Origin of the sequence: Pseudomonas nitroreducens (assembly GCF_010994165.1) — a bacterium.
In the GTDB taxonomy this organism is placed as follows: Bacteria; Pseudomonadota; Gammaproteobacteria; order Pseudomonadales; family Pseudomonadaceae; genus Pseudomonas; species Pseudomonas nitroreducens.
In genome coordinates, this window is record NZ_WMBX01000002.1 from 901,230 (window position 1) to 958,368 (window position 57,139).

The window sequence follows — 57,139 nt, forward strand, 5'->3', positions numbered from 1 at the left end:
GCCAGCCCGCTGACCACCAGGCCGGTGATTCCCACGGCGGACTGCTGCTCGTACTTCACATTCAGCTCGACCCCGGCTGACATCGCCGCCTGCTCGATACGCCGGCGCAGGTGCATGCTGCGCGGCGGCATCACCAGCGGCTGGCTGAGCGCCTCGGCCAGGGTCACGGTGTCGCCTTCGCTGGCCAGCGGCAGGCGTCCGACCCAGTAGAGCTGCTCGACGAAGATCGGCTCGGCAATGACGCCCTCCAGCTCCTCGGCGTTGGGCACGATGCCGAAATCCACCTTGCCCAGCTCGATGGCTTCACCACCTTCCTTGCTCAGGCCGTCGCGCACCACAAGCTCGATGCCGGCGAACTTCTCCTGCACACGGCGGATGATCGTTGGCAGCAGCAGGGCAGAGGTGGTCACTGGAATCGCCACCGACACCCGCCCGCGCGGATCGCCGCGGCTGGACATCAGCTCGTCCTTCACCGAATCGATCTTCTGCACCACCGAGCGGGCCACCTCATAGAGGCGCCGGCCGGCATCGGTGAGATCAACGCCGTCGTGCTGGCGCAGCAGCAACTGCACTTCCAGCTCACTCTCCAGCATGCCGATCTGCCGGCTCAGCGCCGGCTGGGCGATATACGCCTTGCGGGCGGCGGCGGAGAAGCTGCCGGCTTCGGCGATGGCGATCAGGTAACGCAACTGCTTGAGGGTCATCGTCGTGCCTTTCCGGCCATGCCGGTTTGTTATGGGGCCCATCTGAAGACGATATTTGTTCGTCGTCCGGCGGCTATTTAGTATCGACTCATCCGAGCAAATCAAGGGACGGTAACGATAAGAAAACAATCTCGGAAGTATCCTGGAAGTTCATTCGAAGAATAATTCTTCTCTTCAAAATATCCAGATAATTCAATCATCTGAGATCGATAGTTCATGTTGCCTCATGTGCTTTCGAGGATGAGTTTGTATTGCCTGCAGATCGCTCGAACAAGAATAAAGAGGATAAGAGTGATGACGCCGAAAGTTCGCATCATGGTGCGAGGTTCATGGCTATTGGTCGCAACTTGCGCCTGCCATCCCGCCTGGGGTTTCACCTTCGACATCGGGGAAATCCAGGGTCAGTTCGACTCCGCGCTGTCGCTGGGCGCGAGCCTGTCCACCCACAACCCGGAACAGCGCCTGATGCGCAGCGCCTCGGGCGATGACGGCCGCCGCAACTATCGCGCAGGCGACGTGTTCTCGAAGATCTTCAAGGGCCGCCATGACCTGGAGCTGAAATACGGCGACAGCGGTGTGTTCCTGCGCGGCAGCTACTGGTACGACTACGCCTTGCGTGACGAGAGCCAGCGCTTCAAGGACGTCGAGGACAACGGACGCAAGAACGCCAACAAATCCGCCGGCTTCGAGTTGCTCGATGCCTTCGTCTACCACAACTTCCAGATCGCCGATGAGCCAGGTTCGGTGCGCCTGGGCAAGCAGGTGGTGAACTGGGGTGAAAGCACTTTCATCCAGGGCGGCCTGAACGTGGTCAACCCGACCAACCTGTCGGCTATCCGCCGGCCAGGCTCGGAGGTGAAGGACGCACTGGTGCCGGTGAACCTGTTCTACGTGACGCAGAACCTCAGCGAGAACCTCTCCGCCGACTTTTTCTACCAATTGGACTGGGAACAGACCAACCTGGACAACTGCGGCACCTTCTTCTCCAACAATGACTATATCCCCGACGGCTGCTCCGGCCTGGACGTGGGCAGGAATCTCAGCGGCAACGCCGCCGCGATGCGCGCGCTGACGCCGTTCGGCGTGGACCTGACCAGCGAAGGCATCCGCCTGCAGCGTGCCGCCGACCAGGACGCGCGCAACAGCGGGCAGTGGGGCCTGTCGCTGCACTGGTTCGTACCGGCGCTGGACACCGAATTCGGCGCCTACGCCGCCAACTATCATAGCCGCCTGCCGTACACCGGCTCGATCAGCAGCCCGTACCTGACCAACACCGACTTCGTGCCGCAGCTCTGCGGCAACCTCGGTCTGTCCGGAGCGGCCTGCAACGGCCTGATGAACAGCAGCGCCGGCAAGACGTTGACCGATGCGCTGCGCATGGGCACTTCCAGCTACTTCGTCGAGTACCCCGAAGACATCCGCCTGTACGGCCTGACCTTCGCCACCACGTTGTCCAGTGGGACTGCACTGCAGGGCGAGTTGAGCTACCGGCCGAACCTGCCCCTGCAGTTCAACGGCCCTGACCTGATCCAGTCCGGCCTCGGCGATCCGTCGCGCACGCCGTTGTACAACAGCGGTGTCGTGGCTTACGCCGACAGCAACGCCACCGACGGCTACCGCCGCAAGGAAGTGACCCAGGCGCAGATGACCGCCACCCAGAGCGTCAGCCAGGTCATGGGCGCCGATCAGCTGGTGCTGGTGGGCGAGGTGGGCGCCACCTTCGTCGGCGGCCTGGAAGGCAACGGCGGCCCGCGCTATGGGCGCAACAGCACCTTCGGCTCCGGCGAACTGGCCAACAACGCGGTGTGCATCGCCAACTCGGCTACACCAGAGAACTGCAACAACGACGGCTTCGTCACGTCCTTCTCCTGGGGCTACCGCGCCCGCGCGATCTGGAACTACGCCAATGCCATCGCCGGCATCGACCTCAAGCCGGGGATTTCCTGGTCCCACGATGTGAAGGGCTACGCGCCGGCGGAAGTCTCGGGCTTCAACGAGGGCGCCAAAGCCATCGGCCTGTCGCTGGATGCGGACTTCAACAGCACCTACAACGCCGGCATTTCCTACACCAACTACATCGATGGCGACTACGGCATTCGCGGTGACCGCGACTTCGTCTCGCTGTCGGTCGGCATCAACTTCTAAGCGGAGCCTGCCTCTTGAAACGCTTCCATTGTGTGTTATCCGCCATCCTCCTGGCCCAGGGCTCGGCCCTCGTGCTCCAGCAGGCCTGTGCCGCCGTCTCGGCCGGAGACGCCGCCAAGCTGCAAGTCTCCCTGACCCCCATCGGCGCCGAGCGTGCCGCCAGCACCGACGGCAGGATTCCGGCCTGGCAGGGCGGGCTATCCGGCGACGGCCTGAAGATCCAGGGCAACGGTACGCCGGCCGACCCTTATGCCGCGGACAGGCCGCTGTTCACCATCGATGCGAGCAACTACGAGCAGTACCAGGCCAACCTCAGCGCCGGGCAGATTGCACTGCTCAAGCGCTATCCCGGCCAGTACAAGCTGCCGGTGTACCCCAGCCGCCGCAGCGCGGGCGTCTCCGGGCAGGTGAAAGGCTGGGCTGCGCACAACGCCACTGGCGCCAGACTGGTGAACGACGGCAATGGCATCGAAGGTTTCCACGGTGCGGTGGCCTTTCCGATCCCGCAGAACGGCCTGGAAGCGATCTGGAACCACATCACCCGCTATCGCGGCGGAAGCCTGTTGTCGGTCAACGACAGCGCAGCGCCCCAGGCGAGCGGCGACTATGTAATCACCACCACCGAGCAGCGCTTCACCATGGCCGATCAGGTCAGCAACTACGAGCCGGGCAAGGTGGACAACATGTTGTTCTACTACAGCCACCGCATCACCGCGCCCTCGCGCCAGGTGGGCGAGGTGGTGCTGGTCCACGAGACTCTGGACCAAGTGAAGCAGCCGCGCCTGTCCTGGGTCTACAGCTCCGGCCAGCGCCGCGTGCGCCGCGCACCGGACAACGCCTACGACGCCGCCGGACCGACCACCGCCGGCCTGCGCACCGCCGACAGCCGCGACATGTACAACGGCGCGCCGGATCGCTACGACTGGAAGCTGATCGGCAAGAAGGAGCTTTTCATTCCCTACAACAGCTACCGCCTGGCCTCGCCGAGCCTGAAGTATGCAGACTTTCTCAAGCCCGGCGTGATCGACTCCGCGCCGACCCGCTACGAGCTGCACCGTGTCTGGGAAGTGGAGGCGACGCTGAAACCGGGCGCGCGGCACATCTACTCCAAGCGCCGCTTCTACCTCGACGAGGACAGCTGGACCGTGGTGGAGAACGATCAGTATGACAGCCGTGGCGAGCTCTGGCGGATCGGCGAGAACCACACCTTCTACCGCCCGGACGCGCAGGTGCTGTTGTCCGCCGCGCAGGTGTTCTACGACCTGCAGGCCGGGCGCTACATCGCTTCGAACATGAGCAACGAGCAGCCGCGGGGCTATGACTTCGGTTTCCGCGCCACCACCTCGGATTACTCGCCCGGCGCCTTGCGCGGACTGGGTATCCGCTGATGGGCGAACACCAATGAGCCTTCATCCATGAAGGGCGGCCGCAGCCGCCTGGCCGACCGCCTGCTGGGCGGCGGCCAGGAACCGGACCCGCGTTTCAGCCTGGCCAACGAGCGCACCTTCCTGGCCTGGATTCGCACCTCCCTGGCGCTGCTGGCGGGCGCCGTCGCGGTGGACGCATTCATCGGCCCCGCTCTGACGGGATCCTCGCGAACCTTCCTGGCGCTGCTGCTGGCTTGTCTCGGCCTACTGACCGCCGGGGCCGCCGGATTGCGCTGGTTGGGCGTGGAGCGCGCACTGCGCCATGGGCGGCCCTTGCCGGTGCCGCTGCTGGTGCCGCTGCTGGCACTGACCTGTGTCGTACTGGCTGCCGGGCTGATCGGCTTCCGGCAATGAACCGCGATAACGGATTGCAGGCCGAGCGCACCACGCTCGCCTGGATGCGAACCTTGCTGCTTCTGCTGGTGCTGGCGGCGATGGTGCTGCGGCGCATCGCCGAGCTGTCCGTGCTGGCGCTGATACCCGCGGCGTTGCTGGTGGGCTGCGTGCTGGTCTGCCTGGTCGGGCAGGGCGGCCACTACCGGCGCAGTTGTCGAATGCTCGCCGGAGATCACCAGGGCGGCACCGGCTGCGCCGTGGCCTGCCTGTGTCTGGCGCTAATACTCATCGCCGGCTTGCTGCTCGGCCTGATCCTGCTGCACGACGAAACCTGACCATGCACGACCTGTACGATCTTGACCTGAACCTGCTGTCGGTCTTCGACGCAATCTACCAGCAGCGCAGCATCACCCGTGCGGCTCGACTCATGGGCCTGAGCCAGCCTGCGGTGAGCAACGCCCTGAGTCGCCTGCGCAAGCACTGCGGCGACCCGCTGTTCCTCAAGAGCCATCTGGGTGTGACGCCCACCGTGGCGGCGCACCGGCTGGCCGATCACGTGCGCCTGGCCTTCGAGAGCCTGCGCGAAGGCTGGCGTCAGGTGCCGGGGCGCGAGCCTTCCACGCCCGAACTGCGGGTCAGCTGCATCGACTGCCTGCAGCCGCTGTTCCTCGACACGGCACTGGCGCGGCTTGGCGAGAGCTGGCGGGTAACCTTCTACCAGCCGCAACGCCGCGCAGCCTTCGACGAACTGCGTGGTGGCCAGCTGGACATTCTGCTGGACATCGATCAGGTGGTGCCCTTCGGCTACGGCATCGAGCGCATCACGGTGCTGACGGACTACTACGTCTTCGCCCACGGCGCGGCGCTGGAGCAACCGCCGCAATCCCTGGTCGACTACCTGCGCCTGCCGCAGGTTCAGGTATCCGCCCGGCGCTCGGGCTTGTGTCCGGTGGACCTGCAGCTAGGCTTGCGCGGGCTGCGCCGGAACATTGCCTGCCGGGTGCAGAGCGTGCTGGCCGCGCGCGTGATGCTCGACCGGCATCCGCTGGGAGTGACTTTACCGGCGCGCATGGTCGGCATATTGGGCCTGAGCAGCCAGCCACTGCCCCTGGACGGAGCCGTGGCATTCCCCGTGGCCATCTACATCGCCCCCGGCCTGGACGATGGCGGGCGAATCGCCGGCCTGGCGCGGGCACTGGCGTCACGCCTGGCAGCGCTGGTCGTGGCAGCTTAGGTATCGTCGTTGCTGACGACGCGGTTGCGGCCGGTCTGCTTGGCGCTATACAGGCGCTGATCGGCCTGCTTGAGCACGGCATCGGAGGAAAGCGACGTGCGGCCGCCCACGGCCACGCCGATGGACACCGTGACCTTGCCGACCTGGGGGATCAGTGTGCCGGCGACCGTTTCGCGGATACGCTCGGCGATGCTGCGGGCCGCTTCCAGGTTGGTTCCCGGCAACAGCAGGACGAATTCCTCGCCTCCGGAGCGACACGCCAGGTCTTCGCTGCGGGAGGAGTCGCGCAGTACGCCGGCGACCCGCCGCAGAGCCTCGTCGCCAGCGTCATGGCCCCAACTGTCGTTGACTCGCTTGAAGTGGTCGATATCCAGCAGCAGCACCGCGTAGGACAGCCCGGACTGCTCCAGTGCTGCCAGGGCTGCGCCGAGGGCGCGGCGATTGGCCAGACCGGTGAGCGCGTCGCTCTGGGCTTCCTGGCTGAGTCGGCCGAGCTTCTGCTGCATGAGCCCTACGCCCGTCAACAGCGCCTGGCGAATGGCCGCGGCCTCGCGGTACCAGGTCCTGATGGCGCGCAGCTCGCCCGGTGTTTCCGGTGCCGACAGGCGCTCGGCGCTGTAGGCCAGTTGCCGCAGCGGTCGGGTGATCAACAGCGCGCCGCCCCAGATCAGTAGCACGCCGAGCAGGCTGGCGGGGATCAGTCCGAAGAACATGTCCTTCATCAGCAGGCCCAGCGGCGCAAGGCTCAGGTCGCGGGGCTGCTGCGCCACCACGGCCCAGTTGGCCTCAGGCACCTGGGCGTAGCCGGCGAGCATTTCCACGCCTTGGGTGTTGGGCACCTCCATTGCGCCGGTTTCCCCGCGCAACGCGGCTTCCACCGTCGGGCTGCCCTTGAGCAGCTCGCCGACGCGCTGGGCCTCGGGATGGTGCAGCAGGCGGCGGTTGGCGTCGGCGACGAAGGCATAGGTGCCCTCGTGGTGGAAGTGGCTGCCGATGATGGTGTGCAGTACGCTTTGCTTGAGGATGTAGACCGAGCCGCCGACCAGCCCGAGGTATTCGCCGGAAGGGCTGACGATGGGCTGGGAGATGAACACCACCAGGTTGCCGGCGATGGACACATACGCCTGGCTGACCACTGGCTGCTTGAGTTGCAGGGCCTGCTGCACACCCACCGAGCGCAGCGTGGTGCCGACTATCTGCAGCGAGTCAGGGTAGGCCTCCAGGACCTTGCCGTGAGCATCGACGATGGCGATGGAGTTGAAGTAAGTGTCCTGGGATTGCAGGCGCATCGCTTCGGCGCGCAACACCCCGCGATCCCCCTGATGCGTTGCGAGGATATTGGCGCTGAAGGCCAGGTTGCGCTGCGCCGAATCGATAAACTCGCTGATGCTGGAGGCGACCTTGGCGGCGTAGGCGCGGTTGGCCTCCAGGGTGGTATGGATCAGCGCCGAACGTTGCACGGTATAGGCCACGACCAGGCTGTTGCCGAGGGTCGCCAGGGCGGCGAGCAGGACGAAGAGCAGGATCAGCAGCCGCAGGGTCAGCGGCTTGCGGCTCCAGCGCTTCATGCGGCCACCGCAGGTGGGCGAGGCGCACCGGGAGCTTCGACGAGGGGGCAGTTCTCTGCGCCGGGGCGCGATTTCAGGTGGCTGTCCATGGGGCCGGGCTCTGTACTGGGGCGGGCTGCCTGGTTCGTCTGTCTTCGACGGGTCGAAGTTCAGGATAGGCAGGGATGAGCCGCCAGTCACCTGTTCCGGGGCGGTTCAGCCGCCCGGGAGGGCAGCACGCCCGGCAGACAGCGCGTCACGATTGTTGGCGCAGGCGTGCGGCGTGCCTCCAAGCCTGCCTCCCATGCCCTCGACGGCAACTCTGCAGGAAGCTGCAGGGTGAGCTCAACCGGAGGTTGCGTACCGGGGTTTCCTGGCGGCGCGATTGGGGGAGTGCTGACACAGGGGACACCTCAGCAAATTCGCCGCCCATGAAAAAGCCCCGCACAGGCGGGGCTTCTTCTTCAACTGCGGCGCGATCAGTTGCCGGCGGCGGCAGCGGCCATGTCCGACACGCTCTCGCCACGGTGCTGGCTGAACTGCGGGGCCAGCGAGCCGACGATCATGCCGACGGCGCTGCAGATCAGACCCACCAGCTGCGGCGGCCAGAAGTCGCCTTCCTGGTGGCCAAGTTCCAGCGAGACCCAGCCGATCAGGCCGCAGGCGATGGCGGTCAGGGCGCCCTGGGTAGTGGCGCGCTTCCAGAACAGGCCGAAGAACAGCGGCACCACGGCGGCGACCAGGGTCACCTTGTAGGCGTTGCCGACCATCTCGTAGATGCTGGCGTTGGACAGCAGGGCGAACAGGCAGGTGGCGACGGTCATCGCCAGTACGCTGCAACGCATGGCCAGCAGGGCCTGGCGGTCATTCATGTTGGGCAGGAAGTGCTTGACGATGTTCTCGGTCAGGGTCACCGACGGAGCCAGCAGGGCGCCCGAAGCGGAGGACATGATGGCCGAGAGCAGGGCGCCGAAGAACATGATCTGGGCGAACAGCGGGGTACGTTCCAGGATCAGGTGCGGCAGGATCTGCTGGGAGTCTTCGGCCAGCCAGTGCTTGACCATCTCCGGTTCGATCATCGAGGCGGCGTAGATCAGGAAGATCGGCAGCATGCAGAAGACCAGGTAGCAGCAGGCACCGGTCATGGTGGCGCGCTGGGCGATCTTCTCGGTCTTGGCCGACATCACGCGGGCATAGACGTCCTGCTGCGGGATCGAGCCGAACATCATGGTCACTGCCGCGCCGAGGAAGGCTACGATGTCCTTCGCCGAGGTGCCGTGGAGGAAGGTGAACTTGCCTTCGCTGGCGGCGTGGCTGATCACGTTGACCGGGCCGCCGGCCATGTCACCGATCAGCCAGACGAGGTAGAACAGGCCGCAGACGATGATGATCATCTGCAGGAAGTCAGTCAGCGCCACCGACCACATGCCGCCGAACAGGGTGTGCAGCAGGACGATGATGGTGCCGATGATCATGCCCTGGGTGGTGGTCAGGCCGCCGTCGGAGAGCACGCTGAAGACCACGCCCAGCGCGGTGATCTGCGCAGCGACCCAGCCCATGTAGGAAATGATGATCACCAGGCTGGTGAAGATTTCCACGTGTTGGCCGAAGCGCTTGCGGAAGAAGTCACCGATGGTGAGCAGGTTGAGGCGGTACAGCGGGCGGGCGAAGACCACGCCGACCAGCATCAGGCAACCGAAGGAGCCGAAGGGGTCTTCGATGATCCCGGCGAAGCCTTCTTCGAGGAAGGTGGCCGGAATGCCCAGCACGGCTTCGGAGCCGAACCAGGTGGCGAACACCATGGTCACGACGAGGGGGAAGGACATGCTACGACCGGCGGCCGCGTAGTCCGAGGAGTTGTGCACGCGGGTGGTGGCGTAGAAACCGACAGCTACGGTGATCACCAGATACACCGCTACAAACCAGATCAGCATTTGTTCGTTCCGTTGGCTCGCCGGGAACCGTACCGCCGAGACGAAACTCGGGCAGGTGGGCCACGACTGACAAAGTTGTTTTTGTTGTGTTGCGCGGCCGAGGTCATCCGGTGCACCAGGCAGGGGAGCCGGAAAAACGTAACCAGTTGCGACAACGGGCCGCAGTCTGCCAAATCCGTTAAATATGTCAAACACTTGAATCGCCAATGAGCGAAAAAAATTACATTGCTGGACGAATGGTTGCGCTAAAGGATTGATTTGATTGGTTGCTAACGATCAAAAGTGACTGTTTAGTCTTTTATTTTTTACAGTCCATGTTCGATAAGCAGAACAGCTTGGGAGCCGCTAGGCTCTTGGCACGGCACGCTTTCAAGGACTTTCATGTTCGAGCATTTCGACCTGGCGCAATTGCTTTCCCAATACGGCTACCTGGCGCTGTTCATCGGTTGCCTGCTGGAGGGCGAGACGATCCTCATCCTGGCCGGCCTGGCGGCCCACCAGGGCCTGCTGGCCTACGTGCCGGTGGTGTTCTGGGCGACCCTGGCCGGCACCCTGGGTGACCAGTTGCTCTACTGGACCGGCCGGCGCGCCGGCGACCGCGCGCTGCCCTGGCTGCAGCGGCGTGGGTTGGCCGTGGAGCGGGTCACCGGGTTGATCGAGCGACATCCGCTGCTGGCGATCTTCTCCGTGCGTTTCCTTTACGGCATGCGCCTGGCCGGGCCGTTGCTGATCGGCGCGAGCCGGGTAGGGCCGCTGCGCTTCCTGCTGATCAACCTGCTCGGTGCCTTCTGCTGGGCGCTGCTGTTCGCCAGCGCCGGCTACTGGGCGGGGGAGGTGCTGGAGCGCTGGCTGGGCAACCTGCGGCCGTATCGGCTGCCGATCTTCCTTGCGGTGCTGGTGCTGGTGGGTGGATTGGAGCTGTGGCGGCGCCATCGGCAGCGGCGCAAGGCGCATTCCGGGGCAACCCGGGAAAGTTTGCACAAGCCTTGATACAGAGCGGTTTGGATTCGTGCGCGGCGCGATTAGAATCGCCGCTCTTTCGATCAAGGACGCTGTCATGAGCCTTTACCAGCCCGGCATTCTCGCCACCCCGGTTCCCGCCCACGCCCGCCATCTGTTCTTCGATGTGAAATCGCTGCAGGACCTGCCCGCCGCGCTGGATCGCCTGCTGCAGTTCGCCGATGGCGAGGGCGCGGTGGTCGGTTTCGGTGAGTCGCTGGTGCGCGCGCTGGGGCGCCGCATCGAGGGGCTGCGCGAGTTCCCGGCCATTTCCGGCGTGGGCGTGGACAACCCGTCTACCCCGCATGCGCTGTGGATCTGGCTGCGCGGCGAAGAGCGCGGCGAGCTGCTGCTGCGTACGCAGGAAGTCCAGGTGCTGCTGGCCCCGGCGCTGGAACTGACCTGCCTCACCGAAGCGTTTCGCCACGGTACTGGCCACGACCTGACCGGTTACGAGGACGGCACCGAGAACCCGCACGACGACGACGCCATTGCCGCCGCCATCGTCGATGGCGACGCAGCGGGTCTGGTCGGCGGCAGCTTCGCCGCGATCCAGCAGTGGCGTCACCAGCTACAGGACTTCGCCGCGCTGCCGCAGCACGAGCGCGACGACATCATGGGTCGCCGCCTGAGCGACAACGAGGAACTGGACGACGCGCCTGAGTCCGCCCACGTCAAGCGCACCGCGCAGGAGAGCTTCGAGCCCGAAGCCTTCATCGTGCGCCGCTCCATGCCCTGGACCCAGGGCCAGGACGCGGGGCTGATGTTCCTCGCCTTCGGCCGCACCCTGGACGCCTTCGAGGTGCAACTGCGCCGCATGAGCGGCCTGGAAGACGGCATCACTGACGCGTTGTACCGCTTCAGCCGTCCGCTCACCGGCGGCTACTACTGGTGCCCGCCGCGCAAGGACGGGCTGCTGGACCTGAGCGCGCTGCTCGGCTGAGCCGCCGCCGTCCCCGAGAGCCCCGCCAGTGTGCGGGGCTTTTTGTGGGCGCTGACGCGCTGGTTCGCGAGCACAGCACTGCACTGAAAGGGCGCCGCAATGGCACCCCGATCTTCGGCGGAATTGGCTGTTGGTCCGATGCACCCCGAGGCGTAGCGTGAACCCCACGTTCCCACTGCCCGAGGTACCCACCATGCACGCATCCGCATCCCTGAAACTGTTGTCCGCCGGCCTCGGCCTGGCGCTGAGCCTGCCGGTATTCGCCCATGGTGATGCGGCCAACCCGGAGAAAATCGACGTCCAGCAGGAGCAGAAGCTCCCCGATGCCGCCGGCAAGAAGGGCCTGATGATCACGGTTGCCTACGAGCCGGGCCAGGCGTCCGGTGCACACGTGCACAGCGGCTCGGTGTTTGCCTACGTACTCGAGGGCGCGGTGATCTCCCAGCTCGAAGGGCAGAAGCCGGTGACCTACCGGGCCGGCCAGTCCTGGTACGAAGCACCGAACACGCCGCACCTGGTCTCGCGCAACGCCAGCGACAAGAAGCCGGCCAAGTTGCTGGTGTGGATGCTGCTGGACGAAGGCGCACCGGTGCTCACGCCGTTGAAGAAGTGAATGCCCGAATGCAAAACCCCGCCAACTGGCGGGGTTCTTCGTCGTGGCTTGCGGATCACTCCGGCGCGCCGGGCACCTGGCGCGGGGCCATGAAGAACATCCAGGCCAGGGCCAGGAAGTACATGGTCGGGATCAGGGTGAAGAGGATCGCGTAGTTGTTGTGGGTGACGGTGAGGATGTAGCCGACGATCTGGGTCATGAACATGCCGCCAATCGCCGCGCACATGCCGCCGAAGCCGAACACCGTGCTCATCATGTGCTTGGGCGTGTAGTCCATCACCAGGCTCCAGATGTTCGCCGTCCAGGCCTGGTGCGCACCCACCCCCAGGGCGATGGCGGCCACGGCGATCCACAGGCCGCTGGCCTTGGCGGCGAAGACCACGCCGATGATGCAGCAGGCGCAGATGAACATCGACAGCAGGCGCGCATGGATGGGCTTCATGCCGCGACCGATCAGCCAGGACGACAGGATGCCGCCGCCGATGCTGCCGAAGTCTGCGGTCAACCAGATCAGCATCAGCGGAATACCCATCTGGGTGACGCTGATCCCCAGGCCGTATTGCTGGTTGAGGAAGGGCGGCAGCCAGTAGAGGTAGAACCAGAACACCGGCGCGGTCAGCGAAAGGGCCACGGCGAAGGCCCAGGTGCCGCGCATGCGCAGGATGGCGGAGAAGGGCGCGCGCTCGGCCGGCGGCTCGTCGGCTGCCTGGATGTAGTCCAACTCGCTCTGCTTCACCGTCGGGTGTTCGTCGGGATTGAAGTACTTCAGGCCCCACAGGATCACCCAGACGAAGCCCAACGCACTCATGCACAGGAACGCCGCCTGCCAGCCCCAGGCCGCGAGGATCAGCGGCAGCAGGGCAGGCGTGACCATGGCGCCGACGTTGGTGCCGGCATTGAAGATACCGGTGGCCATGGCGCGTTCGCCGGCGGGGAACCAGAGACGCGTGGTCTTCACGCAGGCGGGGTAGTTGGCCGCTTCGGTCAGGCCGAGGATGAAGCGGCAGACCATGAAGCCGGCCGCCGAACTGGCCAGGCCGTGGGCGCCAGTGGCGAAGCTCCACAGCAGCACGGCGAAGAAGAATGCGCGCTTCACGCCGATGCGGTCGATCAGCCGACCCTGCAGCACGAAACCAATGGCATAGCCGACCTGGAACCAGAAGTTGATGTTGGCGTAGTCCATGGCCGTCCAAGCCATCTTCTCGGCGAGGATCGGCTGCATCACGCCCAGGGCGGCGCGGTCGATGTAGTTCAGGGTAGTGGCAAAGAACACCAGGGCGAGCATGCCCCAGCGCACCTTGCCGACGGCCATGGCGCCACGCACCTTGCCGAAGAGGGAAGAACCGTGCGGAGCGACCGCGGCGAGGGGAGCGGATTGCGTATGGATCATGATCGGGCCATCCGTTATCGGGCTGACGCGCAGCCTCGGGAATTATTGTCGTGCCGCAAGCGTTCCGCGTACTCCACCGCCGATCGGCGAGGGTTGCAGGAATGACGTGCGGTGGCTGGCGAAAATCAGTGCGCGCGGCGGTGGCCGGACGGCGTGCACAAACCGGGCATCGGGCGGGCCAGGATGGTTTGGCGATGCGCAAGGGGGGCAGCGAGGCGGGGGGGAGTGATGTACATGAGCAAGTACCCGTTCTTGAAATTGTTATGGATGACATGCAGTCATCTCGCAGCGGCTGTCGTTGTTCCAGGGATTGAGGCAGGTCCCCGGCAGCCGGTTTGCGTCGACGTGGCCAAATCTTGAGCAGCGGCCGGAACAGCGTCAATTCGATAAACGGCCTTTGGTTCGGTAATCGAACACAAAACTAACCAGTTAGTACACTTTAAATTGCTGCCGGCCCGGACCGCCAGAATAATCGGACTCAGCCGGAGACCGATTCCAACAAGCCCCTCACCCCGCCCGGCAGGAGTTCAGAGATGCAACGTTCGATCGCCACCGTTTCCCTGAGCGGGACCCTGCCGGACAAGCTCGAAGCCATCGCCGCCGCCGGTTTCGACGGCGTGGAAATCTTCGAGAACGATCTTCTCTACCATGGCGGCAGCCCGCGCGACGTGCGCCGCCTGTGTGCCGATCTGGGGCTGGCGATCACCCTGTTCCAGCCGTTCCGCGACTTCGAGGGCTGCCGCCGCGACCGCCTGCCACGTAACCTCGACCGCCTGGAACGCAAGTTCGACCTGATGCAGGAGCTGGGCACCGACCTGGTGCTGATGTGCAGCAACGTTGCGGCGGACTGCCTGGGCGAGCGCGAATTCCTCCTCGAGGACCTCGGCCTCGCCGCCGAGCGCGCCGGCGCCCGTGGCCTGCGCGTGGGCTACGAAGCCCTGGCCTGGGGGCGTCATGTGAACACCTGGCAGCAGGTCTGGGACCTGGTGCGCGCGGTGGACCACCCGGCGCTGGGTGTGATCCTCGACAGCTTCCACACGCTATCGCTCAAGGGTGACCCTGCCGGCATCGCCCAGATTCCGGGGGAGAAGATCTTCTTCGTGCAGATGGCCGATGCGCCGATCCTGGCCATGGATGTGCTCGAGTGGAGCCGGCACTTCCGCAATTTCCCCGGCCAGGGCGAGTTCGATCTGCCGGGCTTCCTTGGGCCGATCCTCCAGAGTGGCTATCGCGGTCCGCTGTCGCTGGAAATCTTCAACGACGGCTTCCGCGCCGCGCCGCCGCGGGCCAACGCCGCCGATGGCCTGCGTTCGCTGCTGTATCTGGAGGAGAAGACCCGCGAGCGCCTGCTCGGCGAAGGCATGCCGCAGGAACAACTGGACTGCCTGTTCGCGCCGCCACCGGCCAGCCAGCTTGATGGTGTGGAGTTCCTCGAATTCGCCGTGGACGAAGCCCTTGGCGCGCGCCTGGGCAACTGGCTGGAGCGCCTGGGCTTCGCCCGCGCCGGCGAACATTGCTCCAAGGCGGTCAGCCTGCTGCGCCAGGGCGACATCAATATCGTGCTCAACGCCGAACCCTATTCCTTCGGCCACAGCTTCTTCGAAGCCCATGGCCCGTCGTTATGCGCCACCGCATTGCGCGTGCGTGGCGCCGCCAGCGCTCTGGAGCGTGCACAGGACTACAAGGGCCAGCCGTATCGCGGGTTGGTCGGCCCCAACGAGCGAGAGATTCCCGCTGTGCGTGCGCCGGACGGCAGCCTTATCTACTTGGTTGAAGAGCGTGCCAGCGGGCAGACCATCTATGACGTGGACTTTCGTCTCGATCCCGAGGCCCGGCCCAGTGGCCGGCTGCAGCGTATCGACCACATGGCCCTGGCCCTGCCGGCGGATGGGTTGGACAGCTGGGTGCTGTTCTACAAGGGGCTGTTCGACTTCGAGGCCGACGACGAAGTGGTGCTGCCCGACCCCTACGGCCTGGTGAAGAGCCGCGCCCTGCGCAGCGCCAACGGCAGCGTGCGGTTGCCGCTGAACATCTCGGAGAACCGCAACACCGCCATCTCCCACGCGTTGTCCAGTTATCGCGGCTCCGGCGTGCACCACATCGCCTTCGCCTGCGAGGACATCTTCGCCGAGGTGGCGCGGGCCAAGGATGCCGGCGTGCCTCTGCTGGAAATTCCGCTCAACTACTATGACGATCTCGCCGCTCGCTTCGACTTCGACGACGAATTCCTCAGCGAGCTGGCCTACTTCAATGTGCTCTACGACCGCGATGCCAACGGCGGCGAGCTGTTCCACGTCTATACCGAACCGTTCGAGGGGCGCTTCTTCTTCGAAGTCATCCAGCGGCGCGGCGGTTATGCCGGTTATGGTGCGGCCAATGTCGCCGTGCGCCTGGCGGCCATGGCCCAGGCACGCAACGGTACCACGCGCCGGCCGAAGGTCTGAGCCCGCTGCGCTTTGCCTGAAGGGCGCTGGGGCGCGCATAATCCGCGGATTCTTTCACCGCACAGCCGGCGCACTGGCGCCGGCGGACCGATGCCCGAGCCCATGACTGCCGACAGCGCCATCCAGCCTATTCCTGCCGAAACCGCCCGCCGGGGCCGCAAGAACAACCCGGAGAAGACCCGCGAGGATATTCTCCAGGCGGCCATCGTCGAGTTCGTCCAGCAGGGTCTTTCCGGGGCGCGGGTGGATGCCATCGCCGAGCGCATGAATACCTCGAAGCGGATGATCTACTACTACTTCGGCAGCAAGGAACAGCTCTACCAGGCCGTACTGGAGAAGCTCTACGGCGACATCCGCGGCACCGAGCAGACGCTGCACCTGGCTGAGCTGGAGCCGCTGGAAGCCATGCGCCGGCTGGTGGATTTCACCTTCGACCACCACGACCGCAACGTGGATTTCGTGCGCATCGTCAGCATCGAGAACATCCACTACGGCCAGTTTGCCTCCGGCTCCGAGGCAATCCGTTCGATGAACAGCAACATCCTGCGTACCATCGAGGACATCCTCCAGCGTGGCGCCACCAGCGGCGCGTTCCGTGGCGGCCTGCAGGCCATTGACGTGCATATGCTGATCAGCGGGTTCTGCTTCTATCGCGTGTCCAACCGCCACACGGTCGGATCGCTGTTCCAGATCGAGCTGGAGGACCCGGCGATCAAGGCGCGGCACAAGGACATGATCGTCGAGGCGGTGTTGCGCTACGTCCAGCCCTAGGCCGGCAGGATTTGGAGCGGGGAGGGGTCGCGAGCGAGCTCGCTCCTGCCGAAACCGCTCCATCTGGATCCTGGCGCAGGAGCGAGAGCGGAATCACACCGTCGCGAAATGCGCCAGCATCCGCTCAGCGTTCGCCTTCACGCCACTGAACAACTCGAACGCCTTCACCGCCTGGAACACCGCCATGTTGCCGCCATCCAGGGTGCGACAGCCCAGGCGGCGGGCGTGGCTGAGCAGTTCGGTCTCCAGCGGGAAGTAGATGATCTCCGCCACCCACAGGCGTGTGTGCAGCAATTCCAGCGGCAGCGGCGCACCGGGTAGCTTGGCCATGCCGACTGGCGTGGTGTTGACCAGCCCGTCGGCTTCGGCGAGTGCGCTGGCCAGGTCGTGACCGATCCGCGCGCGCTGTCCGCCAAAGTGGGCGTTGAGGTTGTCCACCAGCACCTGGGCACGGGCCGAATCCACTTCAAAGATCGTCAGTTGCTCCACGCCTTCGCTGAGCAGGGCATGGGCTACCGCAGCGCCCGCGCCACCGGCCCCAGTTGCACCACACGTTCGCGCGGCGCATCACTGAGGTTGCGGCGGAATCCCTCGGCAAACCCCAGACAGTCCGTGTTATGCCCGATCCGTCTGCCGTCACGCAGCACCACGGTGTTTACCGCACCGATGCCGCGCGCTTCATCGGAGAGTTCGTGCAACAGCGGAATCACCGCCTGCTTGCACGGAAAGGTGATGTTCAGCCCGGTGTAGCCCATGCGCTCGGCGGCAGCCAGCAGGTCGGGCAGGGCGGCTGAATCGACGCCCAGGGTGTCCAGGTCGATCAAGCGGTAGAGGTAGCGAAAACCCTGGGCGTCGCCTTCCCGCTCGTGCAGCGCCGGGGTGCGCGAAGCCTGGATGCCGGCGCCGATCAGGCCGGCCAGGACGGTACGGTGCTCACTCATCGGGCTCACTCCTGCAGCAGCTTGGCGAAGTGCTGGATGCCGGCGCGGTAACCGCCGCTACCCAGACCCGCGATCACGCCCACGGCGATAGCGGAGACGAACGAGTGGTGCCGGAATTTCTCGCGCTTGTGCACGTTGGACAGGTGCACTTCGATCACCGGCAATTCCACGGCGGCCAGTGCATCGCGGATCGCCACCGAGGTGTGGGTCCAGGCAGCGGGATTGATCAGGATACCGGCGCAGCGGCCGCGCGCCTGGTGAATCCAGTCGATCAGCTCGCCTTCGTGGTTGGTCTGGCGGAATTCGATTTCCAGGCCACTCTCGGCGCCGGTGCGTTGGCAGAGCGCGGCGATGTCGTCGAGGGTTTCGTGGCCGTAGGTGGCGGGCTCCCGGGTACCGAGCAGATTGAGATTCGGCCCGTTGAGCACGAGCAGGATGTGAGGCATGGGGAATGGCTCCGTTGTTCTTGTATGGCCGTAGAGGAAAGGCCTGTAGAAGCAAAATGTACCAAATGGTTAATTTGGTCAATGCGGGGCGGTGAAGCGGATATGGTGAGGAAAATTCCCTATAAATCGTCAAAACGCCGGAAACGTCGATGATTCACCAGGCTACGTAATCCCCTGTGCACAGGTGTGCAGAATCACATTCCGTGCGGTGATCGACCATCGGTGGGGGCGGGCTCCGCCCGTGACGGGTTCAAGCCCGCCGAGGACGTCCAAGGAGCACTCCCGCAGCAGGGCCACGGATTCGCGAGCAAGGACCAGACGTCCTCCTCGGCCCTGCAAAAAAAGACCCGCCAATCGGCGGGTCAGGAGGGGGAAGCCAGTTGGAGAGTGCAGGCTTCAGACGTGCAAGGCATGTCCCAGCGCGCGCAGCGCAGCTTCCTGCACGGCTTCGCCAAGGGTTGGGTGGGCGTGGATGGTGCCGGCGATGTCTTCCAGGCAGGCGCCCATTTCCAGGGACTGCACGAACGCCGTGGACAGCTCGGAGACCGCCTTGCCTACCGCCTGCCAGCCGAGGATCAGGTGGTTGTCCTTGCGTGCCACCACGCGGACGAAGCCATCGCTGGACTCCAGGGTCATGGCGCGACCGTTGGCGGCGAACGGGAAATTCGCCGTCAGCACCTCGTAGCCTGCGGCCTGGGCCTGCTCGGGCGACAGGCCGACCACCACCACTTCCGGATCGGTGAAGCACACTGCCGGGATTGCCGTGGGCGTGAAGGCGCGGCGCTTGCCGGCGATGATCTCGGCGACCATCTCGCCCTGGGCCATGGCGCGGTGGGCCAGCATGGGCTCGCCAGCGATATCGCCGATGGCCCAGACGTCGCGCATCGAGGTGCGGCACTGCTCGTCGATGCGCACGGCGCGGCCGTTCATGTCCAGGCGCAGGGTGTCGAGGTTCCAGCCGGCGGTGTTGGGATGGCGGCCAACGGCAACCAATACCTGGTCGGTCTCGATCACCCGTTGCGAGCCGGCGCCATCCTGCACGCGCAGGCCTTTGCCGTCCGGCTCCAGGCCCATGACGCTGTGGCCCAGGTACAACTCGATGCCGAGCTTGCGCAGGGCGTTGGCCACCGGCTTGGTCAGTTCCTCGTCGTAGGTCGGCAGGATGCGCGGCTGCGCTTCCACCACCGTGACTTCGACGCCCAGCTTGCGGTAGGCGGTGCCCAGTTCCAGGCCGATATAGCCGCCGCCCACCACCGCCAGGCGTTTGGGCAGGGCCTTGGGCGCCAGGGCTTCGGTGGAGGAGATGACGTTGCCGCTCACCGGCAGGAAGGGCAGCTCGACGGATTTCGAACCGGCCGCCAGCAGCAGGTGATCGGTGTGGATGTGCTGAGTGCCGCCTTCGGCGAGGTCGACCTCGACGGTCTTGCCGTCGACGATCCTGGCCCAGCCATTCACCACGGTGACGCCGTGCTTCTTCAGCAGCGCGGCGACGCCAGTGGTCAGGCGGTCGACGATGCCGTCCTTCCATTCCACGGTGCGCTGGATGTCGATGCTGGGCGCCTGCACGCTGATGCCCAGCGGCGACTGGCCGGCGAATTCGCGGGCCTTGAGGTATTCCTCGGCGGCGTGGATCAGCGCCTTGGACGGGATGCAGCCGATGTTCAGGCAGGTGCCGCCCAGCGAAGCGCCTTCCACCAGCACGGTGCGGATGCCCAACTGGCCGGCGCGGATCGCCGCGACATAGCCGCCGGGGCCGCCACCGATCACCAGCAGGGTGGTTTCGAGAGTCTGGTTCTGTTTCACGTCTCTGGCTCCACTCATCAGTCGATGAACAGGGTGGCGGGATGTTCGAGCAGGGCGCGCACGGCCTGGATGAAGGCGGCCGCGTCCATGCCGTCGACCACCCGGTGATCGAAGGAGGAGGACAGGTTCATCATCTTGCGCACGATGATCTGCCCGTTGATCACCATCGGCCGTTCGACCATGCGGTTGACGCCGACGATGGCGACTTCCGGATAGTTGATCACCGGTGTACTGACGATCCCGCCGAGCGCGCCGAGGCTGCTCAGGGTGATGGTCGAGCCGGACAGCTCCTCGCGGCTGGCCTTGCCATGCCGTGCGGCTTCGGCCAGGCGTGCGACTTCCGCGGCGTTGCCCCACAGGTCGCGGGATTCGGCGTTGCGCAGCACCGGCACCATCAGGCCGTTGTCGCTCTGGGTGGCGACGCCCAGGTGCACCGCGCCGTAGCGGGTGATCACGTCGGCATCGTCGTCATAGCGCGCGTTGAGCTGGGGGAAGTCGCGCAGGGCGACGACCATGGCGCGGGCGATGAAGGGCAGCAGGGTGAGCTTGCCGCGCGCCGCGCTGTGTTTGGTGTTGAGGTGGACGCGCAGTGCCTCCAGATCGGTGACGTCGATTTCCTCGACGTAGCTGAAGTGCGGGATGCGCCGCTTGGCCTCGGCCATCTTCTGCGCGATCTTGCGGCGCAGGCCGATCACCGGGATCTGGTGCTCGTCATGGCGCGCGGTGTAGCCGGAGGCGATGGTCGCGCCACCGTGTTCGAGGAAGTGCTCCAGGTCCTCGCGCAGGATGCGTCCGGCCGGGCCGCTGCCCTGGACGAACTGCAATTCCACGCCCAGGTCGCGAGCCCGCTGGCGTACCGCCGGCGAGGCCAGCGGCTTTTCGCCCGGCGCGCGGCGCGGAGCCGGAGAGGGCGCAGGGCGCACGGCCGGGGCGACGGGTTTGCTTTCGACGCGTGGAGCCGGCTTCGCTGCTTCGGCTACCGGCGCAGGTTTCTCCGCCGGTTGGGTTGGAGCTTCTTCATGAGCCTTCTGCTGCGCGGCTTCGCGGTGATTGCCCTGGCCTTCCACTTCCAGGCGGATCAACTCGCCGCCCACGGCCATCACCTGGCCGGGCACGCCGCCCAGGGCGAGGATCTTGCCGGCGACCGGCGAGGGAATTTCCACGGTGGCCTTGTCGGTCATGACTTCCGCCAGCAACTGGTCCTCATGGACCTCGTCGCCAACCTGGACGTGCCATTCCACCAGCTCGACCTCGGCGATGCCTTCGCCGATGTCCGGCATCTTGATGACGTGAGTGCCCATTCAGACCTCCATGGCGCGCTTGAAGGCCGCACCGACGCGGGCGGGGCCGGGGAAGTAGTCCCATTCCTGGGCGTGCGGGTAGGGCGTGTCCCAACCGGTGACGCGGGCAATCGGCGCTTCGAGGTGGTGGAAGCAGTTCTCCTGCACCAGCGACATCAGCTCGGCGCCGTAGCCGCAAGTGCGGGTGGCTTCGTGGACGATGACGCAGCGGCCGGTCTTCTTCACCGACTGGACTATGGTGTCCAGGTCCAGCGGCCAGAGGCTGCGCAGGTCGATGATCTCGGCGTCGATGCCGGTTTCCTCGGCGGCGGTCTGGGCCACGTAGACGGTGGTGCCATAGGTCAGCACGGTCAGTTCCGAGCCGGGGCGGGCGATGGCGGCCTTGTCCAGCGGCACGCTGTAGTAACCCTCGGGCACCTGGCTGGCCGGGTGCTTGGACCAGGGCGTCACCGGGCGGTCGTGGTGGCCGTCGAACGGGCCGTTATACAGGCGCTTGGGTTCGAGGAAGATCACCGGGTCGTCGTTCTCGATGCAGGCGATCAGCAGGCCCTTGGCGTCGTACGGGTTGGACGGCATAACGGTACGCAGGCCGCAGACCTGGGTGAACATCGCCTCCGGGCTCTGGCTGTGCGTCTGCCCGCCGTAGATGCCGCCGCCGCAGGGCATGCGCACCACCATGGGCACGGTGAAGTCGTTCACCGAGCGGTAGCGGATGCGCGCGGCTTCCGACACCAACTGGTCGGTGGCCGGGTAGACGTAGTCGGCGAACTGGATTTCCACCACCGGGCGCAGGCCGTAGGCGCCCATGCCGACGGCGGCGCCGATGATGCCGCTCTCGGAGATCGGCGCATCGAACACCCGGGAGGTGCCGTACTTCTTCTGCAGGCCCTCGGTGCAGCGGAATACGCCGCCGAAGTAGCCGACGTCCTGGCCGAACACCACGACGTTGTCGTCGCGCTCCAGCATCACGTCCATCGCTGAGCGCAGCGCCTGGATCATGGTCATGCTGGTGACCGCCTGGACCTTCTCGTGTTGCGGGTTCATGGCATTCATACCCCAAGCTCCTGGCGCTGCCGGCGCAGGTGTTCCGGCAGGTCCTTGTAGACGTCGTCGAACAGATTGGCGGCGCTGAACACGTGGCCGTCGACCAGCGAGCCGTGGCGTTCGGCTTCTTTCTGCGCGGCGATCACTTCGGCTTCCAGTTCCTTCTTCAGCGCTTCGTGCTGGTCGTCGGACCAGATGCCGAGGCCGACCAGGTGCTGCTTCAGGCGGGCAATGGGGTCGCCCAGGGGGAAGTTGGTCCAGTCGTCGGCGGGGCGGTACTTGGACGGGTCGTCCGAAGTGGAGTGCGGGCCTGCACGGTAGGTGACCCACTCGATCAGGCTCGGGCCGTGGCCGCGGCGGGCGCGCTCGGCGGCCCATTGCGAGGCGGCGTAGACCGCGAGGAAGTCGTTGCCGTCCACCCGCAGGGAGGCGATGCCGCAACCCACGCCCCGGTTGGCGAAGGTGGTGCCTTCACCGCCGGCGATGGCCTGGAAGGTGGAGATCGCCCACTGGTTGTTGACCACGTTGAGGATCACCGGCGCGCGGTAGACGTGGGCGAAGGTGAGGGCGGTGTGGAAGTCGGATTCGGCGGTGGCGCCGTCGCCGATCCAGGCCGACGAGATCTTGGTGTCGCCCTTGATCGCCGAGGCCATGCCCCAGCCGACAGCCTGGATGAACTGGGTGGCGAGGTTGCCGGAGATGGAGAAGAAACCCTTCTCGCGGCTGGAGTACATGATCGGCAGCTGGCGGCCCTTGAGCGGGTCCTGCTCGTTGGAGAGCAGCTGGCAGATCATGTCTTTGAGCGGGTAGTCGCGGGTGATCAGGATGCCCTGCTGACGGTAGGTCGGGAAGGTCATGTCGCCGTCCCGCAGGGCCATGGTGTGGGCGGTGGCGATGGCCTCTTCGCCCAGGCACTGCATGTAGAAGGACATCTTCTTCTGGCGCTGGGCGGTGAGCATGCGCGCGTCGAAGATGCGCGTCTTGAGCATCAGGCGCATGCCGCGCAGCAGTTGCTCGTGGCTCAGTTCCGGGGCCCAGGGGCCGACGGCGTTGCCGTCGTCATCGAGCACGCGTACCAGGCTGAAGGCCAGGTCGGTCGTTTGCGCGGGTTCCACGTCGATGGCGGGCTTGCGCACCTCGCCGGCGGGCGAGAGATGGAGGTAGGAGAAGTCGGTCTTGCAGCCCGGGCGTCCGGTGGGTTCGGGGACGTGCAGGCGGAGTGGGGCGTAGTCGGTCATGGCGGTCTCCAGTTGTGATCGTGGGTGTGGATCAGCGAACGGAAGAAGCCATGCCTGGCGGGCGCACCCGGCCGGGTCGGGCTACGGTGCAGGTGCCGCGCGGGGTCGCGTGGCGGGTGGTGACATCACTCATGGTGAGGTCCTCGGTTGTTGTAGTTGTGGTTTCAGTATAGGTGTGACCGATTGGTTTTTTGCTCCAAATTGACTAGCTCAGAGCTTAAGGATTAGTGTGTTTGCACTATAAAAACAGCACTGAGTAGTACGACCAAAAATGGCTGATCTCGACCGCACCGACCTGAAAATCCTCCGCGCCCTGGCCGACGATGGCCGCCTGTCCTGGCGCGATCTGGCGCAGAACATCGGCCTGTCGCTGACCCCGACGCTGCGCCGGGTCCGCCGCCTGGAAGAGGAGCACTACATCCAGGGCTATTTCGCCCGCCTCGACGAGGAGCGCCTGTCCGGCGGCATGAGCGTGTTCGTCTCGGTCTCCCTGGAAAAACAGACCGGCGACTACCTCGCCCGGTTCGAAGAACGCATCGTCCAGGCGCCGCAGGTGATGAGCTGCTTCCAGATGACCGGCGACGCCGACTACATGCTGCGGGTGGTGGTGAAGGACCTGTCGGCCTACCAGCTGTTCCTGACCAATACCCTGACGCAGATTCCCGGCGTGGCGGGGATCAAATCGGCCTTCGCCTTGAAGTCGGTGATGCTGCGCTCGGCGCCGCCGATCTGAGCCGGACAGGCTCATCGCAGGAGCGAGCCTGCTGTCTGCCGAGGTTTCCGTGTGGACGGACAGCAATCGCTGACGAAGTCCGCTCCCACGCTCGATCGGAATAGGTATGGGCGGTTGTGGGAGCGGGTTTATCCGCGGTCGGGTGGGCACCGCAGGCCACAGGTTCGCGAGCAAGCTCTCTCCTACAAAAAGCAGGTCAGCCCTCGCGGCGGAACTGCTCCCGATACTGCGTCGGGGTCACGCCCAGGCGTTGCACGAACACCAGGCGCATGCGCGCCGGGCTGCCGAAGCCGCAGCGCCAGGCGATCACTTTCAGTGCCAGGTCACCGCCTTCGAGCAGCCCGCGTGCGGCGTCGATGCGGGCGCGCTGGACGAATTCCGCAGGGGTTACGCCTGCCTCGCGGACGAACACACGAGCGAAGCTGCGCGGGCTCATCGCCACTTCGGCGGCCAGTTGCGGTACGCCCAGCGGTTGGTCGAGGTTTTCCTGAACGTAGCGCTGGATACGCGCCACGGGCGAGGTTTCGTCGGCCGGCGCCTGTAGGAAGGGGCTGAACTGCGATTGTCCGCCCTGGCGCTGGGCGACCACCAGCAAGCGTTTCGCCACGGACAAGGCCACCGCCGCGCCGTGGTCTTCCGCCACCAGCGCCAACGCGAGGTCGATCCCTGCCGTGACGCCCGCCGAGGTCACCAGCGCGCCATCGCGCACATGAATGCGGTCCGGTTCCACCTGCGCCTGCGGGAACAAGTCGGCCAGGCGCCGTGCATCGCTCCAGTGGGTGGTCACGCGTTTGCCGTCCAGCAGCCCGGCGTGACCAAGCAGAAAGGCGCCGGTGCAGATCGAGCCATAGCGCGGCGCCAGCGCACAGGCTGCACGCAGCCAAGCGCGCAACGCCGGCGCGGGCGCCTCGTCCGGTAATCGCGGCCCGCCCGGCACCAGCAGGATATCGGCCGCGCAATCGCCCTGGTCGAGGCTGAAATCGGCACTGAGCAGTTGACCGTTGGACGCGCGCAAAGGCAGCGGCGGGGCGGCCAGGGTAATTACCTGATAACCCTGGCCGGCAGGAACGAAGGCATTGGCCTCGGCGAACACATCCAGCGGCCCGGAAACGTCCAGCGCCTGCACGCCGGGGAACAGCAGCATGGCCACGCGTTTCATGGCGCCTCCCGATCCGATCGATGGCGATCATTCTTGCGGCGGAACGCCCTGGCTGCAATCGGCGGGCGGGAACGAATGCTGCCATTCTGACAGCGGGAAGCGTCACAATCACAGGCCATGGCACACCCGCAAGGCATTATTGTTGCGCTAACCGAAGAAATGCATTGTCGAAGTCGATCTGTGTAGGAAAGGTCTCATCGGCTAGATTTATGGCAGTGGGCCACGATCGACGCGACCCGCGTGATCCCTGAGGTTCCCGCCATGAAATCCGCTCTACATGCACTCTTTGCCATCCCCGCCCTGCTGTTGTCCTTCAGCGCCTTCGCCGACGATGCTGCCGTTTACCACTACGGCATGCCGCTGGACGTCGCCAAGGTGCTGAGCATCAGCCAACCCAACGAGCGCTGCGAAGTCAGCCAGGCCACCATGGTCTACCTGGATTCCCAGGGCCAGCAGCACACCGTCAAGTATCTGCGCCAGACCCCGCGCTGCAGCGACATCTGAATCAGGCGCGGAACTGCTCCACCAATCCCTGCTGCCGGCTGGCCAGTTCGTTCAATGAACGGCTGGCGCCGGCGGCCTGTTGTGCGTGTTCGGAAATGGTCTGGGTGACATCGCGGATACCGGCGATATTGCGGTTGATCTCCTCGGCGACGCTGCTCTGTTCCTCCGCCGCGCTGGCGATCTGCAGGTTCATTTCGCTGATCAGGTTCACCGCCTCGCCGATCCGGCGTAGTGCATCGATGGCCTGCCGCGCTTGATCGACGTTGCCCTGGGCCTGGCTGAAACTGCCCTGCATGGCCTGAGTTACCGAGTGACCCCGGGCTTGCAGGTTTTCGATCACCTGGCGAATTTCCTCTACCGATTCCTGAGTGCGCCGGGCCAGCCCGCGCACTTCGTCCGCGACCACGGCAAAGCCACGCCCTGCGTCCCCTGCGCGCGCCGCTTCGATGGCGGCGTTGAGGGCCAGCAGGTTGGTCTGCGCGGCGATGCCGCAGATGACTTCCAGGATCGAACCGATCTGCTCGTTGCTCGTCGCCAGTTGTTGCAGCTCAGCCATGGCCTGGTGCATGCCGGCGGCCAGCAGGTCGATGCCGCTGTTGGTCGCGTCGAGGGTGCGGAAGCCGTCATCGCAGGCCTGCTCCGCGGTGCGCGCAGCTTCGGCGGCGCGAGCGGCGCTGCGCGCCGAATCCTGCGCGGTGGCGGACATCTCGTGCAGCGCGGTGGCGACCTGGTCGATCTCGCGGAACTGCTGCTGCATGCCGTCGCTGGTCTGCCGGGCGATCTGCGCGGAGCGGTCGGCGGTGGCATGGGCTTCGCGGGTGGCTGACTGCACGGCGGCGATGCTCGGTTGCAGCTTGTCGAGGAAGCGGTTGAAGGCGGTGGCGAGGCGGCCCAGTTCGTCGCGGCGCGGGTAGTCGAGGCGGCGGGTGAGGTCGCCTTCGCCATCGGCGATGTCTTCGAGCATGCGCGCCAGGCGCAGTATCGGCCGGCTGATGCCCAGCGCGGTGAGCGCCACCAGCAGCATGCCGAGCAGGCCGGCGGCGACACCGATGCCGATCTCCAGTGCAGTACTGCGCCAGCGCAGGTCGTCCAGCGTGCCCTTGAGGCGTTCAGCCGGGGCTAGCATCACCGCGCGCGGCACGCTGAGCAGGATTCCCCACGGGGCAGCATCCGGCACCGGGGCGAGACTGTGCAGCACGTTGATGGACTCGCCGTCGTCGCTGGACTGCGAGCGCCCGGCGGCAATCTCGGCGAGCACGGTCTTGTCGCCGAACTTCTGCCCCAGCTTCGAGGCATCGCCGCTGTCGCTGGCGACCAGCCCGTTTGGGCTGAGGATACGGATGCGGCCCTGGCCGTCGAACAGGCTGCGGCTGCCTTCCACGCTGCTCTGCTGGAGGGTGGCGAGGTCGATGTCGAAGCCGATGGCGGCAATCGCCTTGCCGTTTTCCAGCACGGGCAGGGTGACGCTGGTGACCAGCCGGCGCTGGCCGGAGGCTTCGTCGAAATACGGGTCGAGCACGCAGGGGCGGGCGTGAGTGGTGGAGCAGGTGAAGAAGGCGTTGTAGGGCTGGCCGCTGGGACCGGGCGTGGCGTCGCCGAGGACTTGCTCGGTGCCGATCACCCGCTGGGTTTCCTTGCCGTTCTGCAGCAGGTAGAGGGCGAAGCGCCCGGTTTCGTTGCTGCCCAGGTCTTCACGGGCGGCGAACTGGGCGTCTGCGGCGTCCAGCGCATCGGGCTGGAATACCAGGAACAGGCCGAGCAGTTCCGGGTGCGCGCCGAGCGTTTCTGCCATCGCCTGGTTAAGTGCGTTGCGCAATGCGGCGGGATCGAGAATGCCCTGACGTTGCTGTGCGCGAAGGGTCTGCACGGTGCGCCACAGGCCTTCGCCGAGCAGCAGGTTGTTTTGCAAACGCTCGCGGATCAGCAGGGCCTGAACCTGGCCCTGGGTTTCCAGGTTGTGCCGCGCGGAGGCGGCGAAGAGTTCGCCGCTGTCGTGCCCGATGGTCTGGCTGTCCTGTCGCGCCTGGTACAGCGACAGGCCGATCAGCACGCTGGAGACCAGCAGCAGGCAGAGGCCCGCCAGCCAGGTGATGCGGCCCTGGATCGAAGTCAGGAGGCTGGGCATGGCGGGCTCGCTTTCGTTGGATCAGAAGGTGGTGGAGAACAGCAGCTGGCTGTAGAGGTTGCTGTCGTCGTTGCCGATCTGCGTGCCGCCTTCGGCCGCGCTCTTCTTCGGCTGGTAGAGGCCCACCAGCGGGATGATCACCAGGTGTTCGTTGATCGCCCACTCGGCGTAGAGGTCCAGTTCGCGGCCGTCGGTGTTGCCCAGGTCGGTGTCGAGGGTGTGGAAGTCGAAGAACTGCGCGCCGATGGACAGGTTTTCCAGCGGGGTGACCTTGGCGCCGATGTTGTGCACGCGGGTGTTGTTGTTGAACGGGCCGGAATAGTTGCCTGCCACTTCGCCCTGGAACCAGGTGCCGAAGCCACGGCTGAAGCCGTAGAAGAGCGTGTCGTAGCCTTCCGAGAAGCGGCTGAAGCGGTAGCTGACGTAGGGCTTCCAGGCGATGTCGGAGAAGGTCCAGCCGGCTTCGAGGTACCAGGCGTTCGCGGTGTCGTCGCTGTACTGGGCATCGCGCTTGTCCTGCCAGGCGTATTCGCCGGAAAGGAACAGGTTCTCCACGCCGGCGTTACCGGTGCCGCGCAGGCTGTAGGTCTTCATGTCCTTACGGTCGAGTTGGATGGGCGAGGCGTAGCGTTCGTCGATGTCGGTGACATCGATGTAGGTCAAACCGAAAGTCGCTTCCGGGGCGACGTGTTCCAGGGTGGCGACGTATAGCTCGGAGTTGGCCTGGGCGCGGTTGTCGGATTTCAAACGCATCAGGTCGCCACGCCAGCCTTCCTTGCCGCCGATGCGCAACACGGCGGTCTCGTCGAAGTCACGGCGCGCTGCCAGGTAGTAGCCACCGCCACGGTTGTATTCGCCATCGGCCAGGCCCTTGCCCATGTTCAGGGCGTCGCCATCGATCAGGAAGCCATCGCCGACCACGATGTTCTGGCGGCCGAAGGACAGGTCGATGCCGTCCTCGCCCAGCATCGGGAACAGCCCGGCCGAGCGCCAGCCGGCGTAGGCGTCTTCGATCTTGGTGGTGCGCTCGGAGCCGTCGCTGAAGCCGGCGGCGTCGCCGTCGCCCCAGGTGCCGGAGCTGAGCAGGTTGAACGCGCCGTAGGCGGTGCCAGCGCCGCCGAGTTTCTGGTCACCGCTCAGGCCGTACTTGATGAAGCCTTCCTGCCAGGAGGACGAGCCCTCGTCCAGCGTGCCAGTCATGTTGTAGCGTTCCTGGCTGTGGAACAGCCCGAAGGTCGCCGAGAGATCGGCGTTCAGGTGCGTGTCGTCGGTGGCGTACAGCTGGTAGGCGCTGACGGAGCTGCTGGCGCCGGCGATGAGCAGGGCGAGCAGGGTGGGGCGCAGCACGGCGGCGTGGGTCATGGCGAAGGCATCCGTTTCGTTATTGTCGATTGGGGGATGAGACTTCTGCCGATGCTAAGTAAGGGCTGGCGTTGTGCCGTTGCGTGTGTCTGCCAAGTGATTGGGTGTGGTTGCCAGATCGGCTGGGAGTGTCTTTTGCAGGGCCGAGGGGACGCCCAGCCCTGGCTCGCGAACCCGATTGACTCGGGAGCTGCCGGTGAGTTCGTTCGCGAGCAAGCTCGTTCCTACAGATAAAGCCGATCAGCGTGTACGGGAGATTACGGAGGGTTGTTCGGCGTACAGGCGCTTATACAAGGCCGAAAAATGGCTGGAGCTGGCAAACCCCAGGTCCAGCGCCAGGTGCGTGATGCTTTGCTGCGGCTCCTGCTTGAGCCGTCGCCGCGCCTCGGCCAGGCGCAGGCTGAGGAAGAACTGCTGCGGCGTGCTCTGGCAGATCTGCCGGAAGCAGTACTGCAGGGTGCGCTGGCTGGTGTTCAGGTTCTGGCTCAGCTCCAGCAGCGACAAGGGTTGCGAGAGATCCGTCTGCATCCGTTCGATGGCGGCCAGCACCAGGCGGCGATGCTGCGGCAGGGAGCGCGGTGCGCCCTCGCGCGCCGTGTTCGGGAGGATTTCCTCCAGCGCCTGCAGGACATGACTGAGCACCAGCGCAACGGCATGGCCGGCCTGTTGTGGGTCGCCGGTGCGCCACGGCTCGTCTTCGAAGGAGGCGATGGCGTCGCACAGACTGGACCGCAGCGCGCCCGCGCCGATGGACGAGAGTTGCAGTCGGCCCTGGGGCAATGCGCGCTCGAACAGCTCGCGCTCCTCGGCGCCGAGCAGGCGTTCCAGCTGCGGTTGGCTGAAGGTCAGGCCGAGCATGTGGATCTCGCCGGCGGCGCAGATTTCCAGCTCGCGCCCGCCTTCGAGCACCAGCAGGGTGTCGTCGTGTAGCGCCTGGCCGTTGAAGCGGGAATCGCGACCGGCGCGCAGAGGAAGGCCGATCACCAGATGGTCGTCCGGCGGCGCCATGTTTTCGTGCAGGTGCAGATTGGAGTGTTCGTAGATCAGCGAGGCGTCGGGCAACTGCACGTGCAGCAGTTCCGCCTGCAAGCGGCCGTGGCCGAGCTGGGTGTAGTTCTGGCTCCAGCCCGCGAGGGCGCAGGCCAGTTCATCGGAGTCGGTTGCCTGGTGGCGGGCTATGCCGGTCATGACGGTTCACCTCGGTTGTGCGCCGAGTATCGGTCAGCGCTGGCGTGCAGGATTGTGCCTGCGCGCCAGGGGCTTGTGGCGCTCTGCCAGATTCAGCGGCTCGCCAGGTAGGCGCGGGCCAGGGTGCAGGCGCGTTCGATCAGCATCGGTGCCAGCTCCTTGGCCGTCTGGCTGTTGCGTCGGGTGTGCACCCAGCCCAGGTACGTCGTGCCGCGCAGGGCGAGGAACAGCGGCAGGGCGGCGCGGTCCGCGGCGGAGAGCGGCTTGACCGAGTGGTAGCCAGCCAGCAGCGCGGCTTCGATCTGCGCCAGGCGTGGGTCGTCCTGGCAGAAGTACAGCGCCGTGGCCAGTTCGAACATGTGCCAACCGAAGCCGGCGTCGTCGAAGTCGATCAGCTGCAACTCGCCCGCCTCCAGCAGCAGGTTCTCGGGCACCAGGTCGGCGTGGATCATGCCGAAGTTGCCCAGGCTGCGGCCGTAGCGGCGCAAATCCATGCGCGCCTCCTGGCGGGCGCGCTGGAGCAGCTCGCGCTCATCGTCAGCGAGCAGGTCCAGTTCCCAGAAGCGGCCCCAGAACGGATTGGCGCCGACCAATCCCTCTTCGTCCCAGGCGTGGCGGGTGAACTCGTTGGGCTGTCGCCACTGGGCCGAATTCAGGTGGATGCGCGCGGCCACGGCGCCAGCCTTGTGGAACAGCGCCTCGATGTCACCGTCGGCGCTCAGGCCCTGTTCCGCCGAACCCAATGTGCTGCCGGACAGCCAGCCAAGCATGTCGACATAGCGCGGCTCATCGAGCGCGGCGCTGCGCACTTCGGCCAGGTGCTCGCCGTCGCGGGTGCGGATGATGGTCGGCACGCCAATGCCGCCGGCGGCCAGTTGCTCCATCCAGGTCAGCTCGGAGCGCAGCGCCGCTTCGCTGTGGTAGCCGTCGCGGTGCACGCGCAGGGCGCTGCGCGTGCCGTCGCTGCGGGTGGCGCAGAACACGGCGTTCTCGCGGTACTTGAGCAGTTCCAGGCCGACGAAGTCGCCGTCCCAGTGGCGCAGGGCATCCAGCGCCAGGTCGCGCAGGCAGGCGATCTGCTGGTCGTGGTCGAGTGAAGAGAAGTCAGTCATGTCAGATTCCCTCAAAGCTCGCCCAGGACCTGGTCCAGGGTGTCGATGAACAGCTCGCCGTGTTCGGCCTGGAAGGGCAGCGGCGGGCGGATCTTGAGGATGTTGTCGGCGCCACCGATCTTGCTGATCAGCACGCCGCGCTGGCGCATGGCGTTGACGATACGTCGCGCTTCGAGCCCGGCCGGCTCGCGGCTGGTGCGGTCGCGTACCAGTTCCACGGCGAAGAACAGGCCCTTGCCGCGCACGTCGCCGATGATCGAATGGCGCTCGGCCAGGCGATGCAGTTCGGCGCTGAGCTTCGCGCCCTGGCGCAGGGCGTTGCCTTGCAGGTCTTCCTCGGCGATCACGTCGAGTACTGCCTGGCCGACTGCGGCGGCCACTGGCGAGCCGCCGAAGGTGTTGAAGTACAGGTTGGCGCGGCCGAAGGTCTCGACGCGCTCGCGCGAGGTCACCAGCCCGGCCAGGGGGAATCCGTTGCCCATGGGTTTGCCGAGGGTGACGATGTCCGGCACGAACGGGTGTGCCTGATGGCCCCACAGGTGCTCGCCGGTACGGGCGAAGCCCGATTGCACCTCGTCGGCGATCAGCAGGCCGCCTGCATCGCGCACCAGCTTGGCCACGCGCTCCAGGTAGCCGGCCGGCAGGCGCGGGATGCCTTCGTTGGCGAACAGGGTGTCGATCAGCATGGCGGCCAGACCGACGCCGGCGGCCTGCAGCTCGGCGATGGCTTCGGCGACCTTGGCCACGTAGCGATCGGCGACTTGCTCGGGCGTACCGTCTGCCTGATACAGGCAGGGAATCGGCACCGCCCGCGCATGGGCCGAGAACGGTTCGGAGCTGGGCAATGCCGTGGTTACCGCCGCCAGCGAGGTGGTGTTGCCGTGGTAGTTGTAGTCGCTGACGATCACGCCCTGGTTGCCGGTGACGAAGCGCGCCATGCGCAGGGCCAGCTCGTTGGCCTCGCTGCCGGTGCAGGTGAACATCAGGCTGTCCAGTGGCTCGGCGAAGGTCGCGGTGAGGTTCTCGGCGTAGCGCACCACACGCTCGTTGAGGTAGCGGGTATGAATGTTCAATGTCGCCGCCTGTTCGGCCATGGCCGCGACCACTTTCGGATGGCAATGGCCGACGCAGGGCACGTTGTTGTAGCAGTCCAGGTAACGCTTGCCGTTGGCGTCGATGAGCCAGACGCCTTCGCCTTTCACCAGCTCCAGCGGCTCGTCGTAGAACAGCGGCGAGGCATCGCCCATGACCTGGTGGCGGCGTTGCAGCAGGGTTGGTTCAGACATTCTCGACATTCTCCAGGGGCTTGCCGGCGCGGGTGGCAGCGCGCAGCAGGTAGTTGAGGATCAGTGCGGCGACCACCAGCGCCAGGGCGCTGAGCATGGCCACTTCCAGCTGGAAGCAGGCGGCGATGACCACGAAGGTCAGCAGCATGCCGACGCTGGCGATCACAGGGCCGCCGCGCAGGCGGAACGGGCGCGCCAGGCCGGGCTGGCTGCGGTGCAGGCGCAGGTACGCGGCGAACAGCACCAGGTGGCAACTGCCCAGCAGCAGGACGATGCACAGCAGGAGTTTTTCCGGCGGCACCAGGGTCAGCGGCAGGCCGATCACGGTCAGCACCAGCAGGGCGACGTAGGGCGCGCCTCGGCGGTTGGTGCGGGCCAGCGCTGCAGGGAAGAAACCGTCGCGGGACAGGGCGAACAACTGGCGGGAAGCCGAGAACACCACCGAGAAGAAGGTCGCCAGCAGCCCGCACACGGCGCCGGAGCCGACCAGCAGCGGCAGCCAGTCGCGCTCGCCGTACAGCCCGCCGTGGGTCATGGCGGCGTACAGCGGATCGCCGGCGTTGCCGACCACTTCCACGCCGGCTGCGCCCGGCGCGCTGATCACCACGGTCAGGGCCGTCAGCAGGAGGGTACCGACAGCGGCGATGATCCCGCGCGGCATGCTGCGGCCGGGGTCTGCAGCTTCCTCGGCAGCGGAGGCGACCTGCTCCAGGCAGATGAACATCCAGATGGCGAACGGTACGCAGGCGAACACGCCGGCGACGCTTATGCCCGGCAGTGCGCTGCCAGCCGTGGGCAGCAGGTTTTCCCAGTGCACGTGGGGCAGCATGGCGCCGCCGAAGGCCAGCAGGGCGATGGCGGCCACGGCGCCGGCCAGCAGGGTCAGGCCCAGGGCCTCGCCGACGCCGATGATGTGGATACCGATGATCACGGCGAACAGGCCGATGCGCACCGGCCAGCCGCCGAAGCCGAATACCGACTCCATGTAGGCGGCGAGGAAGTTGGCCGCCGCGCCCGTGCCGATGGTCAGCGCCAGCGCGCAGGCGGCGCCGACCAGGTAGCCGACGAAGGGGCCGAAGGCCAGCTGCGCGTAGGCGAACACGCCGCCGGCATGGGGCCGAGCAGTGGAGAGTTCGCACACGCACAGCGCCAGGCCGCCGCAGAGTACGGCCATCAGCAGGGTGGCGACGAGCATGTTGGCCCAGCCGCTACTGGCCAGGCCGTAGTTCCAGCCGGAGAACTGCCCGGCGATGACCAGTGAAATGCCGAGCCCGGCGATCTGGGGCCAGCGGAGTACGCCTTGTTTGAGCATGGTGGTTGTCCCTTGCCTGTAATTGATCGAGAGAGTGGACGGCAGTCAGCCACGAGCGCCTGGGCGCAGCGGGCAAGGGAGGGCATCGGCGTGCGCCGACGGGTGAATGCGTGGAGTCATGGGGCGGGCCCTTCTTGTTGTTTTGTGGGTTGCACGCTCCCGGCGTCGGATGCGCCGGGCAGGCAGAAGGTACGAAGGGGGCGGGGTGGGGCGATATCAGAATTCCGCAAAGACGCGGGCGTTGGCATTGCCGGTGCGTTAGGGGCCGATTCGGCATCGCGGGGGATGGCTGTTCGGAAAACCAATCACCCACAAAAAAGCCCCGCATTGCGCGGGGCTCTTTCATTCACTCGTCACTCAGGCGTGCGCACGCAGCTCCGAGCTGAGGCCGGCCTGGGCGATCGTTGCGATCGCCTGGTCACGTGCGGCCTCGGAGTCGTACAGCTTGCTGGTCAGCAGTTCTGCACCGGTGTTATCGCGGATCACGAAGAAATTCTTGCCGCCGGGGGACATCTGGCGCTTGTAGCGCTCGACGGCCGCACAGGAGCTGCGGAGGCTGTTGATGGCCTGCTCGGCTGCCTCCTGTGTCGGGTAGGCCGGAGTTTCCAGCAGAGTACCGTGGGCAGTGTTCTTGAGCAGAACGCGACGGTTGCCGCTGCTGAGTTCCTTGATTTCATACCAACCGGGCATGTGTAGCTCCCTATAACCGGTGTCAACGTCCCGCGGGTGTTCCCGCAGGGTGACAGGCCAGTTTAGGAGTACAGGCGTGCTATTTGTATAAGAAAAGTCCTATGAATCATGGGGTTACTGTATCAATTTGTCTCAGGATCGCGTTTCTCAGAAGCTGGCTTTCACCTGCAGGCCGAGCAGCAGGGCGTTGTCGATGTCCTGGCCGGAGAAGGCCCCCGGTTCGATGACGTACTGCAGGTCAGGGCGCAGGGTCAGCCAGGGCGTGGCCTGGTAGCCGTAGCTCAGCTCGATGAGCTGTTCGCCGCTGTCCAGGTTCGGGTAGTCCTGGCCATTGGCGAGGACGTTGTTCTCCTGCACTTCGCGGCTGCGCGGGTTGGGTACGGCGCGGCCGTAACCCAGCGCGAGACTGTCTTTCGGGCGGCCTTCGAAGGGCTTGTAGAGCACTACACCTGCGCCGTACCACTTGGTGAAGTGCGAGGCGGCGCTGCTGGCGGCCGAGGCCTGGCCGAACAGGTGCAGGCTGCGGCCCTCGGAGGCCGGATCGTTCCACACCGCCTGGTCCACCAGCAGATAGTGGCCGCTGCGCCCGGACTCTTCCTTGTTGCTACCGATGCGCTGCACGTCGGAGCTGTCGTAGTACCAGCCCAGTTTGTACTCGCCGGGCAATTCACCCTGAGGCTTGTAGATCAGTTCGATGGGCACCACGGTGCCGGTGGTGTGCTTGGGCGTGAGGTGCCAGGCGCGGCTGGAGTTGCCGTTGCTTTCCGGGTCGACGTTGAACGCGGCGATGCGCAGTTGCCAGTCCGGAGCGAAGCTGTACTTCACCCGTGCGCCCAGGTGCGCGTTGGGGTAGTTGGTCCAGCCGCTGCCGCCGGACATGTTCAGCGGGTGGCCGCAGAAGCCGGCGTTCATGAAGTTGCAGAGGATGCCGCTGTCCAGCCCGCCGACGTCATTGCCCATGGCCATGTAGCCGAGCTTGAGGTTCACCGCCTGGCCCAGGTCGCGCTCGTAGCTCAGCTCGGTCAGGCGGGTATAGAGGCCGCCGTAGTTTTCCTGGATCGGCAGGCGGTTGCCCACCAGGTCTTCCGAGGCGCTGTTGCCGCGGCGGTCGTTGATGGTCAGCTGGACCTTGCCGCCATTCTCCAGGCCGTAGAGTTTCGACAGGTCGAACTGCACGCCCAGCTTGATGTTCTGCGAATAGCGCGCGGAACGGTGCAGGCCGCCGTGGGCGTTGTAGGCGGTCTCGCCGCTGTAGTCGCCGGTGAACTTGACGCCATCTTCTTCCAACTGGTGGCGCAGGCCGCCCCAGTCGCCGGTCATCGTGGATCGTTCGAGCAGGCCTTCTGCTGCCAGCGCAGGCAGCGAGGCGACGCACAGCAGCAGGCCGGGCGTGAGGCGAAGGGAAGTGCGCATGGAATTTCCTGAGCTTGAAGCGAATAAAAAAGGCGCGGTGGGAGTGCCGCGCCGGAAGGAGGCGCCCGCACGAAGCGGGCGCGATGGGAGGGTTACTGGCTGGCTGTCGGAGTGTCGGGCAGCGCGTAGGCCATCACGTAGTCGCCACGGTCGGTGGACTGACGTGCACCGCCGGCGGTAACGACGATGAATTGCTTGCCGCTCTTCGGCGACACGTAGGTCATCGGGCCGCCCTGGCTGCCGACGGGCAGGCGGGCCTTCCAGATCTCCTCGCCGTTGCTGCTGTCGTAGGCGCGCAGGTAGAAGTCCTGGGTGCCGGCGATGAATACCAGGCCGCCCTGGGTGGACAGCGTGCCGCCGAGGGTCGGCAGGCCGATGGGAATCGGCAGGTGCATGCGGATGCCCAGCGGGCCGGTGTCTTCCACGGTGCCCACCGGTACCTGCCAGGCCACCTGGCGGGTCTTCAGGTCAATGGCGGTGAGGGTGCCGAACGGCGGCGCCTGGCACGGGATGCCGGCCACCGAGAGGAAGCGGTTCTTGTTCACCGCGTAGGGCGTGCCCTTGAGCGGCACGGCGCCCATGCCGGTGTTCAGTGCCTCGCCACCGCCGGCGGCCGCGCCCTTGTTGGCCGAAGGGATCATCTGGATCCACAGGCCCAGGCGCATATCGTTGACGAAGATGAAGCCGTGCACCGGGTCGGTGGACAGGCTGCCCCAGTTCATGCCGCCCAGGGAGCCGGGGAAGCTCAGCGACAGGTCGGTGCCCGGTGCGGTGTAGAGGCCGTCGTAGCGCATCTTCTTGAAGTCGATGCGGCACAGCAGCTGGTCATAGGGCGTGGCGCCCCACATGTCCGACTCGCTGAGGGTCTGCGCGCCGATCTGCGGCATGCCAACGGACTTCGGCTGGGTCGGCGAGTAGGGCTCGTCGGGGATGTTGCCCGGCTTGACCGGCACATCCTTGGCCTCGGTCAGCGGCTTGCCGGTGGCGCGGTCGAGTACGTAGATCTGCCCGGCCTTGGTGCCGATGACGACTGCCGGAACGGTCTTGCCGTCGGACACGGGGAAGTCGACGAGGCTCGGCTGCATCGGCAGGTCGAAGTCCCAGAGGTCGTTGTGCACGGTCTGGTAGACCCACTTCTGCGTGCCGGTCGTAGCGTCCAGAGCAAGGATCGAAGCGCCGTAGGTGTGGTCGAGTTTCGTCCGCTCCACGCCATAGATGTCGGTGGAGGAACTGCCCATGGGCAGGAAGACGGTGTTCATCGCCGGGTCGTAGGACATCGGCGCCCAGCTGTTGGGCGTGCTGCGTACGTAGCTCTTGCCGTCCGCCGGGGCCTGCTTGTCTTGCGGGTTGCCCGGGTCGAAGGCCCAGCGCATGGCGCCGGTGATGACATCGAAACCACGGATCACGCCGCCGGGCATGTCGGTCTGGACGTTGTCCGCGACACGGCCGCCGACCACCACCGTGGTGCCGGCCATCAGCGGAGCGGAGGAGAGCTGGTAGTAGGAATCGGGTACGTCGCCCAATCCTGCCTTCAGGTCGACCTGGCCGTTAGTGCCGAAGCCCTGGCAGAACTCGCCGGTGTCGGCGTCGACAGCTATCAGGCGCGCATCGATGGTGTTGGTCAGCAGGCGACGCTGGCAGTTGGCGCCGGCCGGAACGCTGGCGGCGATGACCGGCGTGCTGTTCGGCTGGGTCGGCTGTGCGATTTCCTTGGTGGCATCGAAATAGGCCATGCCACGGCAGCGTTGCCAGACCTTGGACTGGGCGTTGATCTCGTTCTTCCACAGCTCCTTGCCGGTGTCCGCGTCCAGCGCGATCAGGTTGTTGTGCGGGGTGCAGATGAACACCTTGTCGCCGACCTGCAGCGGGGTGAGCTGGTCTTCCGCGCCGTTGCCGTCGCTGATCGCCACGTCGCCGGTGTGGTAGGTCCAGGCCACCTGCAGCTTGTCGACGTTGCCGCGGTTGATCTGGTCCAGCGCGGCGAAGCGGCTGCCACCCTCGGTGTTGCCGTAGTGCGCCCAATCCTTCTGCGCATGGGCCGGGTCCACCGGCGTCAGGCCGGGGCCCTTGCCGGTGGGCGCGACGCTGGGATGGGCGACGAACATGTTGCCGGCGGCGATGGCCACCAGTACCGCCAGCACAGCCGCGATGCCATAGGCACCACGACCAGCGTTGCGGCCTGCCGAGCGGGCCAGCAGCGGATAGACCAGCGCGACCACCACGCCGATGGCGCTGAACATGAACAGCCGCGAGAACAGCGGCCAGAATGTCAGGCCGGTATCGGCCACGGCCCAGACCCCGGTAGCGACCAGGAAAACGGCGAACAGCCAGGCGCCTGCCGGCTTGCGAAGGGCGATCAGCAGGCCGGAAATCGCCATCGCCAGGCCGCCGATGAGGAAATACCAGGAGCCGCCGAGGCTGACCAGGCGGACGCCGCCGGTAGCCAGGGCGAGGCCGAGGAGGGCGATGATCACGCCCAGGCCGAGGAGGATGAAAGTGCTCGCGCGGGATGCGCGCTCTACTCGTTTCATACAGAAGGTTCTCGCTGTGGAATTCGCCAATTATACGCTTAGCATGCTAATTAACTAGATAGTACAATCGTCGAAGATTAAAATCCTGACGAATGAAATAGCCTCTTGTCCGCCCCCTGCCCACAAGACGCCAATCCACAACAAACCTGTGCAGCGGCTGCCGCGACTGGCAGCATTGCTGCTCGGTCCTACAGAAGAATCCTAGTCACCGTGCCTGCCAACCGCTCTGTCGTGCCCACCCAACTCAAACTGCTGCCGTTGCTGATCTGCGGTGCTGTCCACGGCCAACTGGCCCGCGCCGAAGCCGCGGAGGTGAAGAGTGAAGTGCAGCTTGCGCCCATGGTGGTGACGGGCGCCTATGCGCCGGTATCGAGCTTCGACCTGCCGTTCTCCATCGACACCGTGCAGCAGCCGCAACTCAGCGATGGCCAGCTCGGCGTCAATGCCTCCGAAGTGCTGCAGCGGGTCCCCGGCCTGGTGGTGCAGAACCGCCAGAACTACGCGCAGGACCTGCAGATTTCCTCCCGCGGCTATGGCGCGCGCTCAGCCTTCGGCATTCGCGGGCTGAAGCTGCTCAGCGATGGCATTCCCGCCAGCACGCCGGACGGCCAGGGCCAGGCGGCGACACTGAACCTGGATGTCGCCGACCGCATCGAAGTACTCCGTGGTCCGGCCTCGACGCTCTACGGCAGCAACAGCGGCGGGGTGATCCAGATGTTCTCCCGCGACGGCTATGGCCCGCCGAAGGTCGGTGCGGAGACCACCTTCGGCAGCGACGGCTTCAACAAGAACCACCTCTATGCCGAAGGCGGCACCGACCAGGCCGGCTTCCTGCTCGACGCCTCGAGCATGGACACCGACGGCTACCGCGACCATAGCGCCGCGCGCCGCGACCAGACCTTCGCCAAGCTCAACTTCAAGCCCGACGAAGACAGCCGCCTGGCGCTGATCTACAGCAGCCTGGAGCAGAACGGCACGCAGGACCCGCTGGGCCAGACCTGGGACGCATACCGGCACGACCCGCGCTCGGTGGCAGCGGCGGCCGAGACCTACAACACGCGCAAGAGCATCGACCACCAGCAGCTGGGCATGAACTACGAGCGCTACTTCGGCGACGCGACCCTGCAGTTCAACCTCTATGCCGGCCAGCGCAGCGTGGTGCAGTACCTGTCGATCCCCAGGGGCGTGGCTTCCAATGCCCAGCGCGGTGGCGGGGTAGTGGACTTCGATCGCGAATTCCACGGCGGCACCCTGCGCTGGATCCAGCCGGTGCACGGAGTGCCGGGTGAGCTGACCGTCACCACCGGGGTGGACTACGACCGCAGCGAAGACGACCGCAAGGGTTTCCAGAATTTCAGCGGCGACCAGTTGGGTGTGAAGGGCGAGATGCGCCGCAACGAAAACGACATCGCCACCAGCCTCGACCCCTACGTGCAGGCACGCTGGGAACTGGGCAACTGGACTTTCGACGCCGGCCTGCGCCACAGCAGCATGAAGATGGAAGTGGACGACCATTACCTGAGCAACGGCGATTCCAGTGGCTCGAAGACGTACCAGCAGAACAACCCGTCGCTCTCGGTGATGTATGCCTTTACCCCGAACCTGCATGGCTATGTCAGTGCCGGCAAGGGCTTCGAGACGCCGACCCAGGCAGAAATGGCCTACGCGCCAGGGCTGGCGGAAAGCTTCAACTTCGGCCTCGACCCCGCCACCAGCACCCAGTACGAAGTCGGCCTCAAGGCGAAGGTCGCCGGCAATACGCGGGTCAACGCGGCGATATTCGAAATCCGTACCGACGACGAGATCGTCGTTGCCAGCTCCACCGACGGCCGCACCAGCTACCAGAACGCCGGCAAGACCCTGCGCCGGGGCTTCGAGCTGGGCGTGCAGAGCGACCTCTCCGAACACTGGCAGGCCAATCTCGCCTATACGCGCCTGGATGCCACCTACGACGAGGACTTCGTCGAGAGCGGCAGCGTGATCGAAAAGGGCAACCACCTGCCCGGCGTGCCCGGCAGCAGCCTGTTCGGCGAGCTGGTTTGGAAGCCCCGGGACGGTATCAGCATGGGCTTCGAAGGCCAGTACCGCAGCAAGGTCTACGTCGAAGACAGCAACCAGGACAAGCCGGCGCCCAGCTATGCGGTGTTCAACTGGCGCACCCGCTTCGAGCAGCATGTCGGGCCCTGGACCTTCCACCAGCTGGTACGGTTGGACAACCTGCTGGATCGCCAGTACGTCGGTTCGGTGATCGTCGGCGACAGCAATGGTCGTTACTACGAGGCGGCGCCGGGGCGGTCGTGGTACGCGGGGGCGGGGCTGGAGTATCGCTTCGACTGAGCGTCCTGACCGAGGTTTTGCGTAGGGCGGATAACCTGTTCCAGGTTATGCACCCTACGGTCCTGTGGGGTGCGGATCGCGAGCAAGCTCGCTCCTACGAAATGCGCTGCGGAGCTGATCGGTAGGACCGAGGGGAGGCCTGCTCCTTGCCCGCGAACCCGTTATCGGCAACGCCGGTCATCGCCCGCGGGGCACCATAACCGTTCCGAATCCTCTATCCTCGCGAGTTTTGAACCGAGCGGGACTTGTGTGTGATGGGTAGATGGGCAATCGGGGCATTGTTGATGTGCGTGGCGGGCTGGGCGTCGGCGGCTGACCCGCTGTTCGGCAAGTACAACTACGGCGCGGCGCAGAAGGGTTTCGGCAAGCAGCAGGGCTTCGTCGAATGCCTGCAGCCCATGGGCGTCACCGCGCGCTGCAAGGACGGCGTCGACTATGCCGGCACGCGCTATCGCCTGGCGCTGACCTTCGACAAGCAGAAGCTGGTCGAGGCGGTGTTGTACACCGAATACAACGACGCCGCGTACCGGCGCGTGCTGCAGGAGGTGGCCAAGCGCTTCATGCTGGTGGCCATTGCCGACGACAAGAACGTGGTCGACGTCCTGGCACATACCCTGAACCCGAACCGCACCGAGGCCGACGCCAAGGCCATCGGCGACTTCGAGACCCACGCGTTGCGCAGCGGCATGATCAGCTACCGCCTCTACGAACAGCTCGACAAGTACATCAAGCCGGGTCTGGACGCCCGCCAGGTATTGGCGACGGTGCCGGCGAGCATTCGCGTGGTCGAGGTCACGGTGAAGCATGGCAAGTCGGAGAACTGGCTGATCGTGAAGTTCGCCAAGCCGGGCCTCGCGCCGAAAAAGACCCGCAACTGAGCGTAGGAGCGGACGGAGTCCGCTTCTACGGCTTCATATCTTCGTATGAGGCCTTCCCCCGGATTGCATGGAACGGACGATTGTTCGCCACTGGCCTGACACAGGACAGTGGCGCACTACCGTTCAATCTGGAATCCGCACATGAAACGTTCCCTGTGGCTGGAGGAAATCGCCTCTGAGCTGACTCCGCTGCCTGCCCTGGAAGGCCCGCTCGAAGTCGACGTGGCCATCGTCGGCGGCGGCTTCGTTGGCCTCTGGACCGCGCTGCGCCTGCTGGAGCTCAAGCCTGACTGCCGTATCGCCATCATCGAGCGCGACATCTGCGGTGGCGGCGCCTCCGGGCGAAACGGCGGCTTCGTCATGTCCTGGTGGCCGAAGATCAGCTCGCTGGCCGCGCAGTGCGGCAAGGATGAGGCGCTGCGCCTGGCTCGAGCCTCGGCGGCGGCCATCGGCGAGATCGAGGAATTCTGCAAGGCCCACGATATCGACGCGCACTTCCGCCGCGCCGGCTGGTTGTGGACCGCCACCACCGACGCGCAGCGCGGTGCCTGGAAGGGCGTGCAGCAGACCTGCGAGCGCTTGGGCGAGCCGGTCTTCCAATCGCTTTCCAATAGCGAAGTGGCCCGCCGCGCCGGCTCGCCGAAGCACCTGGAAGGCGTACTGGAAGCCAGCAACGCCACCGTGCAGCCGGCACGCCTGGTGCGCGGCCTGCGCCGGGTGGCGCTGGAGAAGGGGGTGCGCATCTTCGAGAACACCCCGATGCTCAGCCTGGATCGCGGCCGGCCGGCCGTGATCCGCACGCCCGGCGGCGAATTGCGCGCACCCAAGGTCGTGATGGCGACCAATGCCTGGGCGGCGGCGATTCCCGAACTGCGCCGCACCATCCTGCCGGTGACCAGCACGGTGGTCGCCACCGCGCCGATTCCCGAGCGCCTGGAGCAGATCGGCTGGACCGGCGGCGAAGCCGTCACCGATTCGCAGCTGATGGTCGACTACTACCGCACCACCCGGGACGGCCGCATCGCCTTTGGCAAGGGCACCGGGATGATCAGCTACGCCAGCCGCATCGACGAGCGCTACGACCACAACCCGCAGCTCAACGACGCCACCGAACAGGACCTGCGCCGCACCTACCCGCAACTGGACGACGTGCCGGTGACCCACAGCTGGTCCGGGCCCATCGACCGCACCTACGACAGCCTGCCGGTGTTCGGCCACCTGAACGGCGCGCCGCACATCGTCTACGGCATCGGCTGGAGCGGCAACGGCGTTGGCCCGAGCCGTCTCGGCGGGCGCATCCTCGCCAGTCTCGCGCTGGGCATCGATGACGAATGGAGCCGTTGCGGCCTTGTCGGCCGCCAGCCCAAGCGCTTCCCGCTCGAACCGGTGCGCTACATCGGCGGCCTGATGGTGCGCGGTGCGGTGCAACGCAAGGAACAGGCCGAGGCGCAGAACCGCAAGGGCGCCTGGCTCGACCGCACCCTGGCCGGCTTCGCTCCGGCGGGCCTCGAAGACAAGGACCTCTAGGAGAACAGCCCCATGCCCCAACCGATCCTGCTCACCGGCACCGCCGGACTCGAACTGCCGGCGCCGCAGCCGGTGAAGGAACCCCAGGGCACCCCCGTGTCCGGCACCGCGACCCACGCCGAGGAAGGCGAGGGTGGGCTGCTCACCGGTGTCTGGGAATGCACGCCCGGCCGCTGGCGGCGCCAGGTGCTGTCACGGGAGTTCAGCCATTTCATCAGCGGCCACTGCCTGTTCATCCCGGACGACGGCGAGCCCATCGAACTGCGCGCCGGCGACGCCGTGCTGTTCCCGGCGAACTGTCAGGGCACCTGGGATATCCGCGAGACGGTGCGCAAGAGCTTCGTGATCATTCCCTGATCCCCAGGTCCATCCCGGCAATCTGCGCCGAGCGCAGCGCGATCCAGAGGACGGCCACGTCCTCGGTGGAATCCAGCGAGCGCTCGGTGATTTCCTCGATGCGGCGGATGCGGTAGACCAGCGTCTGCTTGTGTACGTTGAGCAGCTGCGCGGCTTTCTGCCAGGAGCGGTTCTGTTCGAGGAAGACGCGCAGGGTGTGCTGCAACTGGCCACCCTGTTGCGCGTCGTAATCCGCCAGCGCACCCAGCACCCGGCGATGTACGCGGCGGGCTTCCTCCAGGCTCGCCGGCAGCCAGGACTGTTCGCCCTGCGCATCGGCGTAAGCCACCAGCGGTCGCTGGCGGTTGGCATGGGACAGCGCCAGGCGTGCCTCGCGCAGCGCCTCCACCGCGCGCAATGCATGGCCCAGCGGGTTGCTATGGCCGAGCATGCAGTCCAGCTCGGCCTGCAGGGCCTGCGCTTGGGCCGGATCGTTCAGCAGCAGGATCAGCTCGTTGCCCTGGTGGCGCACCAGCAGCCCCATTCCCAGCCGCTGCAGGCGCTGCTGCCAGTGCGTCGGCAGTTCGCCGGCGGCGCGCGCAAGCACCAGGCAGGCGGCATCCACCGGGCAGTTCAGCTGCGCCAGGCGCTCCTGCGCGGCGCGCTCGGTGAGGCGCTGCTGCAGCAGGTCATCCAGCAACTCCGAGCCCAGGCGCAGCATGCGCTCGTGTTCGACCTGGGCGCGTTCCAGCTCGATGCCCAGCACCGCGACGATATGGTGCAGCAGGCCGTAGTCGAGCAGCTCGCCGCCGGTAGCGAGGATCTCGCAGGTGGCCAGCGACGGCAGTGGCATCACCAGCGCTTCCTGCTCGCCATTGCTGCAGCGGGTCACGGTGTCCGGCACCGAGCGACGCTGGGCGAGGGTTGCCCGCCAACTGTCCGGCAGCGGCGGCAAGCCCTCCTGCCAGGGCTGCAGGGTGGCCGTATCGAACAGGTAGAGCTGGGCTCGGACGTCGCTGCACAGCCGCCGCAGCAGCCCGGCAAGGCCGAGCCCGCGCAGGCCGATGCGTGCGCTTTCATAGATGCGGGTGACGGCGCTGCGGCGTTCGTGCTCTTCCTGCTTGCTGGCGTCGACGATGGCGCGGGTGACGGCGGAGAAGGGTACCGCGTAGTCGGTCATCAGCAGCGGGAAACCCAGCCGGCAGGCTTCGTCCTGCAGGGCCTGGATATCCGCCGGCGCCTGCATGTTCTCGCCGATCATCAGCCCCGATATCCGCGCCCCGGCCAGGCGTTGCAGGTAGTCGCGCTGCGCCTGCGCCTGCGCGGGAATGCCGATGCCGGTGGTCATCAGCAGGTCACCTTCGCCGAGCCATTGGGTGGGGTCCGCCAGCTCGCAAACGTGCGCCCAGCGCAGGCGCCGGCCGACGCCTTCGCTGCCGCCGAGCAGGCGGGTGCGCAGGGAGGCGTTGTCGAGGATGTCCTGGATATGGAAAGGCATGGCGGGTCCGCAGCGAAGAGAAACGGCCGGCAAGCATGCCACCAAGCGCGAGGCCTTGTCGCGCCTGGCTTGAGTGGGGGAAGCGGGCTTCGTACCGGGATACGAGCGGGGGCTTCCGAATTGTAGTTCCGTCTGATTGTGGAGCTTGCCCGCGTGCCCCAAGACTAGCTGGCAGTGCGCCATGCGAGCCCTTGGAGGCCCCGGATGGCGCCGCCTGCCGCGAGGCGGGCCGTCTACTCACCGGAGACCATAACAATGAACAAGATCCTGAGTTCCTCCATCGCCTGCGCCCTGGGTTGCGCGGCGACTTTCCCTGCCTTCGCCGACCTCACCGTGGTCTCCCACGGCGGCGCCAACAAGGCCGCCCAGGTCAAGGCCTTCTACCAGCCCTACATGCAGCAGAGTGGCAGCCGGCTGATCGCCGACGAGTTCAACGGCGAGATGGCCAAGGTCAAGGTGCAGGTGGACACCGGCAGCGTTTCCTGGGACGTCGTCGAGATGGAGATGCCGGAACTGGCGCGCGCCTGCGATGAAGGCCTGCTGCAGGAAATCGGCGAACAGCCGGGCATTGCCAAGCTCGCCCCTGAACTGCTGGAAGGCGCCGTACAACCTTGCGGCGTGGGCTTCTTCGTCTGGTCCACGGTGCTGGCCTACAATGCCGACAAGCTGAAGAGTGCGCCCACCGGCTGGGCAGATTTCTGGGACACGCAGAAATTCCCCGGCAAGCGCGGCCTGCGCAAGGGCGCCATGTACACCCTGGAGTTCGCTCTGATGGCCGACGGCGTGGCGCCGAAGGATGTGTACGCCGTGCTCGGCACCAAGGAAGGCCAGGACCGCGCCTTCCGCAAGCTCGACCAGATCAAGCCGAGCATCCAGTGGTGGGAAGCCGGTGCGCAGCCGCCGCAGTACCTCGCGTCCGGCGACGTGGTGATGAGCTCCGCCTACAACGGCCGGATCGCCGCCGTGCAGGATGAAAGCCAGCTGCGCGTGGTGTGGAACGGTGGCATCTACGACATGGACGCCTTCGCCATTCCCAAGGGCGCGAAGAACACCGAGGAAGGGCTGCGTTTCATCCAGTACGTATTGCAGACCGAGCAGCAGAAGAACTACGCGCAGCAGATTGCCTACGGCCCGGTGAACCGTACTGCCGTCCCGCTGGTGGACGCCGTGCGCCGCAGCAACATGCCCACCGACGAGGCCAACCTGGCCGGCCAGGTGGCGATGAACGCGGCCTTCTGGGCCGACCACGGCGAGCAGCTGGAGCAGCGCTTCAACGCCTGGGCCGCCAAGCAGTAAGTCTTCCCAGTGTGCGGCCCCGCCCGCACTTTCAGGCCGCCTTCGGGTGGCCTTTTTTGTGGGTGGAGGGGCGGGATTTCGAGATGAGACGACTGTTTCGGTGCTCGATTTCCGTCTGTGCAGCCGGATGCCACGTGCCTTCGATGTTGGCGAGCAAGGACTAGGCGTCCTCCTCGGCCCTACAGATGGGCCTGGCATTTTTTGTAGGAGCGAGCTTGCTCGCGAACCAGGACCGGCCCGGCGGGGAACGGCTTGCGGACAAGGTCCGCTTGTGCGGGAACGCCGGTAGCTCGCCCACAAAAAAGCCCATCGGGTCACCGATGGGCTTGGGAGCAGGCTGGATAACGGATCAGGTCGCCAGGCTCAGCGATGCCGACTGCTGCAGCGAACGGCCCTTGGTTTCCGGCGCCCAGGCCAGGCAGATGAAGAACGCCAGCAGGGTGATCGCCGCACCGATCAGCAGGGTTGCCTGCAAACCGATGGACTCGATGCCGATCGGCATCAGGTAGGTGCCGGTCGCCGCGCCGATGCGGCTGAAGCCCACGGCCATACCCACGGCAGTGGCACGCACGGAGGTGGGGAACAGTTCGTTGGGGTAGATCCATTCCAGGATGCTCGGCCCGCCGGAGACGAAGGCATAGAAGGCAAAGGCGCCGACGATGAACCAGGCCGGCGCGTCCGCCCACAGGCCCAGGGCCAGCAGCGGCAGCGCCATCAGCGCGAAGGGCACCACCACCATGGGCCGGCGGCCCCAGGTTTCCACCAGTTTCAGCGCCGGGATCACGCCGATGGCGAAGAGAATGGCGATCATCAGCTCGCCCAGGGTCGAGGAGTTCTCGCCTTTGATGCCGGCGGTCAGCAGGATCATGCTGCCGAAGGTGTACAGCACGTACTGCGGGGTGATCTGCGCGAAGTAGAGCATGCCGCACATGATGGTGCGCTTGAGGTAGCCGCCCGAGGAAATCATCTTCAGGTCGCTCTTCCACGAGCGATGGCGGCCGCCGTCGTTCAGCTCGGCGACGTCGGCCGGGGTGATCACCACGTCCCTGCCGTAGACCAGCTTGATGACCTTCTGCGCTTCCTCGATGCGGCCCTTGCTGGCCAGCCAGCGCGGCGATTCCGGGATGCCGCGGCGGATCAGTACGACGATGATGCCGACCACCGCGCCGCTGAACAGCATCCAGCGCCACAGCGAATGGTCGCCCGTCCAGGAGACCATCAGGTAGCCGACGATGAAGGCGGTCATGGCGCCGCAGGACCAGGCCAGGCCGGACACGCCGATCATGAAGCCACGGCGCTTGGACGGGGTGAACTCGGTCAGCAGCGAGGTGGCGATGGGGTAGTCCGCGCCGACCGCCAGGCCGATGACGAAGCGCAGCACGATCAATTGCCAGGCCTCGGTGACGAAGGCAGACAGGCCGCAGGCGATCACCAGTATGGTGAGGTCCAGGGCGTACATGGTTTCCCGGCCGATGCGGTCGGTGATGGCGCCGAACACCGTCGCGCCGAAGAAGATGCCCAGCAGCGAGGCAGCGCCGATCAGGCCGGTTTCCACCGAGGTGGCGGCGATGTCCTGGCCGAAGCCGATCAGCGCGATGCCGATCAGGCTGAGGATATAGCCGTCCAGGAACGGCCCGCCGCAGCAGGCCAGCAGCAGCTTGCGGTGAAATTTCGATACCGGGGAATGTTCAATGACATCAAACACGCTCATGGGTACAACCTTTGTTGAATTTATAAGTGGCCGGGCAGGCGGCTGCCGAGAGTCGGCAACGGGCGGCAGGAGCCCGCGTTCAGCGGCCGGCAAGGGGAGGCAAAGGTTGCAGGGGTGGGTCAGGGCGGACAATCCACCCAAGGTAAGAAGCGCCGCGTAGGGGTCTGTACGATCGTATGAGCGCCTGCGGTTGCGCCCGCCGCAGGTTTCAGCCGGCGGGTTGCAGCAACAGGTGCACGGTCGCGCTGCAGGCCTGGCCGGGCAGTTGGGACACCTGCAGCTCGCCGCCGATGCTGTTGATCAGGTGCTGGGCGATGCTCAGGCTGAGGCTGCTGCGCGCCGGGTTGCGGGCGGGGTAGTCGCGGGTCAGCTCGGAGAGTGAGTACGCGCGCATTTCGCGGCGCCTGCTCCCCGGCAGGCCTTCGACGGTAATCCGCACGGCCATCTGTTCCTGCTTCGGGGTGGCGGCAATGCATAGCCGGACACTGCCGTCATCGGTCAGGTCGATCACGTACAGGCCCAGGTGCCGCAACGCCTCGCGCAGGGACGTGGCGTCGACCAGCAGCCGCTTGCGCGAGCGACTGTCGGTTTCCAGCTTCAGGGCCAGTTGCTTCTGCCCGGCCACGCCGTGCAGGGCTTCGAGCACCTCGCTGGCGAGTTCGTCAAGCCGCGAGGGCAGCAGCGGGACTTCATCCTGGGCGATGAGCGCACGCTTGAGCGAGGCGCCATGGACTCGCAGCTCGTCGAGAATCGCCTGGGCCTGGTCGAGGGCCGGGCCGCCAGGCTGCCCCAGGGTATCGGCCAGCGCCTGGAGGCGTTCGTTCAGGTGGGTGGTCGCGCTGGTGAACAGGTCGGTCAGTTGCTGATGCGCCAGTTCGCCGGCTTCGGCGCGGCTGCGCAGCTCTTCGAGCTGGTCGTAGCGTTCGGTGATGTCGGTGCTGCAGCAGATCATCCCAAGCAGGTTGCCTTCGCCATCCCGGTAGGGCGTACCCCAGTGATGCAGCACACGGCGTTCACCGTGGACGTTGATTTCGATGTCCTTGTTGAATGACTGCTCCTCACTGATCGCGCGCTGCAGGAAACGCAGCATGTTGCGGGCGTCGCTGGGCGAGTACCAGTCCACCTCGGTGGTGCGGGTGCCGAGCACGTCGTCCAGCTCCGCCTGGTACAGCTCCAGGTGCGCCGGGTTGGCATAGACAAGACGTGCCTCGGTATCGCGAACGTAGAAGGCCGCCGGCAGGCTTTCGACCATGGAGCGCCACAGGGGCGTTCCGCCGGTATCGGCATCGGTGCCATGGGCATCGCTGGCTGGCGCCGCGAGGTGGTTGCGGCGGGCGAAGTCGATCAGTTCGAGCATGCTGGAAAGGTTGAGCTTGCTGCGCATGCGCGCCCGGTAGGTACTGACGGATTTCTCGCTGATGGTCAGCTCGTGGGCGATCTCCTGGTTGCTGTAGCCGCTGGCGAGCAGGCTGAGCACGCTCAATTCACGGTTGGACAGCGAGGCCACGCGCTCGGCGTCGTTCTCGTGCAGGCTGCCGCGGTGCACGCTGCCGAGCATTTCGGCCGGGAAGTAGCTGTGCCCACGCAGGACAACGCCCAGTGCTTCCTTGAGGCGCTCGATGTCCTGGTGCTTGCTGACGAACCCCGAGGCGCCCGCCTGCAGGAAGCGGCCGACGTAGTGCTCCGAGTCCTGGGTGCTGTAGCCCAGGATCGGCAACGTCAGCCCCCGCGCGCGCAGGCGCGAGATGACATCCAGGCCGGTGAGCTGCGACAGGTCGATATCGATGATCAGCAGGTCCGGGGCCAGGCGCGTGGCCAGGCTCAGGGCTTCGAGGCCGTTGCAGGCCTCACCGACTACCGTGTGGCGCTCCGCCTGCAGCAGCATGCGCACGGCGTAGCGGGTCATCGGGTGTTCGTCCGCGATCAGTATCCGCGCCATCTCTATCCCTCTGGTCTGCTCTCCACTCTAGGGCATGGCGGCGGCTTTCGTGTAGTCATTTTCCTACAAGTCGTGACTGGATTTCGCATCCTCAGTTCACGGCCACTGGGAAAGAATGCCTGCAAAGACTCCCCATTCCCCTCAAGGTGACCCACATGAGTCGCACTCGAATCGTCAGGGCCGGCATCCTCGCCGGCTCGCTGGGTGTCGCTCTGGTCATGGCCGGCAGCGGCTTCCTCGCCTGGCACCTGGTCATGCAACACACCGCTGAACGCCTGGAAAGCCTGGCACGGCTTGCCTCCGAACGCGCGGACCGAACCCTGGCCCAGGCCGCGACCGCGCTGCGGCAACTGAACAGCTCGCCGTTGCCGCCCTGCTCGGTGGAGGGCATCGAGCAGATGCGCCTGGTGGCCATCGACACGCTGGCGGTGAAGGCAGTCGGTTATGTCGAGGAAGAGGTGTTCGTCTGCAGCTCCTGGGGCGCCGTCACGTCCCCGGCACAGCGCTGGCCGGAAGACTTCCGTACCCGCGAGGGCCTTGGCGTGTCGATCAACGTGCAGCCGTTCGTTGTGCCGGCCAAACCCATGCTGGCCCTGCGCGATGCCGCGTTCAACCTGCTGATCGAGCCGGAACACTTCCTCGAGACATCCCTGGCGCCCGGTGTCAGCCTGGCGCTGGGCACGCCCGCGGGGCACTGGCTGGGTACGCCTGCCGCCGGTTTCGCCCAGGTGCTGACGCGCATCCATGGTGAGCCGCACTCCGGCTTGCAGGACGGCTACGTGTACGCGCGGGTTGCGCACGGCAATTGGCAGACCGTCGCGGCGGTCACCCGCCAGGAAATCCTCGGCGACCTGTGGCGCGAGATGCTGATGCTCGCACCGCTGGCCCTGCTGCTTTCGGGCCTGTGGTGCTGGCTGGTGGCGCGCCGTGTGCGGGCATGGCTGTCGCCCTTGGCCGTACTGTCACGGGCAGTGGCGAAGGGCGAATTCCACGCCTTCTACCAGCCCATCCTCGACCTGCGCGACGGCCGCTGCATCGGCGCCGAAGCGCTGGTGCGCTGGCGCCGCGCGGACGGTTCGCTGGGCATGCCTGACAGCTTTCTTCCGCTGGCCGAATCCAGCGGCCTGATCGAGCCGATCACCGCGCAGGTGATCTCCGGCGTTTGCCGCGAGCTGGGCGCCAGCCTCGTTTCGGGGCAGTTGCAGCATGTGTCGATCAACCTGTCGGCGCGCGATGTAGCCAGCGGCGCCTTCCTCCCGCACCTGACGCAGGAACGGCAGCACGCCGGCATCGCCGCCCAGTGCATCTGGCTGGAAGTGACCGAAAGCAGCCTGCTGAGCATCGATGCGGCGCACCGGACACTGGCGCAGAGCCGCGCGGCAGGGCACCCGATTGCCCTGGACGACTTCGGCACCGGGTACTCCAGCCTGCAATACCTCAGGCGGCTGCCGCTGGACCTGCTGAAGATCGACCGCTCCTTCGTCCAGCCGCTCTCGGCCGGCACGCCTTGCCCGGTGACCGACCACACCATCGCCATGGCGCGCCAGCTGAAGCTGCTGCTGGTGGCTGAGGGCATCGAGTCCGACGAGCAACTGCAGTACCTGCGCCAGCGTGGCGTGCAGTACGGTCAGGGTTGGCTGTTCGGCCAGGCGATGCCGCTGGATGCATTCTTGACCTTCGTAGCCGGCCACCACTGGCAGGCTGCGTCATGATTTCCCCGCCCCCTGAACACAGGATGATCACCATGAAAGCTTCCCTGCTGCTGTTCTGCCTTGCCACTGCCACTCCCGCGTTCGCGCTGGCTGCCGACACCGTCACCACGGTCCCGGTGCACTTCGCCAAGGGCGCAAGCAGCACCGCCCACAAAGGCAGCTTCAAGGGCTACGACACAGTCCTCTACACGCTTTCGGCCAAGGCCGGGCAACACATGAAAGTCGGCGTCACGGGCAGCAGCAAAGCAAACTTCAACCTCTTCGCTCCGGGCGACAAGCCGGGCGAATCGACCGCCCTGGGCGCTGGCTCAGTCGGCCAGGACTGGAGCGGTGCGCTGCCAGCCTCGGGAACCTACAGCGTGCAGGTCTACCAGATGCGCGCCAGCGCGCGGCGCGGCGAAACGGTGAACTACAGCATCCACTTCGCCATCGAGTGACGCCGGGGCCGCCTTCCGAGTGGCGCAGGGCTGCTCGGCCCAGGTCGTCAGGAAGGTGGGTACGCCGATTCGGTGGACCGGCTTGTTCATCCCCGCCCGGGATCGAGCCGGTGTAGCCCTCTCGCTCAGGCGGCAACCCGGCTCGCGAAAATGACAACCTATCTGCAACCCGATTCAGGAATGGGCCGCCTGGTAGTGGCTTGGCGATTGCCCGAGGACGCGCTTGAAGGTCTGCGAGAAGGCGCTCGGGCTTTGGTAGCCGTGCTCCAGCGCCACTTCCAGCACCGGGGCTCCGGAGAGCAGGCGTTGCAGGCTGAGCACCATGCGCACGCGCGTGCGCCAGTCGCTGAAATTCATGCCCAGTTCGCGCTGGAACAGTCGGGCAAGAGTGCGGCTGCTTATGTTCAACTGCTGTGCCCATTCCTCCATCCCTGTTTCGTCGGCCGGCGCGCCGATCACCGCGTTGCACAGCCGCAGCAGGCGCGGGTCGCGCGGCATCGCCAAGTGGATGCCAACGGTCTGCGCCGCGTCCATCTCTACCAGCAGCAGCTCGTGCAGGCAACGGCGCCGGCGCTCGTTTCCATCGCCGGGTTGTACGGCACTGGCGGCGACCAGCAACTCCCGCAGCAGCGGGGTCACCCCGAGCAACTGGCACTGCTGGCCACCCCAGGGCCAGTTCGAAGCGGGCATGAACAGGGTGCGCATACGCACCCTGCCAAACATGCGGAGCTGGTGCTCGGTGCCCGGCGGCACCCACAGCGCATGTCCCGCCGGTACTACCCAGCTCTTTTGCGCCGCACCCACCAGCATCACGCCGGAAATCGAGTGGATCAGTTGCGCCTGGGTATGGCAGTGCGGCAGGATTTCCTCGCCATCCTGGTGGTCGTAGGCCAGCGCTTCGAGCGACATGGCGCAGGTCATGCTGCCGGACCTTGGCGGCGAGAGAGTGTGTCGAGCGGCGTCATGCGGGACTCCTGGTTGATCCGGCATTCTAAATGAGGATGTCCAGCATGATGTGGCGTTTTATTGTCGCGATAATAAAAAAGGCGCAATAAATCGGCATAAATCATAAATTAATTGGATTTATTGGTAAGGCTTTCTCTCTTCGGTGAGATGAGACAAAACCCGACACTTCCCGCGCGGGTGGAATCGCGAAGTTTTGCCGCATGCGCTGGGCTTCAGACACGGACATTCGGCCGCACAGGCGCTTGAGTTCGCGGGTGAACGGCGAGCCGACGGCAACGCTCGCTGCGTGCTGGGCAGCGATGCGCCGGGCCCGGTGCGGCAGAAGCTTTCGGCACTGGATGAGGAGCTCAGCCGATCCACCGACGGCTGAGGCGCAGGTCAGCGCGTGGGGTTGCGTTCCTCGGGGCGCAGCGTGAGCACGTCGAAACCCGTGGTGGTTACCGCCACGGTGTGTTCGAACTGTGCGGAGAGCTTGCCGTCGAGGGTCACCACGGTCCACTCGTCCTTCAGGGTTTTCACGCCCGAAAGTCCCTCGTTGAGCATGGGCTCGATGGTGAAGACCATGCCCTGCTTGAGGATCTGCCCGGTGCGCGGACGGCCGACATGCAGTACCTGCGGCGGCTCGTGCATCTCGCGACCGATGCCGTGGCCGCAATAGTCCTCGACCACGCTGTAGCCGTGCTGCCGGGCGTGCCGCTCGATGGCGTGGCCCACATCGCCCAGGCGGGCGCCGGGCTTCACCGCGCGGATGCCTTTCCACATGGCTTCGTAGGTGATGTCCACCAGGCGCTTTGCAGCAGGCGAAACCTTGCCGATCAGGTAGGTCTTGCTGGAGTCGGCGATAAAGCCGTTCTTCTCCAGGGTGATGTCGAAGTTGACGATGTCGCCGTCCTGCAGGCGATCCGCCTCGGAGGGAACACCGTGGCAGACCACCTGGTTGCGTGAGGAATTGAGTACGTAGGCGAAGCCGTACTGGCCCTTGCTGGCCGGCCGCGCCTGCAGTTCGTCGACGATGTAGCGCTCGACCTTGTCGTTCACCTCCAGGGTGGTCATGCCTTCCAGCGGCAGGGCGTCGACGAAGCCGAACACCTGCGCCAGCAGGCGGCCGGACTCTCTCATCAGCGCCAGTTCCGCCGCCGTCTTGATCACTTGGCACCTCCGGCGACGGGGTATTTCACCCCGGCTTCCTGCAATTCGCGGGTGACGATGTCGTTGTAGCTCAGGGTCGGTTCCAGCTCGCAGAGCATGCCGATCTTGATCCAGAACGCCGCCTGGGCGTTGATCGAGCGGCATGCCACGGCGCTGGCACGGCGCAGTTGGTCGTGCAGATCGTCATCCAGGTTGATGATGCCCATGGGAAAAGTCTCCATATGAAACATAACAATACATATATGAATCATATTTCCCGGCATACGGAAACGCAAAACTCCCGCGCCCACTCACTGCGGTGTATCGGCGTCCTGCATGGCGTGTAGCAGGTCCACCAGTGCGCGCGCGCAAGCGGGCAGGGCCTCGCGGTCGCGCAGCAGCACACTGCGTTCGCGCACCACCCAGGGTTCGTCCAGCGGCAGGATGCGCAGGTTCATGGTGCGGCTGTGGCGCAGGGCGGCCGTCTCCGGGATGACGCCGATGCCGACACCGGCCTCGACCATCCGACAGATCGCCTCGAAGCTGGCTACCTGGATGCGCAGGTTGAGCTCGCCACCCATGCGGTCCACCCGCTCGCGCAGGAAGCTCTGCAGTGTGCTGCCTTCGTGCAGGCCGATGTGCGGGTAGTCCAGGGTATCGGCCAGGGTCAGGCGGGGCAGGGCGCACAGCGGGTGGTCCGGGGCCACGGCCAGCACCAGCCGGTCGGTACTGAAGTGGACGATCTGCAAGCCCTCGGCACGTACCGGGCCGGCGACTATGCCCAGGTCCGCCGAGCCATCGAGGATGGCGCGGACAATGTCGCGGTTCAGCCGCTCCTGCAGGTCGACACTGACGCCGGGGCGTTCGGCGAGGAAGTCCGCCAGCAGCTCGGGGAGAAACTCGGTGCACGCGGTGGTGTTGGCGAAGATGCGGATGTGCCCGACCTGGTCGCCGGCCTGGCCGCTGAAATCGCTTTTCAGGTGGTCCACCTGGCGCAGGATCAGCCGTGCGTGCTGCAGCAGGCGTTCCCCGGCGGGAGTCAGCTCGACCCCGCGGTTGTCCCGATACAACAGTCGGCAGTCGAGTTGCCCCTCCAATGCCTTGATCCGCGCGCTGGCGGCCGCGGCGGAAAGATGGGCACGGCGCGCGCCCTGGGTGAGGCTGGGGGCTTCGGCGATATGGATGAAGAGACGCAGGTCGGCGAGATCGAAATGCATGCAACGGGTTCCCGCTAGGCTTGGGGATGGAAGTGGTGTTCGTTTCTGCTTAACGCTGGATTATGAAAATGTGGATTCGCTGAACGCAAGCCCCTGTTGCATCCTCGGCTCATCCACTCTGCCAAGAGGTCACCCATGAGCGATTCGCCGTACGCCGACTGGATCGGCCGTTCCCAGGAACGCGAGGAAGAATTGAGTGCCGTGCTGGTCCGCCGTCTGGCCGTGACCCTCGCGGAAGACGTACCGGCCGCGGGCGATGCGCTGCCGCCGCTGTGGCACTGGATGTTCTTCCAGGACGAGGTGGTCGAACCCGGCCTGGGCGCGGATGGCCATCCGGCGCGCGGTGGCTTCCTGCCGCCGGCCGATGGGCGCAACCGCATGTGGGCCGGCGGCCGTCTGGAGTTCCATGAACCGTTGCGCGTCGGCGGGCTGGCGAAGCGCACCACGACCATCCTCAATGTCGAGGAAAAGCACGGCCGCACCGGCTCGCTGCTGTTCGTCACCCTGCGCCATGAATTCCATCAGGACGGCCGCCTGGCCTTCAGCGAGGAACAGGACATCGTCTACCGCGAACCGACGCCGCCCCGGCTCTCCAGCGGCGACGCGCTGTCCGCCGGCGACTGGAGCGAGTCCGTCGAACCGACTCCGATCCTGCTGTTCCGCTATTCCGCGCTGACCTTCAACGGCCACCGCATCCATTACGACTGGCCCTACGTCACCGAAGCCGAGGGCTACCCCGGCCTGGTGGTGCACGGCCCGCTGATCGGCACCCTGAACCTGCGCGCGTTCTGCCGCGCCAACCCCGAAGCACGCCTGCGCCGATACGCCTACCGTGGCTTGCGCCCGCTGATCAGCCCCGAACCTTTCGCAGTCGGCGGCCGCCTGAGCGGCCCCGGCAAGGCCGAAGTCTGGGCTGGCAACGGTGCCGGCATCGCCCAGCGCGGCGAAGTGGAATTCGACTGATCGCACCCCTGCGGTGCCCTCCCAACAAGAAAAGAGCAAAGGTGATTCGATGACTTCCACCCCCGAAGAACTCCAGGCCATCCGTGAAGGCGTGCGCGCCCTGTGTGCGGAGTTCCCCGCCGAGTACTGGCGCCGGATCGATGAAGAGAAAGGCTTCCCCGAGGAGTTCGTCCGCGCCATGACCGAAGCCGGCTGGCTCTCCGCGATGATCCCGGAAGAATACGGCGGCTCGGGCCTGGGCCTGGCCGAGGCTTCGGTGATCCTGGAGGAGGTGAACCGCTGCGGCGGCAACTCCGGCACCATCCATGGGCAGATGTACAACATGTTCACCCTGCTGCGGAACGGCAGCGCCGAGCAGAAGGCCTACTACCTGCCCAGGCTCGCCAACGGCGAGCTGCGCCTGCAATCCATGGGCGTCACCGAACCCACCACCGGCACCGACACCACCAAGATCAAGACCACTGCCGTGCGCCAGGGCGACAAGTACGTGATCAACGGCCAGAAGGTATGGATCTCGCG

The 57,139-nt window shown here is 65.9% G+C and carries 47 protein-coding genes and 2 pseudogenes (2 of these 49 only partly in view); 21 read left to right on the forward strand and 28 right to left on the reverse strand.

The features are described 5' to 3' along the window. On the reverse strand, positions 1-704 hold the 5' portion of the coding sequence (locus GJV37_RS12010) for a LysR family transcriptional regulator (protein ID WP_193452545.1). 244 nt of this gene lie to the left of the window's left edge; 704 of the gene's 948 nt are visible here — the first part of the coding sequence; it begins with the start codon at positions 702-704; the stop codon falls past the left edge of the window. A gap of 294 nt (positions 705-998) precedes the next feature. On the opposite strand from GJV37_RS12010, the gene GJV37_RS12015 reads away from it, so the two are divergent. The 5 genes from GJV37_RS12015 to GJV37_RS12035 are packed head-to-tail and all read left to right on the forward strand — an operon-like array spanning position 999 to position 5,846. After that, positions 999-2,849: a DUF1302 domain-containing protein gene (locus GJV37_RS12015; protein ID WP_193452546.1), complete on the forward strand. Its 1,851-nt coding sequence runs from the start codon at positions 999-1,001 to the stop codon at positions 2,847-2,849. 14 nt (positions 2,850-2,863) lie between these two features. Then, positions 2,864-4,237, forward strand: coding sequence for a DUF1329 domain-containing protein (locus tag GJV37_RS12020; RefSeq protein ID WP_193452547.1), 1,374 nt, complete (start codon positions 2,864-2,866; stop codon positions 4,235-4,237). Positions 4,238-4,264: 27 nt separating this feature from the next. Beyond that, the gene (locus GJV37_RS12025; RefSeq protein ID WP_193452548.1) at positions 4,265-4,630 is read left to right on the forward strand and encodes a YidH family protein; all 366 of its coding nucleotides are present in this window, start codon (positions 4,265-4,267) and stop codon (positions 4,628-4,630) included. After that, a complete protein-coding gene (locus tag GJV37_RS12030) occupies positions 4,627-4,947 on the forward strand; it encodes a DUF202 domain-containing protein (RefSeq protein ID WP_193452549.1) in 321 nt (106 codons plus the stop codon). Before GJV37_RS12025 ends, GJV37_RS12030 begins: the two co-directional genes overlap by 4 nt. Before the next feature lie 2 nt (positions 4,948-4,949). Continuing rightward, on the forward strand, positions 4,950-5,846 hold the full coding sequence (locus GJV37_RS12035) for a LysR family transcriptional regulator (protein WP_193452550.1): 897 nt from the start codon (positions 4,950-4,952) through the stop codon (positions 5,844-5,846). Here GJV37_RS12035 and GJV37_RS12040 read toward each other — a convergent pair. Together GJV37_RS12040 and GJV37_RS12045 are read right to left on the reverse strand one after the other, a co-directional pair. Continuing rightward, entirely contained in the window at positions 5,843-7,414 is a 1,572-nt protein-coding gene (locus GJV37_RS12040) for a sensor domain-containing diguanylate cyclase (protein WP_037013564.1), read from the reverse strand. The two genes, GJV37_RS12035 and GJV37_RS12040, sit on opposite strands and share 4 nt — an antisense overlap. 458 nt (positions 7,415-7,872) lie before the next feature. Beyond that, positions 7,873-9,327: a high affinity choline transporter 1 gene (locus tag GJV37_RS12045; protein WP_024762509.1), complete on the reverse strand. Its 1,455-nt coding sequence runs from the start codon at positions 9,325-9,327 to the stop codon at positions 7,873-7,875. A 381-nt stretch (positions 9,328-9,708) separates the two neighbouring features. Between GJV37_RS12045 and GJV37_RS12050 the strand changes: the two genes are divergently transcribed. The 3 genes from GJV37_RS12050 (at position 9,709) to GJV37_RS12060 (ending at position 11,882) form a co-directional block, all read left to right on the forward strand. Next, positions 9,709-10,317, forward strand: coding sequence for a DedA family protein (locus tag GJV37_RS12050; RefSeq protein WP_024762510.1), 609 nt, complete (start codon positions 9,709-9,711; stop codon positions 10,315-10,317). Between the two features lie 67 nt (positions 10,318-10,384). Continuing rightward, positions 10,385-11,269, forward strand: a complete 885-nt coding sequence (locus GJV37_RS12055) for a Dyp-type peroxidase (RefSeq protein ID WP_024762511.1) — start codon at positions 10,385-10,387, stop codon at positions 11,267-11,269. A 193-nt stretch (positions 11,270-11,462) separates the two neighbouring features. Next, entirely contained in the window at positions 11,463-11,882 is a 420-nt protein-coding gene (locus tag GJV37_RS12060) for a cupin domain-containing protein (RefSeq protein WP_024762512.1), read from the forward strand. 55 nt (positions 11,883-11,937) lie between these two features. Here the strand turns inward: GJV37_RS12060 and GJV37_RS12065 are convergent, their stop codons facing one another. Next, positions 11,938-13,272: an MFS transporter gene (locus GJV37_RS12065; protein ID WP_024762513.1), complete on the reverse strand. Its 1,335-nt coding sequence runs from the start codon at positions 13,270-13,272 to the stop codon at positions 11,938-11,940. A gap of 533 nt (positions 13,273-13,805) precedes the next feature. Here GJV37_RS12065 and quiC point away from each other — a divergent pair. Beyond that, entirely contained in the window at positions 13,806-15,716 is a 1,911-nt protein-coding gene (gene quiC, locus GJV37_RS12070) for a 3-dehydroshikimate dehydratase QuiC (protein ID WP_038803205.1), read from the forward strand. Positions 15,717-15,818: 102 nt separating this feature from the next. Further along, complete coding sequence (locus GJV37_RS12075; protein ID WP_024762514.1) at positions 15,819-16,487, forward strand: TetR/AcrR family transcriptional regulator; 669 nt, start codon at positions 15,819-15,821, stop codon at positions 16,485-16,487. Between the two features lie 93 nt (positions 16,488-16,580). Here GJV37_RS12075 and GJV37_RS12080 read toward each other — a convergent pair. From GJV37_RS12080 to GJV37_RS12105, 6 genes and pseudogenes are all read right to left on the reverse strand, one after another. Further along, positions 16,581-17,428, reverse strand: a pseudogene (locus GJV37_RS12080) (shikimate dehydrogenase). Between the two features lie 5 nt (positions 17,429-17,433). After that, positions 17,434-17,874, reverse strand: coding sequence for a type II 3-dehydroquinate dehydratase (gene aroQ, locus GJV37_RS12085; RefSeq protein WP_024762516.1), 441 nt, complete (start codon positions 17,872-17,874; stop codon positions 17,434-17,436). A 396-nt stretch (positions 17,875-18,270) separates the two neighbouring features. Further along, positions 18,271-19,677, reverse strand: coding sequence for a dihydrolipoyl dehydrogenase (gene lpdA, locus GJV37_RS12090; RefSeq protein WP_246228300.1), 1,407 nt, complete (start codon positions 19,675-19,677; stop codon positions 18,271-18,273). A 17-nt stretch (positions 19,678-19,694) separates the two neighbouring features. After that, positions 19,695-20,978, reverse strand: coding sequence for a dihydrolipoamide acetyltransferase family protein (locus tag GJV37_RS12095; RefSeq protein WP_193452552.1), 1,284 nt, complete (start codon positions 20,976-20,978; stop codon positions 19,695-19,697). Next, positions 20,979-22,031 (reverse strand): alpha-ketoacid dehydrogenase subunit beta, encoded by a 1,053-nt coding sequence (locus GJV37_RS12100; RefSeq protein WP_193452553.1) that lies wholly within the window; start codon positions 22,029-22,031, stop codon positions 20,979-20,981. After that, a complete protein-coding gene (locus GJV37_RS12105; protein ID WP_024762519.1) occupies positions 22,028-23,260 on the reverse strand; it encodes a 3-methyl-2-oxobutanoate dehydrogenase (2-methylpropanoyl-transferring) subunit alpha in 1,233 nt (410 codons plus the stop codon). The genes GJV37_RS12100 and GJV37_RS12105 overlap by 4 nt, the downstream gene beginning before the upstream one ends. A 271-nt stretch (positions 23,261-23,531) precedes the next feature. On the opposite strand from GJV37_RS12105, the gene GJV37_RS12110 reads away from it, so the two are divergent. Next, positions 23,532-23,993 (forward strand): Lrp/AsnC family transcriptional regulator, encoded by a 462-nt coding sequence (locus GJV37_RS12110; protein ID WP_024762520.1) that lies wholly within the window; start codon positions 23,532-23,534, stop codon positions 23,991-23,993. A gap of 196 nt (positions 23,994-24,189) precedes the next feature. Here the strand turns inward: GJV37_RS12110 and GJV37_RS12115 are convergent, their stop codons facing one another. Beyond that, the gene (locus GJV37_RS12115; protein ID WP_169887566.1) at positions 24,190-25,152 is read right to left on the reverse strand and encodes a GlxA family transcriptional regulator; all 963 of its coding nucleotides are present in this window, start codon (positions 25,150-25,152) and stop codon (positions 24,190-24,192) included. 261 nt (positions 25,153-25,413) lie between these two features. Here GJV37_RS12115 and GJV37_RS12120 point away from each other — a divergent pair, with 261 nt between their 5' ends. After that, positions 25,414-25,656, forward strand: a complete 243-nt coding sequence (locus GJV37_RS12120) for a DUF2790 domain-containing protein (RefSeq protein WP_024762522.1) — start codon at positions 25,414-25,416, stop codon at positions 25,654-25,656. Position 25,657: 1 nt separating this feature from the next. Here the strand turns inward: GJV37_RS12120 and GJV37_RS29815 are convergent, their stop codons facing one another. The 10 genes and pseudogenes from GJV37_RS29815 to GJV37_RS12165 form a co-directional block, all read right to left on the reverse strand. Then, a complete protein-coding gene (locus GJV37_RS29815; RefSeq protein ID WP_413247461.1) occupies positions 25,658-26,212 on the reverse strand; it encodes a methyl-accepting chemotaxis protein in 555 nt (184 codons plus the stop codon). Positions 26,213-26,515: 303 nt separating this feature from the next. After that, positions 26,516-27,781 (reverse strand): annotated as a pseudogene (locus GJV37_RS29820) (HAMP domain-containing protein); the annotation flags it as partial. A 21-nt stretch (positions 27,782-27,802) separates the two neighbouring features. Continuing rightward, positions 27,803-29,143: an alginate export family protein gene (locus GJV37_RS12130; protein ID WP_169887564.1), complete on the reverse strand. Its 1,341-nt coding sequence runs from the start codon at positions 29,141-29,143 to the stop codon at positions 27,803-27,805. 240 nt (positions 29,144-29,383) lie between these two features. After that, positions 29,384-30,331, reverse strand: coding sequence for a helix-turn-helix domain-containing protein (locus GJV37_RS12135; RefSeq protein WP_193452555.1), 948 nt, complete (start codon positions 30,329-30,331; stop codon positions 29,384-29,386). A 92-nt stretch (positions 30,332-30,423) separates the two neighbouring features. Beyond that, complete coding sequence (locus GJV37_RS12140) at positions 30,424-31,443, reverse strand: phosphotransferase enzyme family protein (RefSeq protein WP_084357839.1); 1,020 nt, start codon at positions 31,441-31,443, stop codon at positions 30,424-30,426. A gap of 11 nt (positions 31,444-31,454) precedes the next feature. Further along, a complete protein-coding gene (locus GJV37_RS12145; protein WP_084357841.1) occupies positions 31,455-32,729 on the reverse strand; it encodes an aspartate aminotransferase family protein in 1,275 nt (424 codons plus the stop codon). Beyond that, complete coding sequence (locus GJV37_RS12150; protein ID WP_024762527.1) at positions 32,722-34,041, reverse strand: amino acid permease; 1,320 nt, start codon at positions 34,039-34,041, stop codon at positions 32,722-32,724. The genes GJV37_RS12145 and GJV37_RS12150 overlap by 8 nt, the downstream gene beginning before the upstream one ends. A 357-nt stretch (positions 34,042-34,398) precedes the next feature. Further along, positions 34,399-34,731: a DUF1508 domain-containing protein gene (locus tag GJV37_RS12155; protein WP_037013576.1), complete on the reverse strand. Its 333-nt coding sequence runs from the start codon at positions 34,729-34,731 to the stop codon at positions 34,399-34,401. Between the two features lie 147 nt (positions 34,732-34,878). Then, on the reverse strand, positions 34,879-36,144 hold the full coding sequence (locus tag GJV37_RS12160; protein ID WP_193452556.1) for a carbohydrate porin: 1,266 nt from the start codon (positions 36,142-36,144) through the stop codon (positions 34,879-34,881). A gap of 92 nt (positions 36,145-36,236) precedes the next feature. Next, positions 36,237-38,675: a glucose/quinate/shikimate family membrane-bound PQQ-dependent dehydrogenase gene (locus GJV37_RS12165; RefSeq protein ID WP_193452557.1), complete on the reverse strand. Its 2,439-nt coding sequence runs from the start codon at positions 38,673-38,675 to the stop codon at positions 36,237-36,239. Between the two features lie 339 nt (positions 38,676-39,014). On the opposite strand from GJV37_RS12165, the gene GJV37_RS12170 reads away from it, so the two are divergent. From GJV37_RS12170 to GJV37_RS12185, 4 genes are all read left to right on the forward strand, one after another. Next, on the forward strand, positions 39,015-41,012 hold the full coding sequence (locus GJV37_RS12170; protein ID WP_246228328.1) for a TonB-dependent receptor family protein: 1,998 nt from the start codon (positions 39,015-39,017) through the stop codon (positions 41,010-41,012). A 254-nt stretch (positions 41,013-41,266) separates the two neighbouring features. Beyond that, positions 41,267-41,890, forward strand: a complete 624-nt coding sequence (locus tag GJV37_RS12175) for a hypothetical protein (RefSeq protein WP_193452558.1) — start codon at positions 41,267-41,269, stop codon at positions 41,888-41,890. Positions 41,891-42,031: 141 nt separating this feature from the next. Continuing rightward, positions 42,032-43,417 carry an NAD(P)/FAD-dependent oxidoreductase gene (locus GJV37_RS12180; RefSeq protein WP_193452559.1) on the forward strand — a complete coding sequence of 462 codons (1,386 nt, stop codon included), beginning with the start codon at positions 42,032-42,034 and terminating at the stop codon, positions 43,415-43,417. Positions 43,418-43,429: 12 nt separating this feature from the next. After that, on the forward strand, positions 43,430-43,774 hold the full coding sequence (locus GJV37_RS12185; RefSeq protein WP_024762533.1) for a cupin domain-containing protein: 345 nt from the start codon (positions 43,430-43,432) through the stop codon (positions 43,772-43,774). Here GJV37_RS12185 and GJV37_RS12190 read toward each other — a convergent pair. Next, on the reverse strand, positions 43,764-45,251 hold the full coding sequence (locus GJV37_RS12190) for a PucR family transcriptional regulator (protein ID WP_193452560.1): 1,488 nt from the start codon (positions 45,249-45,251) through the stop codon (positions 43,764-43,766). The genes GJV37_RS12185 and GJV37_RS12190 overlap by 11 nt on opposite strands. A gap of 255 nt (positions 45,252-45,506) precedes the next feature. Between GJV37_RS12190 and GJV37_RS12195 the strand changes: the two genes are divergently transcribed. Further along, complete coding sequence (locus tag GJV37_RS12195; protein WP_193452561.1) at positions 45,507-46,547, forward strand: ABC transporter substrate-binding protein; 1,041 nt, start codon at positions 45,507-45,509, stop codon at positions 46,545-46,547. 349 nt (positions 46,548-46,896) lie between these two features. Here the strand turns inward: GJV37_RS12195 and GJV37_RS12200 are convergent, their stop codons facing one another. Continuing rightward, positions 46,897-48,258, reverse strand: coding sequence for an MFS transporter (locus GJV37_RS12200; protein ID WP_193452562.1), 1,362 nt, complete (start codon positions 48,256-48,258; stop codon positions 46,897-46,899). A 208-nt stretch (positions 48,259-48,466) separates the two neighbouring features. Next, on the reverse strand, positions 48,467-50,197 hold the full coding sequence (locus GJV37_RS12205; protein ID WP_193452563.1) for a response regulator: 1,731 nt from the start codon (positions 50,195-50,197) through the stop codon (positions 48,467-48,469). Positions 50,198-50,352: 155 nt separating this feature from the next. Here GJV37_RS12205 and GJV37_RS12210 point away from each other — a divergent pair, with 155 nt between their 5' ends. Continuing rightward, the gene (locus GJV37_RS12210; RefSeq protein WP_193452564.1) at positions 50,353-51,909 is read left to right on the forward strand and encodes an EAL domain-containing protein; all 1,557 of its coding nucleotides are present in this window, start codon (positions 50,353-50,355) and stop codon (positions 51,907-51,909) included. 32 nt (positions 51,910-51,941) lie between these two features. Continuing rightward, positions 51,942-52,346: a hypothetical protein gene (locus GJV37_RS12215; protein WP_024762538.1), complete on the forward strand. Its 405-nt coding sequence runs from the start codon at positions 51,942-51,944 to the stop codon at positions 52,344-52,346. A gap of 174 nt (positions 52,347-52,520) precedes the next feature. Here GJV37_RS12215 and GJV37_RS12220 read toward each other — a convergent pair whose 3' ends face one another. The 4 genes from GJV37_RS12220 to GJV37_RS12235 form a co-directional block, all read right to left on the reverse strand. Further along, positions 52,521-53,267 carry an AraC family transcriptional regulator gene (locus tag GJV37_RS12220; protein ID WP_024762539.1) on the reverse strand — a complete coding sequence of 249 codons (747 nt, stop codon included), beginning with the start codon at positions 53,265-53,267 and terminating at the stop codon, positions 52,521-52,523. Positions 53,268-53,690: 423 nt separating this feature from the next. Beyond that, positions 53,691-54,461, reverse strand: a complete 771-nt coding sequence (gene map / locus GJV37_RS12225; protein ID WP_193452640.1) for a type I methionyl aminopeptidase — start codon at positions 54,459-54,461, stop codon at positions 53,691-53,693. After that, on the reverse strand, positions 54,458-54,667 hold the full coding sequence (locus tag GJV37_RS12230; RefSeq protein WP_024762541.1) for a ParD-like family protein: 210 nt from the start codon (positions 54,665-54,667) through the stop codon (positions 54,458-54,460). Before GJV37_RS12230 ends, map begins: the two co-directional genes overlap by 4 nt. Positions 54,668-54,751: 84 nt before the next feature. Continuing rightward, the gene (locus GJV37_RS12235; protein ID WP_024762542.1) at positions 54,752-55,657 is read right to left on the reverse strand and encodes a LysR family transcriptional regulator; all 906 of its coding nucleotides are present in this window, start codon (positions 55,655-55,657) and stop codon (positions 54,752-54,754) included. Between the two features lie 135 nt (positions 55,658-55,792). Between GJV37_RS12235 and GJV37_RS12240 the strand changes: the two genes are divergently transcribed. Continuing rightward, a complete protein-coding gene (locus GJV37_RS12240; RefSeq protein WP_193452565.1) occupies positions 55,793-56,620 on the forward strand; it encodes an HTD2 family dehydratase in 828 nt (275 codons plus the stop codon). 49 nt (positions 56,621-56,669) lie between these two features. Beyond that, on the forward strand, positions 56,670-57,139 hold the start of the coding sequence (locus GJV37_RS12245) for an acyl-CoA dehydrogenase family protein (protein WP_193452566.1). 691 nt of this gene lie beyond the right edge of the window; 470 of the gene's 1,161 nt are visible here — the first part of the coding sequence; the start codon lies at positions 56,670-56,672; its stop codon lies off the right edge, out of view.

Bases quoted from the DNA above. Each gene is read 5' to 3' on its own strand.
- GJV37_RS12015 (WP_193452546.1), top strand. From the start codon at position 999: ATGACGCCGAAAGTTCGCATCATGGTGCGAGGTTCATGGCTATTGGTC.
- GJV37_RS12025 (WP_193452548.1), top strand. From the start codon at position 4,265: ATGAAGGGCGGCCGCAGCCGCCTGGCCGACCGCCTGCTGGGCGGCGGC.
- GJV37_RS12030 (WP_193452549.1), top strand. From the start codon at position 4,627: ATGAACCGCGATAACGGATTGCAGGCCGAGCGCACCACGCTCGCCTGG.
- GJV37_RS12035 (WP_193452550.1), top strand. From the start codon at position 4,950: ATGCACGACCTGTACGATCTTGACCTGAACCTGCTGTCGGTCTTCGAC.
- GJV37_RS12040 (WP_037013564.1), bottom strand. From the start codon at position 7,414: ATGAAGCGCTGGAGCCGCAAGCCGCTGACCCTGCGGCTGCTGATCCTG.
- GJV37_RS12045 (WP_024762509.1), bottom strand. From the start codon at position 9,327: ATGCTGATCTGGTTTGTAGCGGTGTATCTGGTGATCACCGTAGCTGTC.
- GJV37_RS12050 (WP_024762510.1), top strand. From the start codon at position 9,709: ATGTTCGAGCATTTCGACCTGGCGCAATTGCTTTCCCAATACGGCTAC.
- GJV37_RS12055 (WP_024762511.1), top strand. From the start codon at position 10,385: ATGAGCCTTTACCAGCCCGGCATTCTCGCCACCCCGGTTCCCGCCCAC.
- GJV37_RS12060 (WP_024762512.1), top strand. From the start codon at position 11,463: ATGCACGCATCCGCATCCCTGAAACTGTTGTCCGCCGGCCTCGGCCTG.
- GJV37_RS12065 (WP_024762513.1), bottom strand. From the start codon at position 13,272: ATGATCCATACGCAATCCGCTCCCCTCGCCGCGGTCGCTCCGCACGGT.
- quiC (WP_038803205.1), top strand. From the start codon at position 13,806: ATGCAACGTTCGATCGCCACCGTTTCCCTGAGCGGGACCCTGCCGGAC.
- GJV37_RS12075 (WP_024762514.1), top strand. From the start codon at position 15,819: ATGACTGCCGACAGCGCCATCCAGCCTATTCCTGCCGAAACCGCCCGC.
- aroQ (WP_024762516.1), bottom strand. From the start codon at position 17,874: ATGCCTCACATCCTGCTCGTGCTCAACGGGCCGAATCTCAATCTGCTC.
- GJV37_RS12095 (WP_193452552.1), bottom strand. From the start codon at position 20,978: ATGGGCACTCACGTCATCAAGATGCCGGACATCGGCGAAGGCATCGCC.
- GJV37_RS12100 (WP_193452553.1), bottom strand. From the start codon at position 22,031: ATGAATGCCATGAACCCGCAACACGAGAAGGTCCAGGCGGTCACCAGC.
- GJV37_RS12105 (WP_024762519.1), bottom strand. From the start codon at position 23,260: ATGACCGACTACGCCCCACTCCGCCTGCACGTCCCCGAACCCACCGGA.
- GJV37_RS12110 (WP_024762520.1), top strand. From the start codon at position 23,532: ATGGCTGATCTCGACCGCACCGACCTGAAAATCCTCCGCGCCCTGGCC.
- GJV37_RS12115 (WP_169887566.1), bottom strand. From the start codon at position 25,152: ATGAAACGCGTGGCCATGCTGCTGTTCCCCGGCGTGCAGGCGCTGGAC.
- GJV37_RS12120 (WP_024762522.1), top strand. From the start codon at position 25,414: ATGAAATCCGCTCTACATGCACTCTTTGCCATCCCCGCCCTGCTGTTG.
- GJV37_RS29815 (WP_413247461.1), bottom strand. From the start codon at position 26,212: ATGGCTGAGCTGCAACAACTGGCGACGAGCAACGAGCAGATCGGTTCG.
- GJV37_RS12130 (WP_169887564.1), bottom strand. From the start codon at position 29,143: ATGACCCACGCCGCCGTGCTGCGCCCCACCCTGCTCGCCCTGCTCATC.
- GJV37_RS12135 (WP_193452555.1), bottom strand. From the start codon at position 30,331: ATGACCGGCATAGCCCGCCACCAGGCAACCGACTCCGATGAACTGGCC.
- GJV37_RS12140 (WP_084357839.1), bottom strand. From the start codon at position 31,443: ATGACTGACTTCTCTTCACTCGACCACGACCAGCAGATCGCCTGCCTG.
- GJV37_RS12145 (WP_084357841.1), bottom strand. From the start codon at position 32,729: ATGTCTGAACCAACCCTGCTGCAACGCCGCCACCAGGTCATGGGCGAT.
- GJV37_RS12150 (WP_024762527.1), bottom strand. From the start codon at position 34,041: ATGCTCAAACAAGGCGTACTCCGCTGGCCCCAGATCGCCGGGCTCGGC.
- GJV37_RS12155 (WP_037013576.1), bottom strand. From the start codon at position 34,731: ATGCCCGGTTGGTATGAAATCAAGGAACTCAGCAGCGGCAACCGTCGC.
- GJV37_RS12160 (WP_193452556.1), bottom strand. From the start codon at position 36,144: ATGCGCACTTCCCTTCGCCTCACGCCCGGCCTGCTGCTGTGCGTCGCC.
- GJV37_RS12165 (WP_193452557.1), bottom strand. From the start codon at position 38,675: ATGAAACGAGTAGAGCGCGCATCCCGCGCGAGCACTTTCATCCTCCTC.
- GJV37_RS12170 (WP_246228328.1), top strand. From the start codon at position 39,015: ATGGTGGTGACGGGCGCCTATGCGCCGGTATCGAGCTTCGACCTGCCG.
- GJV37_RS12175 (WP_193452558.1), top strand. From the start codon at position 41,267: ATGGGTAGATGGGCAATCGGGGCATTGTTGATGTGCGTGGCGGGCTGG.
- GJV37_RS12180 (WP_193452559.1), top strand. From the start codon at position 42,032: ATGAAACGTTCCCTGTGGCTGGAGGAAATCGCCTCTGAGCTGACTCCG.
- GJV37_RS12185 (WP_024762533.1), top strand. From the start codon at position 43,430: ATGCCCCAACCGATCCTGCTCACCGGCACCGCCGGACTCGAACTGCCG.
- GJV37_RS12190 (WP_193452560.1), bottom strand. From the start codon at position 45,251: ATGCCTTTCCATATCCAGGACATCCTCGACAACGCCTCCCTGCGCACC.
- GJV37_RS12195 (WP_193452561.1), top strand. From the start codon at position 45,507: ATGAACAAGATCCTGAGTTCCTCCATCGCCTGCGCCCTGGGTTGCGCG.
- GJV37_RS12200 (WP_193452562.1), bottom strand. From the start codon at position 48,258: ATGAGCGTGTTTGATGTCATTGAACATTCCCCGGTATCGAAATTTCAC.
- GJV37_RS12205 (WP_193452563.1), bottom strand. From the start codon at position 50,197: ATGGCGCGGATACTGATCGCGGACGAACACCCGATGACCCGCTACGCC.
- GJV37_RS12210 (WP_193452564.1), top strand. From the start codon at position 50,353: ATGAGTCGCACTCGAATCGTCAGGGCCGGCATCCTCGCCGGCTCGCTG.
- GJV37_RS12215 (WP_024762538.1), top strand. From the start codon at position 51,942: ATGAAAGCTTCCCTGCTGCTGTTCTGCCTTGCCACTGCCACTCCCGCG.
- GJV37_RS12220 (WP_024762539.1), bottom strand. From the start codon at position 53,267: ATGACCTGCGCCATGTCGCTCGAAGCGCTGGCCTACGACCACCAGGAT.
- GJV37_RS12230 (WP_024762541.1), bottom strand. From the start codon at position 54,667: ATGGGCATCATCAACCTGGATGACGATCTGCACGACCAACTGCGCCGT.
- GJV37_RS12235 (WP_024762542.1), bottom strand. From the start codon at position 55,657: ATGCATTTCGATCTCGCCGACCTGCGTCTCTTCATCCATATCGCCGAA.
- GJV37_RS12240 (WP_193452565.1), top strand. From the start codon at position 55,793: ATGAGCGATTCGCCGTACGCCGACTGGATCGGCCGTTCCCAGGAACGC.